Origin of the sequence: Chryseobacterium indoltheticum, assembly GCF_003815915.1 — a bacterium.
GTDB lineage: Bacteria > Bacteroidota > Bacteroidia > Flavobacteriales > Weeksellaceae > Chryseobacterium > Chryseobacterium indoltheticum.
In genome coordinates this window covers 2,882,603-2,938,807 of the sequence record NZ_CP033929.1, presented here as the reverse complement: position 1 = coordinate 2,938,807, position 56,205 = coordinate 2,882,603, and the positions used below count along the sequence as shown (strand labels likewise).

The 56,205-nt window shown below is 33.6% G+C and carries 66 protein-coding genes and 3 tRNA genes (2 of these 69 only partly in view); 31 read left to right on the top strand and 38 right to left on the bottom strand.

Going from position 1 to position 56,205, the window contains the following annotated elements:
* Positions 1–152, top strand: partial view of a putative phage abortive infection protein gene (locus EG358_RS13720; RefSeq protein ID WP_076559792.1) — the final stretch only. 601 nt of this gene lie to the left of the window's left edge; only the last 152 of its 753 coding nucleotides appear in the window; its start codon lies beyond the left edge, outside the window; its stop codon occupies positions 150–152.
* A gap of 99 nt (positions 153–251) precedes the next feature.
* Positions 252–488, top strand: a complete 237-nt coding sequence (locus tag EG358_RS13715; protein ID WP_076559794.1) for a hypothetical protein — start codon at positions 252–254, stop codon at positions 486–488.
* Between the two features lie 33 nt (positions 489–521).
* Here the strand turns inward: EG358_RS13715 and EG358_RS13710 are convergent, their stop codons facing one another.
* The 22 genes from EG358_RS13710 to EG358_RS13615 all read right to left on the bottom strand — a co-directional run bounded on the left by EG358_RS13710 (position 522) and on the right by EG358_RS13615 (position 10,580).
* The gene (locus EG358_RS13710) at positions 522–866 is read right to left on the bottom strand and encodes a hypothetical protein (RefSeq protein WP_076559796.1); all 345 of its coding nucleotides are present in this window, start codon (positions 864–866) and stop codon (positions 522–524) included.
* Positions 867–1,566: 700 nt separating this feature from the next.
* Positions 1,567–1,746 carry a hypothetical protein gene (locus EG358_RS13705; RefSeq protein WP_123890113.1) on the bottom strand — a complete coding sequence of 60 codons (180 nt, stop codon included), beginning with the start codon at positions 1,744–1,746 and terminating at the stop codon, positions 1,567–1,569.
* Positions 1,747–1,748: 2 nt separating this feature from the next.
* Entirely contained in the window at positions 1,749–1,898 is a 150-nt protein-coding gene (locus tag EG358_RS19685) for a hypothetical protein (protein ID WP_159436366.1), read from the bottom strand.
* 104 nt (positions 1,899–2,002) lie between these two features.
* The gene (locus tag EG358_RS13700) at positions 2,003–2,440 is read right to left on the bottom strand and encodes an ASCH domain-containing protein (RefSeq protein WP_076560008.1); all 438 of its coding nucleotides are present in this window, start codon (positions 2,438–2,440) and stop codon (positions 2,003–2,005) included.
* A 4-nt stretch (positions 2,441–2,444) separates the two neighbouring features.
* Entirely contained in the window at positions 2,445–2,993 is a 549-nt protein-coding gene (locus EG358_RS13695) for an exonuclease domain-containing protein (RefSeq protein WP_076559798.1), read from the bottom strand.
* A complete protein-coding gene (locus EG358_RS13690; protein ID WP_076559800.1) occupies positions 2,994–3,377 on the bottom strand; it encodes an SAM domain-containing protein in 384 nt (127 codons plus the stop codon).
* A 9-nt stretch (positions 3,378–3,386) separates the two neighbouring features.
* Positions 3,387–3,734: a hypothetical protein gene (locus EG358_RS13685; protein WP_076559803.1), complete on the bottom strand. Its 348-nt coding sequence runs from the start codon at positions 3,732–3,734 to the stop codon at positions 3,387–3,389.
* A 157-nt stretch (positions 3,735–3,891) separates the two neighbouring features.
* Positions 3,892–4,647 carry a hypothetical protein gene (locus EG358_RS13680; RefSeq protein ID WP_076559805.1) on the bottom strand — a complete coding sequence of 252 codons (756 nt, stop codon included), beginning with the start codon at positions 4,645–4,647 and terminating at the stop codon, positions 3,892–3,894.
* Positions 4,631–5,548, bottom strand: a complete 918-nt coding sequence (locus EG358_RS13675; RefSeq protein ID WP_076559807.1) for a DUF6291 domain-containing protein — start codon at positions 5,546–5,548, stop codon at positions 4,631–4,633. The genes EG358_RS13680 and EG358_RS13675 overlap by 17 nt, the downstream gene beginning before the upstream one ends.
* 23 nt (positions 5,549–5,571) lie before the next feature.
* Entirely contained in the window at positions 5,572–6,342 is a 771-nt protein-coding gene (locus EG358_RS13670) for a DNA methyltransferase (RefSeq protein WP_076559809.1), read from the bottom strand.
* A 12-nt stretch (positions 6,343–6,354) separates the two neighbouring features.
* Complete coding sequence (locus tag EG358_RS13665) at positions 6,355–6,540, bottom strand: hypothetical protein (protein ID WP_076559811.1); 186 nt, start codon at positions 6,538–6,540, stop codon at positions 6,355–6,357.
* A complete protein-coding gene (locus EG358_RS13660; RefSeq protein WP_076559812.1) occupies positions 6,524–6,856 on the bottom strand; it encodes a hypothetical protein in 333 nt (110 codons plus the stop codon). The genes EG358_RS13665 and EG358_RS13660 overlap by 17 nt, the downstream gene beginning before the upstream one ends.
* Positions 6,853–7,275, bottom strand: a complete 423-nt coding sequence (locus EG358_RS13655; RefSeq protein ID WP_076559814.1) for a hypothetical protein — start codon at positions 7,273–7,275, stop codon at positions 6,853–6,855. Before EG358_RS13655 ends, EG358_RS13660 begins: the two co-directional genes overlap by 4 nt.
* 5 nt (positions 7,276–7,280) lie before the next feature.
* A complete protein-coding gene (locus EG358_RS13650) occupies positions 7,281–7,487 on the bottom strand; it encodes a hypothetical protein (RefSeq protein WP_076559816.1) in 207 nt (68 codons plus the stop codon).
* 17 nt (positions 7,488–7,504) lie between these two features.
* A tRNA-OTHER gene (locus tag EG358_RS13645) sits at positions 7,505–7,586 on the bottom strand.
* Between the two features lie 7 nt (positions 7,587–7,593).
* Positions 7,594–8,337, bottom strand: a complete 744-nt coding sequence (locus EG358_RS13640; RefSeq protein WP_076559818.1) for a hypothetical protein — start codon at positions 8,335–8,337, stop codon at positions 7,594–7,596.
* Complete coding sequence (locus EG358_RS13635) at positions 8,337–8,735, bottom strand: hypothetical protein (protein WP_076559820.1); 399 nt, start codon at positions 8,733–8,735, stop codon at positions 8,337–8,339. Before EG358_RS13635 ends, EG358_RS13640 begins: the two co-directional genes overlap by 1 nt.
* The gene (locus tag EG358_RS13630) at positions 8,725–8,964 is read right to left on the bottom strand and encodes a hypothetical protein (RefSeq protein WP_076559822.1); all 240 of its coding nucleotides are present in this window, start codon (positions 8,962–8,964) and stop codon (positions 8,725–8,727) included. Before EG358_RS13630 ends, EG358_RS13635 begins: the two co-directional genes overlap by 11 nt.
* 1 nt (position 8,965) lies before the next feature.
* On the bottom strand, positions 8,966–9,709 hold the full coding sequence (locus EG358_RS13625; protein ID WP_076559824.1) for a YqaJ viral recombinase family protein: 744 nt from the start codon (positions 9,707–9,709) through the stop codon (positions 8,966–8,968).
* Position 9,710: 1 nt separating this feature from the next.
* Positions 9,711–10,133, bottom strand: a complete 423-nt coding sequence (locus tag EG358_RS13620) for a hypothetical protein (RefSeq protein ID WP_076559826.1) — start codon at positions 10,131–10,133, stop codon at positions 9,711–9,713.
* Positions 10,134–10,137: 4 nt separating this feature from the next.
* Positions 10,138–10,314: a hypothetical protein gene (locus EG358_RS19680; RefSeq protein WP_159436367.1), complete on the bottom strand. Its 177-nt coding sequence runs from the start codon at positions 10,312–10,314 to the stop codon at positions 10,138–10,140.
* Entirely contained in the window at positions 10,299–10,580 is a 282-nt protein-coding gene (locus EG358_RS13615) for a hypothetical protein (protein WP_076559828.1), read from the bottom strand. The genes EG358_RS19680 and EG358_RS13615 overlap by 16 nt, the downstream gene beginning before the upstream one ends.
* 196 nt (positions 10,581–10,776) lie before the next feature.
* On the opposite strand from EG358_RS13615, the gene EG358_RS13610 reads away from it, so the two are divergent.
* From EG358_RS13610 to EG358_RS13585, 6 genes are all read left to right on the top strand, one after another.
* Positions 10,777–11,532 carry a helix-turn-helix domain-containing protein gene (locus EG358_RS13610; RefSeq protein ID WP_076559830.1) on the top strand — a complete coding sequence of 252 codons (756 nt, stop codon included), beginning with the start codon at positions 10,777–10,779 and terminating at the stop codon, positions 11,530–11,532.
* Between the two features lie 14 nt (positions 11,533–11,546).
* Entirely contained in the window at positions 11,547–11,993 is a 447-nt protein-coding gene (locus tag EG358_RS13605) for a hypothetical protein (protein ID WP_076559832.1), read from the top strand.
* A complete protein-coding gene (locus EG358_RS13600) occupies positions 11,990–12,382 on the top strand; it encodes a hypothetical protein (RefSeq protein WP_076559834.1) in 393 nt (130 codons plus the stop codon). The genes EG358_RS13605 and EG358_RS13600 overlap by 4 nt, the downstream gene beginning before the upstream one ends.
* A 96-nt stretch (positions 12,383–12,478) precedes the next feature.
* Positions 12,479–12,551: transfer RNA gene (locus EG358_RS13595), tRNA-Met, on the top strand.
* 38 nt (positions 12,552–12,589) lie between these two features.
* Positions 12,590–12,665: transfer RNA gene (locus tag EG358_RS13590), tRNA-Met, on the top strand.
* A gap of 127 nt (positions 12,666–12,792) precedes the next feature.
* Positions 12,793–13,029 carry a S8/S53 family peptidase gene (locus EG358_RS13585; RefSeq protein ID WP_076559836.1) on the top strand — a complete coding sequence of 79 codons (237 nt, stop codon included), beginning with the start codon at positions 12,793–12,795 and terminating at the stop codon, positions 13,027–13,029.
* A gap of 49 nt (positions 13,030–13,078) precedes the next feature.
* Here the strand turns inward: EG358_RS13585 and EG358_RS13580 are convergent, their stop codons facing one another.
* Entirely contained in the window at positions 13,079–13,651 is a 573-nt protein-coding gene (locus tag EG358_RS13580) for a hypothetical protein (protein WP_076559837.1), read from the bottom strand.
* Positions 13,652–13,980: 329 nt separating this feature from the next.
* On the opposite strand from EG358_RS13580, the gene EG358_RS13575 reads away from it, so the two are divergent.
* The 4 genes from EG358_RS13575 to EG358_RS13560 all read left to right on the top strand — a co-directional run bounded on the left by EG358_RS13575 (position 13,981) and on the right by EG358_RS13560 (position 18,234).
* Positions 13,981–14,346, top strand: a complete 366-nt coding sequence (locus tag EG358_RS13575) for a BlaI/MecI/CopY family transcriptional regulator (protein WP_066679295.1) — start codon at positions 13,981–13,983, stop codon at positions 14,344–14,346.
* A 1-nt stretch (position 14,347) separates the two neighbouring features.
* Positions 14,348–16,321 carry a M56 family metallopeptidase gene (locus EG358_RS13570; RefSeq protein WP_076559839.1) on the top strand — a complete coding sequence of 658 codons (1,974 nt, stop codon included), beginning with the start codon at positions 14,348–14,350 and terminating at the stop codon, positions 16,319–16,321.
* A 184-nt stretch (positions 16,322–16,505) separates the two neighbouring features.
* Positions 16,506–17,336 (top strand): GLPGLI family protein, encoded by an 831-nt coding sequence (locus tag EG358_RS13565; RefSeq protein WP_076559840.1) that lies wholly within the window; start codon positions 16,506–16,508, stop codon positions 17,334–17,336.
* A gap of 1 nt (position 17,337) precedes the next feature.
* Positions 17,338–18,234, top strand: a complete 897-nt coding sequence (locus EG358_RS13560; RefSeq protein ID WP_076559842.1) for a GLPGLI family protein — start codon at positions 17,338–17,340, stop codon at positions 18,232–18,234.
* A gap of 697 nt (positions 18,235–18,931) precedes the next feature.
* Here the strand turns inward: EG358_RS13560 and EG358_RS13555 are convergent.
* The 4 genes from EG358_RS13555 to EG358_RS13540 form a co-directional block, all read right to left on the bottom strand.
* Positions 18,932–20,788 carry a M61 family metallopeptidase gene (locus tag EG358_RS13555; protein ID WP_076559844.1) on the bottom strand — a complete coding sequence of 619 codons (1,857 nt, stop codon included), beginning with the start codon at positions 20,786–20,788 and terminating at the stop codon, positions 18,932–18,934.
* A gap of 129 nt (positions 20,789–20,917) precedes the next feature.
* Positions 20,918–22,546 carry a M1 family metallopeptidase gene (locus tag EG358_RS13550; protein ID WP_076559845.1) on the bottom strand — a complete coding sequence of 543 codons (1,629 nt, stop codon included), beginning with the start codon at positions 22,544–22,546 and terminating at the stop codon, positions 20,918–20,920.
* A 131-nt stretch (positions 22,547–22,677) separates the two neighbouring features.
* The gene (gene tatC, locus EG358_RS13545) at positions 22,678–23,508 is read right to left on the bottom strand and encodes a twin-arginine translocase subunit TatC (RefSeq protein WP_076559847.1); all 831 of its coding nucleotides are present in this window, start codon (positions 23,506–23,508) and stop codon (positions 22,678–22,680) included.
* Positions 23,509–23,827: 319 nt separating this feature from the next.
* Entirely contained in the window at positions 23,828–24,787 is a 960-nt protein-coding gene (locus tag EG358_RS13540; protein WP_076559849.1) for a KpsF/GutQ family sugar-phosphate isomerase, read from the bottom strand.
* A 146-nt stretch (positions 24,788–24,933) separates the two neighbouring features.
* On the opposite strand from EG358_RS13540, the gene recQ reads away from it, so the two are divergent.
* From recQ to EG358_RS13495, 9 genes are all read left to right on the top strand, one after another.
* Positions 24,934–27,138: a DNA helicase RecQ gene (gene recQ / locus EG358_RS13535; RefSeq protein WP_076559851.1), complete on the top strand. Its 2,205-nt coding sequence runs from the start codon at positions 24,934–24,936 to the stop codon at positions 27,136–27,138.
* A gap of 16 nt (positions 27,139–27,154) precedes the next feature.
* Entirely contained in the window at positions 27,155–27,403 is a 249-nt protein-coding gene (locus EG358_RS13530) for a hypothetical protein (protein ID WP_076559853.1), read from the top strand.
* Entirely contained in the window at positions 27,391–27,714 is a 324-nt protein-coding gene (locus EG358_RS13525) for a hypothetical protein (RefSeq protein WP_076559855.1), read from the top strand. Before EG358_RS13530 ends, EG358_RS13525 begins: the two co-directional genes overlap by 13 nt.
* A gap of 38 nt (positions 27,715–27,752) precedes the next feature.
* Complete coding sequence (locus EG358_RS13520; RefSeq protein WP_076559857.1) at positions 27,753–28,838, top strand: glycosyltransferase; 1,086 nt, start codon at positions 27,753–27,755, stop codon at positions 28,836–28,838.
* Positions 28,839–28,897: 59 nt separating this feature from the next.
* Entirely contained in the window at positions 28,898–29,242 is a 345-nt protein-coding gene (locus tag EG358_RS13515; RefSeq protein ID WP_076559859.1) for a hypothetical protein, read from the top strand.
* Positions 29,243–29,469: 227 nt separating this feature from the next.
* Positions 29,470–30,873 (top strand): dihydrolipoyl dehydrogenase, encoded by a 1,404-nt coding sequence (gene lpdA, locus EG358_RS13510; protein ID WP_076559861.1) that lies wholly within the window; start codon positions 29,470–29,472, stop codon positions 30,871–30,873.
* 188 nt (positions 30,874–31,061) lie between these two features.
* Positions 31,062–31,937 carry a DUF4476 domain-containing protein gene (locus EG358_RS13505; RefSeq protein WP_076559863.1) on the top strand — a complete coding sequence of 292 codons (876 nt, stop codon included), beginning with the start codon at positions 31,062–31,064 and terminating at the stop codon, positions 31,935–31,937.
* Positions 31,938–31,946: 9 nt separating this feature from the next.
* Positions 31,947–32,435, top strand: coding sequence for a hypothetical protein (locus tag EG358_RS13500; protein ID WP_076559864.1), 489 nt, complete (start codon positions 31,947–31,949; stop codon positions 32,433–32,435).
* Positions 32,436–32,514: 79 nt separating this feature from the next.
* On the top strand, positions 32,515–33,339 hold the full coding sequence (locus EG358_RS13495) for a CvfB family protein (RefSeq protein WP_076559866.1): 825 nt from the start codon (positions 32,515–32,517) through the stop codon (positions 33,337–33,339).
* Between the two features lie 59 nt (positions 33,340–33,398).
* On the opposite strand, the gene EG358_RS13490 is transcribed toward EG358_RS13495, so the two are convergent.
* The gene (locus EG358_RS13490; RefSeq protein WP_164462483.1) at positions 33,399–36,482 is read right to left on the bottom strand and encodes a T9SS type B sorting domain-containing protein; all 3,084 of its coding nucleotides are present in this window, start codon (positions 36,480–36,482) and stop codon (positions 33,399–33,401) included.
* 280 nt (positions 36,483–36,762) lie between these two features.
* Between EG358_RS13490 and EG358_RS13485 the strand changes: the two genes are divergently transcribed.
* From EG358_RS13485 to EG358_RS13470, 4 genes are all read left to right on the top strand, one after another.
* Positions 36,763–37,356 (top strand): TetR/AcrR family transcriptional regulator, encoded by a 594-nt coding sequence (locus tag EG358_RS13485; protein WP_076559870.1) that lies wholly within the window; start codon positions 36,763–36,765, stop codon positions 37,354–37,356.
* A 92-nt stretch (positions 37,357–37,448) separates the two neighbouring features.
* Complete coding sequence (locus tag EG358_RS13480) at positions 37,449–38,801, top strand: TolC family protein (protein WP_076559872.1); 1,353 nt, start codon at positions 37,449–37,451, stop codon at positions 38,799–38,801.
* An 88-nt stretch (positions 38,802–38,889) separates the two neighbouring features.
* A complete protein-coding gene (locus tag EG358_RS13475) occupies positions 38,890–39,951 on the top strand; it encodes an efflux RND transporter periplasmic adaptor subunit (RefSeq protein WP_076559875.1) in 1,062 nt (353 codons plus the stop codon).
* 6 nt (positions 39,952–39,957) lie between these two features.
* Positions 39,958–43,146 carry an efflux RND transporter permease subunit gene (locus EG358_RS13470; protein WP_076559877.1) on the top strand — a complete coding sequence of 1,063 codons (3,189 nt, stop codon included), beginning with the start codon at positions 39,958–39,960 and terminating at the stop codon, positions 43,144–43,146.
* Positions 43,147–43,791: 645 nt separating this feature from the next.
* Here the strand turns inward: EG358_RS13470 and EG358_RS13465 are convergent.
* On the bottom strand, positions 43,792–44,388 hold the full coding sequence (locus tag EG358_RS13465; protein ID WP_076559879.1) for a hypothetical protein: 597 nt from the start codon (positions 44,386–44,388) through the stop codon (positions 43,792–43,794).
* A 154-nt stretch (positions 44,389–44,542) separates the two neighbouring features.
* Here EG358_RS13465 and EG358_RS13460 point away from each other — a divergent pair, with 154 nt between their 5' ends.
* Together EG358_RS13460 and EG358_RS13455 are read left to right on the top strand one after the other, a co-directional pair.
* Positions 44,543–45,415 (top strand): AraC family transcriptional regulator, encoded by an 873-nt coding sequence (locus EG358_RS13460; protein WP_076559881.1) that lies wholly within the window; start codon positions 44,543–44,545, stop codon positions 45,413–45,415.
* Between the two features lie 303 nt (positions 45,416–45,718).
* Positions 45,719–46,519, top strand: coding sequence for a Cof-type HAD-IIB family hydrolase (locus EG358_RS13455; protein ID WP_076559883.1), 801 nt, complete (start codon positions 45,719–45,721; stop codon positions 46,517–46,519).
* An 89-nt stretch (positions 46,520–46,608) separates the two neighbouring features.
* On the opposite strand, the gene EG358_RS13450 is transcribed toward EG358_RS13455, so the two are convergent.
* The gene (locus tag EG358_RS13450) at positions 46,609–47,055 is read right to left on the bottom strand and encodes a KTSC domain-containing protein (protein ID WP_076559884.1); all 447 of its coding nucleotides are present in this window, start codon (positions 47,053–47,055) and stop codon (positions 46,609–46,611) included.
* A gap of 114 nt (positions 47,056–47,169) precedes the next feature.
* A complete protein-coding gene (locus EG358_RS13445) occupies positions 47,170–47,586 on the bottom strand; it encodes a winged helix-turn-helix transcriptional regulator (protein WP_076559886.1) in 417 nt (138 codons plus the stop codon).
* A gap of 107 nt (positions 47,587–47,693) precedes the next feature.
* Here EG358_RS13445 and EG358_RS13440 point away from each other — a divergent pair, with 107 nt between their 5' ends.
* From EG358_RS13440 to EG358_RS13430, 3 genes are all read left to right on the top strand, one after another.
* Complete coding sequence (locus EG358_RS13440) at positions 47,694–48,785, top strand: alkene reductase (RefSeq protein WP_076559888.1); 1,092 nt, start codon at positions 47,694–47,696, stop codon at positions 48,783–48,785.
* Between the two features lie 122 nt (positions 48,786–48,907).
* Positions 48,908–49,612: an SDR family oxidoreductase gene (locus tag EG358_RS13435; protein ID WP_076559891.1), complete on the top strand. Its 705-nt coding sequence runs from the start codon at positions 48,908–48,910 to the stop codon at positions 49,610–49,612.
* A 240-nt stretch (positions 49,613–49,852) separates the two neighbouring features.
* A complete protein-coding gene (locus tag EG358_RS13430; protein ID WP_076559893.1) occupies positions 49,853–50,854 on the top strand; it encodes an NADP-dependent oxidoreductase in 1,002 nt (333 codons plus the stop codon).
* A 27-nt stretch (positions 50,855–50,881) separates the two neighbouring features.
* Here the strand turns inward: EG358_RS13430 and EG358_RS13425 are convergent, their stop codons facing one another.
* The 7 genes from EG358_RS13425 to EG358_RS13395 all read right to left on the bottom strand — a co-directional run bounded on the left by EG358_RS13425 (position 50,882) and on the right by EG358_RS13395 (position 55,577).
* Complete coding sequence (locus EG358_RS13425; RefSeq protein ID WP_076559895.1) at positions 50,882–51,262, bottom strand: VOC family protein; 381 nt, start codon at positions 51,260–51,262, stop codon at positions 50,882–50,884.
* Between the two features lie 230 nt (positions 51,263–51,492).
* Positions 51,493–52,251: a hypothetical protein gene (locus tag EG358_RS13420; RefSeq protein WP_076559897.1), complete on the bottom strand. Its 759-nt coding sequence runs from the start codon at positions 52,249–52,251 to the stop codon at positions 51,493–51,495.
* A 63-nt stretch (positions 52,252–52,314) separates the two neighbouring features.
* Positions 52,315–52,887, bottom strand: a complete 573-nt coding sequence (locus EG358_RS13415) for a hypothetical protein (protein WP_076559899.1) — start codon at positions 52,885–52,887, stop codon at positions 52,315–52,317.
* A gap of 26 nt (positions 52,888–52,913) precedes the next feature.
* Complete coding sequence (nudK, locus tag EG358_RS13410) at positions 52,914–53,495, bottom strand: GDP-mannose pyrophosphatase NudK (RefSeq protein WP_076559901.1); 582 nt, start codon at positions 53,493–53,495, stop codon at positions 52,914–52,916.
* A complete protein-coding gene (locus tag EG358_RS13405; protein WP_228421323.1) occupies positions 53,470–54,426 on the bottom strand; it encodes a TIGR01777 family oxidoreductase in 957 nt (318 codons plus the stop codon). The genes nudK and EG358_RS13405 overlap by 26 nt, the downstream gene beginning before the upstream one ends.
* 204 nt (positions 54,427–54,630) lie before the next feature.
* Positions 54,631–54,975, bottom strand: coding sequence for a DUF2116 family Zn-ribbon domain-containing protein (locus EG358_RS13400; RefSeq protein WP_076559905.1), 345 nt, complete (start codon positions 54,973–54,975; stop codon positions 54,631–54,633).
* A 5-nt stretch (positions 54,976–54,980) separates the two neighbouring features.
* Positions 54,981–55,577, bottom strand: a complete 597-nt coding sequence (locus EG358_RS13395) for an HPP family protein (RefSeq protein WP_076559907.1) — start codon at positions 55,575–55,577, stop codon at positions 54,981–54,983.
* 371 nt (positions 55,578–55,948) lie between these two features.
* Between EG358_RS13395 and pnuC the strand changes: the two genes are divergently transcribed.
* Positions 55,949–56,205 carry the beginning of a nicotinamide riboside transporter PnuC gene (gene pnuC, locus EG358_RS13390; RefSeq protein ID WP_076559909.1) on the top strand. The gene runs 340 nt beyond the window's last position, so the window shows 257 of its 597 coding nt (coding positions 1–257); it begins with the start codon at positions 55,949–55,951; the stop codon falls past the right edge of the window.

The following is a 56,205-nucleotide window of genomic DNA, read 5'->3' as shown; positions in this document are numbered from 1 at the left end:
AGTTGATGATATTTTATAGAATTTTATATTATAAAGATTCCTACTTTAAAGTCTTATTGGAAAGATACGATATCTTAAAAAATTATAACTACGATTCTATAGTACCAGAACCTTTGACTAAAGGATACAATCCACATGATCATATAAGTTAATACTATTCACTAATGTACAAAATATAAAAGTAAAATTATCCGTATAAATACTGAATCTTGAGTTATATTTTTTTCCTAATTATGTGAAAATAAATAAATATGAGCAATCAACAATTAGATGATTTAAATCAGGAAAGAGCTGATAGAGAATTAGCAGATTTGTTAGGAATCAATTATGACGAATTATCAGAACTTGAATATACACATGGTACCGATGAAAGCAATGAAGGTATGGTTTACTCAAATTATGTCGAGTTCAATCCCGAAGTAGGAAAAGAAATTTTAAAAAAAATTAATCTTGATTCGAATAATACTTTTTACTACAATGCAGATTAAATTAAAGCGGTACCACTGGTGCCGCTTTAATTTTTATGAAGTACCTAACGACTTATAAATTTTCTTTACTTCAAATTTAAGTTGACCACCCATACCTCGCCATTTGAGGATGTTTTCTAAAATGAATGGTTCGGTTTTCAAATCTGAAATTTTAATCAACTTATAGCAGCTTTCCCAGTTTTGATTTTTAAAATCTTTGCTAATTTCGAATAGGTAGATTTCTCCTAAAACTTTACGCAGTCTGTATGGAATGTCGTACTCAGAAAGAAATTTTTCAGCATCCGGCAAACCGGCAGAATCATGTATTTTAGATTCTACCTGCTCTCTGTATTTTCTTACAGTTTCTAATGCTTTTAAATATTCTTCTCTTGTGATCATTATCCAAATTTAGAGAATTATATCTTCTGTCGAAAAGGAGGTCTTATTTTTTAGAGGAAAATAAAAAGATGTTGAAGTAAAAAAAAGAAAGAGCCCCCGACTGACTCCCTGTTTAATTCAAATTACCCTATTTCTCAACAGGAACCCACATAGGGAATGGTCTTCTGTAGAAAATCTTCTTGCCGTTGATAACTCGACTTTTTCTGAAGATTAATTCACATAATACACCGTCTCTAATCTCTTGTTTAGCCATATGTATAGAATTAATGGAGGATTTGTTGAACCTATTGGCGAAGCAACCCCCTGCTTACTCTAGGCATTATCCGATGGGATAATTAAAGTCCTCCTTATCGGGATAGGGAGGACTTATTTTGTATATAGATAGTATTCACTAATTCAATTATTTTTAGCAATTTCTTAAAAAGAAATGTCTTAAGTGTTTAATTGTTTTACTTTTTTGTTGTTCATAGTGGTTTTTTCATTAACTAACAACAGTGAATTTTACAAATTTTATCAAGATTTGCTATCTAAATACTTTAAATTCTATACGTCCGTTGAGATTAGAGACAATGCAAATATATGAATTATTTAATAAGTCTGTCAAATTATTGGCAGACTTAATTTTTTAACATGCCAGTGTAAACTTGCGTATAATTACCTATTTTAAATTGTTTTTTAGACAGTAAGATGTCAGCTTAAATTACCAATCATTCATTTCATTAATATCGTCATCTGATTGTCGTTGCAACTCTTCATCATACAAATCCTCTTCGGCATCTTCATCTTCCCAACTATTCTTGCAGTTTTGGCAAAATCCTAATTGCATTTCCTGCGAATTAAGTCCTATCTGGCATTTTGGACAGAAGCTGTATTTTTTCATAATTATCTTTTCTTTTTACGTGATTTGGGTCTTTTAGCATTGTTACACTTTCTCTGTTTTTTGCCTGAGTGGAACGGATTTTCTGTTAGTGAAGCTTTAGCGGTCATCATTCGCTGTAATTCTTCACTTTCTTCTTGATTAAATTCTTTCATAATTATTTTTTGTTTTTTTTAATTTTTTCGATTGTTTCACATATAGTCCATGTGATTATTACACAGGATGCGCATATTGCTAATACTGAAAATTCTGTCATATTTTATTTTTCAAAATTCCAAAAAGAAAGCTTTCCTTTCACATTAAAAATAGGTTTGTCGTAGAGAATTGCATTTTCTAAAACCCAATTATAGATTGGTTTGCCAATTGGCTCTTCTCCAGTTTCATCACATTCATACATAAATGTTTTATCAGCCCAAATACTCTCATGATTAATCACGCAGTCAACAATAATAACTTCGCCAATAATGGCTGATGTGATATTTAATTCCTCTGTAAACCCTCTGTCAGGATGCCAAATTCCATTTTCAAAAAGCAAAGCAGTTTGTTGTGTTGTAAAATCAACTTCTTCGACAATTTTTGCCGATGCATGAATGAAAATCCTACCTCTGAAATTTGTTTTCCAAGTTCTGTTTTCAATGTCTTTAATTCCGTAAGCAATGATACTTGCCCAAGGCTGTTTTATTGATAATGCTTTCATAAAATTAAATTTTAAAAACTCCTCTTTTAAATAGTTCATAAACAATATCCGCTTCGTGAAAAGCATCATCAGCACCTCTGTGAGATTCGATGTAACCAGTTTTACCGAAAAAGAATTCGTAAGCTTCAGGAACTTTCGGCCATTTGAAACCTCTGTTGCCTGTCAGTTGGCAAATGTTGGTTGAGAGCTTCATCGGGCAGTCCAATTTCTTCGGGAATACAAAGCCTCGATGTTCCATAAATCCAAAGTCAAAAGTATTATTGAAGGCTGTACAACCGAATTTGTAAGCGTGCAGGATCTGCTGAATTTCAGGCTTGAGAATATCCAGACATTTCGAGGTTCGGACATCTTCTACAGTGAGACTTGAATTTTTTACGATCCAAGAGTTTTCAACCTCAGCTCTGGTAATTCCTTTTTCGTGCGTAACCTGATCAAAAATGATTTTCTTATTTCCGTTTGACAAATCAAGTTCAACAATTCCAACTTCAACAATCTTTCCGCCCGCTTTTAGAAATCCGGTTGTTTCGATGTCTATGATTGCTATTTTTTCCATTTAATTAGTTTTTAATTTTAACCATCCGAATGCAATTTGCTTTTCAATTGATAAGTTTACCCAATCTACAGCATAGCCTAATAATCTTAATTCATCCTTCCAAGCATCAGGATTAGCATCAAAATTGAAGTGATCACAATCTCTAAATCCTAATTTTTTAGCATCTTCATCTGTCATTGATGAAATAGGTTTAAGTTCTAACGCCGTATGTTCGGTAACTGGAATCCAATTATTACATTCAATTCCTTTTAAACTTACAGATACTAATTGTGTATGAATAATATCGTTTCCGTTTTCAGACTTGAAACAATCTGATTCAATAATCATGTTTTGCCCTAAATGTTGAGCATAAAATTTTAATCTGTTTTCTAATGTATTTTCCATATTTCAATTTTAGTGTCTACCTCTTTTTAGATTATTTCCGTTGCCGTTGATAATTCCAAGCAGTCGACAATTGTGCTCGTTGTTTAGAATTGTTGTGTACTTTCCGTCTTCAGCTTTTTCAAGCCTTAAGTACAGATCGCTGTCTTTTACGAGTGGTAATGTTCTCAAAGTGTTATGATATCCTTCGGCTTGGTAAAGCGTATCATTTTTTACTTTAGGAGAATTGGTATAATTCCCTGCTTCATTTAAATTTCTGGTGTAACCTGCGTTATTTTGTCGCCAGAAATAAAAACTTTTGTCATCTGCTTTTGTATGATACACTGAGATCAGTACAAAATTTAAAATCTTTTTGTCCATTTTTTATATTTCTTTTATTAGTTTCAACCCCTTTTTAGTAATCACGTATTGACTGAAGGTGATTTTAATTATCAGTCCAGCTGTTTTAAGCTCGTAAAGAGAATAGCTGTCTAATTTTTCGTTCCTTACTATCATTTCCAATTTATCTTTCATTGTGTTATGTATTGTTTTTTATATTCTTCCAGTGCTCAATCCATTCACTTTCCGACAAACTTTTCAACTGTGCTTTTTCGATATATGTTTTTACAAACAATTCTTTGAAAGCAAGTAGAACGTCTCTTTTTATTATTTTTTTGCTATTCGCCAAATGAACTTCAGTGCTTCTAATTTCGTCTTCAAAAACCTCGGGTTTGAAGGTTTGTAAGAAAATTTCAATGAAAGCAATATTTACAACTTTGTAGTTTGGTCTAAGCATGTCATAAAAAATTGTAGTTCCTAACACGAAACCTCTAATCTGAAGTCGCTGATATTCTTCTTTTAAAAATTTTCGATTTTGAGCTTCTTTTTGCTCTTGAGTAGACTCTTGCACTGGAGGCATGAGAAATGCTTTTAATTCAGCTTTTCCTTTCTCATATAGCTTATTTTTACTGCGGTATCTGATGTAAGCTGTTTCAATTTCGATGAGATTTTTAGAATCTATCCTAGAAAATAATTTCAACGGTTTTTCGAAGTCTTCACCATTCGGACGTTGTTCTATGGTTGTGAGTTCATCACGAGGAACCAAATCCAGGGCGTCTAAGAATTCTTGAGGTGTAAGTCTGCTTTTCTTTGCAAAATCTTTTATTTTTTGCTTGTTTAAACTTCCGTCGCTATTCGGATCGTCGAAATCAGGATTTTCTAGATTTGGATTTATGAAATTTAGAACCTGAAGTGCAAAAACTTCTTGAGTAAGATCGTCACAGGATTTCAGCATCGGCTGTGAAATCTCCGCTTTGACTATTGCCGGAAGAGAGCTTTGCAAGGTGGCGGGCAATAGCTGTAGTAGCGGATGTTTTCCCGGATGTTGCATTGCTACTTGCAGCTGTTGTTTTTGTAAATCCGTTGTTTGAGTTGTTGTGAGTTGATTTTCCATTGTCTAAGTTTTTTGGAAGGAATAATCCTTTGTATCCGCTATCAATGCTGTTTTGAATAATTTTTATTGCGAACTTTTCATCGCCATTGCTGAGATTAAATAATTCTGTGAGCTTTCTGTTTTCGGAATCATTGTCGAGAAATGTAAACCTGTGTTTCTTTTTTCTGAAGACTTTGTACAAGTTCCATTGAGCTATGAAAATTTTTGAATCAAACCGATAATTAATTTCCACCTCATCACTTTCTTTTTTTGGCGGAACTTTTTTTCTTTCTCCTGAATCTGGTGATTTATCATCTTCAAATAATTCCTTAGGAACTTCTTCAGATTGCAAATCTGATTTTGTTTCTTTTTCTAAAAGAAAGTCAGTATCATTACCACTATCAGTATCATTACCAGTATCACTATCACTATCGGCATGTTTGGCATGCTCTGGTATGCGGTCGGATGCGGTCGCATTTTTTTTAGTGCCACTTGATTCGGTCGGTTTTTCTTTTTGCCATCGCTTGTTAGCGTTTTCCCGATTCTTTTCCTTTGTTTCTTCGTACTTTTTAAGATCTCTTTTTAACTTCTGTTTTACTGGTTCAAAGGCAACTTCAATTAGTAAATCGTCGGTTTCTGGTTCTTCATCATTTACATATTTTAATATGTGCATAAATAATTCTCCAGCTTTATCCTTTGGGAGTTTTTGAACAGTTTTGATAAGATCTTTATAGAGTAGAAAACCGTTTTTATCTTCTGCCATTCTTGTTTGTAGTTTATACGTACTTAATAATCAAATGATGTTTGCTGACTTAAAAGTTCTGCTGGTTGGAATAAACTTGTATGATGTTTTACATAATCTTCAACTCGCAGTAACGAATCATGAAAATGAAGAGCATTGCTATCACAGGATATAATTTTATTACCGAAATCATGACAAGCGATAATAATAGAACCGGAACCATGACCAGTATCAAGTATTACATCTTCAGGCTTTGCAAATTTTTTAAGCAGATGTTTATATACTACAACTGGTTTTTGAGTTGGGTGTATTTTAGTTTCTCTATTTGCGCCACCAGTATTTGAATGCTCGATTTTAAAAGCAGGACAGTCATAAGAAGTCCATATTAGTTCAAATTGAGAGAAATTCTCCCATGGCTGTAACTTATCCCAAAAACCAATTCCTCTTGCGCCTTTTTCCCATAAATCTGGAAAATAATTGCCACCAAAAACAATTTGATTTTTTGAAACCCTGAATATTTCTTTCCAGAATTCAGGCGAAGGAATTGCATTGTCCCAATCTATTTCAGATTTATTCAATAATCTATTTTTAAGTTTACCGCCACCTTGATTTAATCGACCTTTAACTTTCTTTGCTGTGCTTACGCCAGGATATTGATTTGCACCTTTTCTTTTGGGATTTGAACCCATAGACATATCAGGCGCATTAATACCATATTCAGGGTCTAAAATCGCAATATCAATAGACTTATCTCCTAGCCTTGATAAAAGCTTCATTCTATCTTCAAAATACATCTGGATTTTTTCGGTTTTCATAAGTGTGTAATTTTAGATTTTATCTTTAGAAATTCTTTGTATTTCATCTTCTATAATTGTTTGAGCTTTTGAGTGAGCGGTATCGACCTTCTTTACTTCAATCTCTTTGAAGTAGTTTTTTAGTGCGGGAATAGATATTGTAAATTTTGTAGAATAGAGGCCAATGAAATATTCTATACCTCTATGATGAAATGACATGATTGTCTATTTTTTCAAAATTTTCTCTTAGTGTTTCGATATTCAATCTGTAGAATCTTTCAAATTCCTTATCAATAATAGGCTTCATGAAATAGAATATTGCAGCGTGACTTACATTGAATATTTTGGCTATAAAACATTCCTTGAATTGCTTTTCATTTACCATGAAAGTAACTAACATTCGTCTGATTAAAACCGTTTCTCTTTTTCTTGATTTTGAAAATATTGCTAATCCGTAACTTTCTTTTAAAGCTCTGTGATATTTAATTGCCTTAGCTCTATCATTTCTGCATGTTTCACTTGACTGCTTACTCATACCGAATGCATTTTCAAGTTTGAAATTTTGCCTTTCAGGTATTGGATTCTCTTTCTTAAAAGTTCCTTTCCTTCTTTTGTTTGGCAACGATGGTGATCTGCCTCAAGTTGAGATTTCGTTTCAACGAAGAAGACGTATAATTCATTTTGTTTTTCAATAATCTTTTCAACATCAGTTATGATAGAAAATCGATCTCTTGTGAACTTTCCTCTAGTTTCTTCACCTGTTTTTTCAATAAGACCTGCATTTTCGAGTTCGTTGAACCGGTTTGAAACTTTATTTACATTCCAACCCAGAATAAATGCAATACGATAAAATGAGTTATTCGGGTTATTTTTAAGAGCCGTGTAAACGATTCTTCTTTTCTCAGGGATTTGCTCAGAAATCTCCTGAAATGCTTTTACTGAAGTCTGAGACATGGTAATTATTTTTGAAGTTGTTTTTTATTTTTATTCTCCTTAGCTTTTTCAAGTAGTTCCTGCATCATAATTTCATTATCAGCAGTAATTCTTCGATCATTTCTAATGATGGCCATTACAGTATCTTTTTGGTAGTTGTGTTTACCCGCTATTTCTCTTTTTTCATCTGTAGAAGTGAAATCTCTGATTAATAGTAATTCGTCTTGATTCATTTTTTTAATTTTAATTGTGGAGATTGCAGGATTCGAACCTGCGCCTTAGGTCTTGTTAATGTGATCACCCTTGCTCTATCCTGACTAAGCTAAATCCCCGACCAGTTTATTTTTCTTTATCTGCTTCAAAATATTTATTGCAGAAATCAAAGTCAATCATAGCTTCGCAAGGAACTGTGCTTGCTGAAAGCAACGTGAGGTGTAGTTCTTCAACTGGCGTTTCCAATTTGTTGTTTTCAGAAATAACATAAGCATCAATTAAAGCTTTCGCATTTTCTGCATCGGTTGCACGTACGATGTAAATTCTATTGTATGAACCTGCTTCATTTTCGATCTCAACTTCTATTTTGTAGAATTTCAATTCACCGTCGGTTTCTTGACTTAATTTGGTAAGCAGGTGCATCATTGCCATTTCTTTAAGACTGGAAATGCCAAATCCTCCGGGATATTGTTGTTCAATAAAATCCTTAGCGATTGCAAGTGCCATATCGGGAGAATTTGCATAGAGGTAAATATTTTTATTTTTACCATTTATTGAAGCTGTAACAGACCATATCGAACCCATGCTAGAATAGAAAATTCCATCTCTTTTTTGATTGCTTAGCTCAACTGACTCTAGGTCACCTGCAGCTAAATGAAATTGTAGAATTGAAATGTTACTGTTATCGATTAAAATACCACGATCCATAACTATCTCATGTCTTTCAATTGAGACAACCTCGCCAGTATCTTCGTCAATAAAGTCTTCGCTCCAGCCTCTTAATACTCTTTTTCGGGTATACATACCTTTCATGAGTTCAACATCAGAAGTGATTAAAACTTCTTCCTCAAATTTTGTTTGTAGTTTCATTAGTTAGTATTTGTATGAGTATATTTAAGTTCTTCTTTTGCTTTGCTGATGATTGTTCGAGCGAAATCGATTTGGCGGGCAAATGCAGCATTTTGACGCTCAGCCCATTTCAATAAATAGTTTTCTTCTTCCATAAGACTATCGACAAATTTGTTTGCTGTAGATGGTGCAAATGCAACGATGGTCTTAATTTGTTCAGTTAGCTCGCTTCTCATTTTTCGATCTTTGTGATATTGAGCGTCTGCGATCAACTTAGCGGTTCTGCCGAGGTATACAAGGGCTTCTTGAGCCCATAGTACTACCTCTTCTGGATTTTCAGAAAGATGAATTTCTGTGTGAAACTGATATTTCTCTAATTCTGCTTTAATCTCTGATTTTGAAGCTACATTAGTCAGCATTTGGCTTAAAAGGTTTTTGAAGTTCAATTATTAAAGCATCGGCAAGTTTTACACATTGTTCAGCAATAAAAGCTGGTGTGTTGTTGCTTAAATTTGGATTAGACTTTAATCCTTGCAATGCTAAACCTGCGTAGTATTCTCTGATGTTTAAACCTTGATTATCAGGATTGAACCAGACATCATTTGTAAGGCTTTGAATCTGTGGGTTTATTGGTTTATCGTGACTCATTTTAATCAATTATTATCGGTTTTTTGTAGGTCTTAACTTGTCTTCTTTTCTCAACATTTGCCATGTTAACACGGTTTTGAATTAAATCTTGAGTTTTGTCACACTTATTCACGATAATCCAAAATAGGTCTGTGTAACCTGTTTTTTCGTTCACATAGAAGCTTGCGAAAATTGCTTTATCTCGTTTTGTTACGAACATTTCAGATTGAACTTGATACCAGTATTTTTTCTCGAATTTTTTAAGGTCTTCACCTTTTTTCATTCTTTTATACTTATTGTGGTTTGCGAAATTTGGGCACTTAATTTCAAGTGAATACATTTTGCTCAAACCGTCAGGTGTTGCACCGAAACCGCCTCTTTTGAAAAACTTCTGATTTTCGCCAGTAAATGAGAATGAAATGTTAGTTTCTTTTTCAACTGCTCTAACTGCTGGTAATTCATATTTTTTACCTCTTAGAACATCTTCACTTTCGAAAATGTCGCCTTTGTATTTTTCACCGAAAATAGTTTCGTAGACCTTTTCAGAGATATATGAGTATGCACCATCGGGCAATTCATCTTTAGTCTCATAACCGCAAAGGCGATCCATTTCAGAACCTGAGAAATACGTCAATCTAGATTTGTCCCATTTTTCACGCTTTATTTGCGCTTCGGTCTTTACTTCGTCCAGAGTTTCCAAACCCTCAAAATCGAGGGCTTGAATAACGTCTGTTTCTTCTAATGTTGGTGAATAAGTGAATAACATGTTAGCCTAAAGTTTTTACGTCAAAAATCATTGTTGAACCTTCTACTGACTTGTTAGTCTTTTTACCTCTGTAAATAATAGAAATAGGTGATTTTGTTGGTAGTTGGCGAACTGCATCGACTAAGGTTTTGCCACCTGCAATGAAGCATTCTGTTTTAGTCACGAAAACACCACAAGTAACAAGCTCTTCTTTGTCGTTGGGTATTTCTTTAGTACCCATGTAAAAACATCTGATTTCTTGATCTTTCAACATTGCCCAATCTTCAGCGGTTTTATACTTCATTGTAAGACTGAATTTGTCTTCAAGTGTATCTAAAGTCCCTAATTCTTCAGTATTTGGTATAAAGAATGAAACTTCGGTACCTGCCATTTGTTGAACTGGTGATTGTGTTTCTGTTTTCTGAGTTGAATTTTGCTTTGCCATTTTCTTAATTTTTAGTGATTAATTTATTTTTGTATTTAAGTACGTTTTTAAGTAAGTATGCTTTGATTTCGTCATCTTGTGTTTGCTTTTTTGGCGCTAACATCTTTCGCTTTTGCTCTACCAGACTTTCTAATTCTGATAAGGGCATCTGTTCAAGAATATTTCTTAAAAAAGCGTCCATTGTGTTGTTTTTATATTCTGAATGAAAAACTTCTGATTTTTCATTTCAGATTGAGTGTATTCTATAAATGCGTTTAGCATTATTTGTTCGTCATCTGATAAATCGTTTTCTATTTCGGTAAATGAATCTTTATCAATGCTGATTTCAGCTGAATTATCACCGATACAAATGATACCGTTAAAGCCTTCATTTTCAATATTTGAAAAATCTATGTTGTTACCGAATTCGTCAGTTACATTTGCTAAAAAGTGGTCAAGTGCATTCATAACATTTAATTTTTTCAACTTTTACGGTTACCCGTAAATCAGGTTTTTCAATATTTAATTACCTTTGTCGTTGTTGTTGTTGTTAATAGATATGCAAATATATATCTAATATTAGATACAAAGCAATGTTGTTTAGATATTTTAGATATTATTTATCTATTATTAGATATTAAATTATAGATTAAAACTATTAAAAATGGAAAAATCCTTTGGTGAAAGGCTTTTGAATGCTATTGAAAGTAAGGGCTTTACAAAGAATTCAATAGCTGTGAAAGCTAAAATTCATCCAACAACCTTAAATAATTGGATAACAGGTAAAACAAAACCAGATAATATAAAATTAGATATAATATTAGATATTCTTAATCTGGATAAGAATTGGAATTCTTTAGACTCAAAGTCAATGAAAGACTTTGATGTAGATAAGATGATGACAGAAAATGATATTGATATCTATAAACATGTTGATGGTAAATTTTCAGAAACAAAACGATTTCCTAAAGAAGTGATCATTATTACAGCAAAAGCAGGTTTGAATTTGCAATCAAATTATTATGCAGATGAATTATTAGATGATTTGGAAAAAAGAGTAATTTATTTAGATCATGATGCCAAAGGCAGATACTTTGAAATTGATAGTACCGGTGATTCTATGAATGATGGATCTATAGATTCGATTGCAGATGGTGATAAATTATTATTAAGGGAGGTTCCAAGAATATACTGGAAAAATAAGTTTCACATCAATAAATGGGATTTTACATTCTTTCATTACGATAAAGGTTTTATTACAAAAAAAATCAAAGAACATAATGTTGAAACTGGCGATCTGCTGTTAGAATCAAGAAATCCGGATAAAGAACATTATCCAGATTTTTGGATAAATTTGAAAGAATGTGCAATTGTCACAAATGTTGTTGAAGTTAGAAGACAGAAAGGAGTTTACTATTAACCTAATCTTATAATATGAAAAAACTAATAATTTTATTGCCGATTTTAATTTTCTCTGTATTTCAAGCGCAAAACAAAATAGTTAATCCGGCAAAGTTTGAAGTCAGTCAAAAAACTAATGATGTAGTCTCAGGACTTCATGGTGATGTGAAAGTGGCTGTTAAGGATGGTAAGGAACAAAATATTAATATCTATTTTGAATACATGTCTTCTAAATCGGAATTTGATAAGCTGGGCTATGAGAAAATTGATAGAATGATTACTTTATCTCGTGATGCTTTACTTAGAAATTTGAAAAATAAATATTCATTTAATCCAAAGAAAGTTGCGGTGTCGTATGACGAAAGTTTGAATGCTTGGGCTATAATATGGGAGTATGTTGCTAACAATTCTTATGGTGGCGAGGTTGTCGGAAACCAGGTTATACTTTACAACGATGATTTGCAAAGAATTGAAATATGAAAGGTATTTTGATATTTTTAATTTGTGTGCCAAATATCTTTATAGCACAGAATAAAAAAGATCAAAGTAAATCACCTGGAATTTTTACAACCAGCTATAAACTTTGTGATATCTCCTACGATTTTGAAATTTTTATAACCATTAATACAGATAAAAACATAAGATATAAGGATATAAGTTTTCATGCAATGAATAGGATAATTTATGATTTCTACGCTAAATTTTTATACTCAGAAAATGGAGAGTCTGTTATTGAAAGAATTTTAGTTGAAAATCATGATAAGGGCTTTTCAATCAGTGCGGAATACAAAGACGCAGTTAAAAATAGGTACAGTTATTTTACATATATCTATGATTTTGAAGGAAAACATATCTTAAATCAAAATTAAATTAGCTGATTAATAGAATACTAAAACGAATACAAAACGAATATATACCGAATATTTTTAGTTAAGAAAAAAAGCTCTATCTTTGCCACACAATATCGCGGGATGGAGCAGTAGGTAGCTCGTCGGGCTCATAACCCGAAGGTCATCGGTTCGAGTCCGGTTCCCGCTACTAAGTATAACGTCTTCGGTAGACGTTTAAAAATATACCGCGGGGTAGAGCAGTAGGTAGCTCGTCGGGCTCATAACCCGGAGGTCGCACGTTCGAGTCGTGTCCCCGCTACCAACAGGAGAATCAGAAATGGTTCTCCTTTTTTTGTGCTTTAATTGATGAATTATCAGCCTCAAAAAATCCTTAGTTTAAATAAATAATGGTTTATTAATTGCTTATCGTAACAATAAAATAAATAATTATGGGAAGTATAAATTTTAGCAAACAAGATTTTGTAAAAGATGATACAAGATACAAAGTAGCAATTGATCAGGGAGTGGGAAAGGGTGTAGACCTTATTGTTGAAAGACAAGATGAAAATGGTGAATATGAAGTGATTCAGGCAGAAATAAAAAGATCTGCAGACGAGAAAGTTTTCGTTGTGTGGAGTGAGCCTTTTGACGGAAGAGTAGTAAGTGACGAATATAAAAAACTGTAAAAAAAAATCCCGTTTCAACGAAACGGGATTTTGTATGTTTAAGTAAGATTTATTTAATTAAAGTATCGAAAGGAGCCAGCTTAAAATCTTCAGATTTTACCTGCTCAAAGTATGATGCTTTTGCGGTACCTTTTAATTTTCCTGCTGTTTTTGCTGCTGCTGTAAAGTCGGTATCGATTTTCGTCGCAATTTCTGTAGGTTTAAAATCTTTTTTTATAGCCTCGTCTTCCACTCCTAAATATCCGTTTTTCTTTGTAATATAATTGATGAAATTATCATAGATTCCCAAAGTATTTCTGAAATACTGCGTATGATAATTCATACATTTTGTTGATTTTTTAGAAGATTTATTTACAATACAGCTCGCCATATTTCCTCTGTAAAGATCAAATTCTAAAGCAACAGCATCATATTCCTTCTTAAGAGCAGCGGTACCATTGGTAAGAATGGTGTTGTCATTCTGTGATTCACTTATTTTTTTCAGATGTCCCAAAACTAAAGGAACGGTGTTTTCAATTTTTGTTTTTGCTTCAGTAACCGACCCGAAAACAGAAGATGTCTGCGCTGATGTTACATTAAAAATCAACAACATTAAAACAGAAAGTAGAGTATATCTTTTCATTAGAAATTTTTAAAGCACTAAAATAAATATATTTTCTCATTCTGTGCGCATTCATTTTAATTTTATTTAATAAAATTTAACAAGTTTTAAGAATTTTAACTAATAATCACGTTTTCTCTGATGATTAGTAACTCCATATTTTCCATTAATTAAAAATTTAACATATTTTGGTGTTTTTTATTCATCTGATTACCAATTACTTATTTATTTTTTATCTTTATCACTAGAAAAATAGTTGTACAGTTTAAAAATATTTCTACATTTGTATAACTAATTTATTAGTGATACGATTTTTTTAGTAATTTTATCGCTTACTCTAAATTAAAATTATGATCATCCAGACTTTAACAAAAGCAGAAGAACAGGTAATGCAGTTTTTATGGAAACTCGAAAAAGGTTTTCTTAAAGATGTTTTGGATCTTTATCCTGAACCCAAACCTCATACCAATACGGTTTCTACAATTCTGAAAGTTCTTAAAGATAAAGAGTTTGTAGATTATAATGTGTACGGAAGACAGCACGAATATTTTCCTTTGGTAACAAAAGAGCAGTATTCGGGGAAAACGATGAAGAGCCTGGTGAAAAATTATTTCAAAGGTTCTTATAAAAGTGCCGTTTCTTTTTTGGTTGAAAAAAACGAAATGACCGTTGAAGATCTTGAAATGTTATTAAGCGAACTTAAAAACAAAGACTAATATGGAAGCTCTTATTTTTTATTTCGGAAAAGTGACAATCTGTTCGGGTGTAATGTTTTTGTATTATCGGTTGTCTTTAAAAGACAAGACCTTTCATCATTACAACAGATTTTACCTTTTGTCTGCAATGCTGATCTCGATTTTGCTGCCTCTTATTAAAGTGGAAGATTTTACGATTGAGGTAAATGAGAATCTTTTTGTATTACTTAATAAGCTACAAAATTTAAATACAAATAAAACCATAAGCCATGACGACATTTATTTTAGAATTATTTTTTCAGCTTTGGGATTGGTTTCTCTCTATTTTTTAGGGAAATTCATGTACGGGATTTTCAGAATCCAACAACTCAAAAGGCAGTTTAAAAAAGAAAGTTTTGAAGGTGTGAATTTTTACCAAACCAATCTTTCTGAAGCTCCATTCTCTTATTTCAAGAACCTTTTCTGGAAAAACACGATTGTCATCAATTCAGAAGTAGGAAAGCAGATTTTAAAGCATGAAATGGTTCATATTGAACAAAAACACTCTATCGACAAGATCTTTATAGAGGTTCTCACTTCTGTTTTTTGGTTCAATCCGTTTTTTCATATTATCAAAAAAGAAATCAATTTAATACACGAATATCTGGCTGATAAAAAAGCCGTCAAACAATCGGACACAAAAGCATTTGCGCAGATGCTTTTAGCAAGCCACTTTTCCGGAAAACCGTTGCCTGCGACCAGTCCGTTTCTAAGTTCAAACCTTAAAAAACGCCTCAAAATGTTACAAAAACCACAAACGAAATTCGGGTATGCGCGAAGAATACTTGCCTTACCGGTTTTATTCACTGTTGCATTTGCCTATATGGTTAATGCGAAAAATAAAGAAATAAAAGAAGTAAATAACGAAATTGAAAAAGCTGTTTCTGAAATTAAAAGAGATACTATCTCTCCAAAAAATGAAACAGAGCAAATTGTAAAATTGCAACAGGAAAAAATTTCAAAAGCAAATGAAAAACTGAAAACTCAGTCTGACAAGCTTAAAACTTTAAGTGAAAAATCAAAAGAAAAAGCTGCCGAACTTCAGAAAATAGCAAAAGAAAAAGGTGAAAAAAGCTATGAATTTGAACTAAAAGCTAAAGAGCTGAAACAGCTTTCCGGAGAAATGGATAAGCTCGTTGACAAAAGCGAAATTTTTCATGATGGAGAAGGGACAATAGCTATTTATAAAGATCTTGGGTTTAAAACTATTTCTCCAGAAGGTAACAGTTATGTTTTTAAATTAAGTGAAAATGGAGGAAAAACTGTTGATGCAAGTAATGACGAAGGTTATAAATTATTACAAAAGCAAAGTGATTTAAATTTGGAGCAAATTTTTAATTCGGAAGAGTTTAAAGTCAAATCAGGATTAACTGAGGAAAAAATTAAGTCACTGAAAAAAGCTACGGGCGGCCTTATGAATCAATACGGCAAGATTGATAGAGTTTACATGAGTGATAAACAAGTTTACGGTGCTCCATCTTTTCCCAATCAAAGAATTACACCTCCTTTAAGAAAATCTCTAAGTTTAACTAAGAAAGAGCAAAAACAGCTGGAAAAATTGTCAAAACAAAAAGCAGAACTTTCTAAAAAACAAGCAGAACTTTCTAAAAAACAGGCAGAAATTGTGGGGGAAAAAGCTCTAAACAATCCTTGGATAATTGCTGTTGATGCACATGCTCCAAAAGGAAAATATTATGGAACTTCTACCTACACAGAACTTCCAATGCCACCGAAAAGTAAAATTCTTTCTAATGGTGCTACTTTCAAAACAAACGTAAAAGATATGATTAATGCTAATTCTGCTGGTGATGTAAAATATTTTATCGATGGGAGTGCAAGCTCAAATGAAGAAATGCAAAGTCTTGATCCAAAGAACATCGAATCTATTAATATCAATAAAACGAAAGTTTCAGGCAAAGACACCGGAGAAATCCATATCAAAACAAAACAAAAATAATCTTAAGTTTTAAGAGCCTTTTTTTAAATTGCATTAAAATTATTCCCCAGCCCTAAAGGGTGCGATTTTGATGCAATTTCAAGATAATTTCCTCCGTTTAGATGGGGAGAAAAGAAGATTATTTAAAAATTTTATTTTCAAATAATCTTTAAACAAGCCTTAAATATTTTCAAAATAATTTAAAATGAAAAAACTAATAACCGTTTTCTGTGTATTGATGATTGGTGTTTTTGCCGATGCTCAAAACAAACGTTTTACTTACGAATACCGTTATATACCAGACTCTACCAACACAGGCGATGTAAAAACCGAAATGATGAATCTTGATGTTGCCGATTCGGGATCTAAGTTTTACAGCTATACGGCTTACCATTCCGATTCTATTATGAGAGTTGATTTGGAAAAACAGTTGGCTTCAACGGGAATGATGAATGTTAAGACGGATGGACGAAAAGGCTCCATAAGGTATTCGGTTTCCAAAAAATATCCGAAATATGAAGTCTTTTTTCATAACAGAATTTTGAGGGATCAGTATAAAGTTGCTGATGACCGAAAAATAGATTGGAAAATAAGGTCCGAAAAGCAAAAAATCGGAGAATGGAATACACAAAAAGCCGAAACTGAATTTGGTGGAAGAAAATGGGCGGCATGGTTCACTTCAGATATTCCGATTCAGGATGGTCCGTACAAATTTCATGGTCTTCCGGGTTTGATTGTGAAATTGGAAGATCAAAGCAAATCACATGTCTTTAACCTGCAGGCTGTAAAAAATCTTACGGAAATTCCAAAAGATGTGTTTAGCGAAAAGGAAATTTTAGTCAATCAAAAACAATATGACAAATTGGTTAAAGAATATGAAAATGATCCTACAAAAGGTTTAAAACAAATACAGATGAACGGTATGACAATGATTATGAAAGAGGGAACCGGTAATCAGATGAAGGATCAGGAAGAACGCCTGAAAGAAAAAATAAAAAAAGATAACAACAGAATAGAACTTAATCAAACAAAATAGCATGAAAAAAATATCTTTAGCGCTGTTATTAATAATAGGATTCACAAGTTTTGCTCAAAACCGTTTTTTCTATGATTATAAATTTATTCCCGATTCTACAGACAAAGCAAACGTTTTGAAAGAAATAATGCTTTTGGATATTGATAAAAGCGGATCAAAATATTACGGTCAGGAAAAGTTTATTGCAGATTCTACTTCTCAGGCAGATTTGGAGAGACAATTAAAATTGAGTCCCAACAGCATCAGTATAAGTAGAAACGATAAATCGGGAATGATTACTTACAAGGTTACCAAACAATATCCTGATTTTAAAACTCATCTTTTCACAAAGATTTCCAGCGACAGCTATAAAATTGAAGAAGATAAAAAACCGGAATGGAAAATTCTTCCTGATAAGCAGAAAATTGGTGAATATAATGCTCAAAAAGCAACAACAAAATACGGTGGAAGAGAATGGACGGCTTGGTTTTCTACAGATCTACCTTTCCAGGACGGACCGTATAAATTCTACGGACTTCCCGGTTTGATTGTGAAAATTGAAGATAAAACAGGTTCGCATTCCCTGACTTTAGTTGGAAATAAAACGATTCAAACTACTACAGAAAAAGAGATGAATCTTCCGCAAGGAGTTCAACTTTACGGAATGGGAGGGAAGGATATTGAGATTAATGAAGCTCAGTTTAAAAAAGCCTGGAAAGCGTATAAAAACGATCCTACGAAAAATATGCGCGAGATGATGATGAAAAACACGGAAACCAATAAAGTTGTGTTTAAAACTAAATCAGCAGACGGAAAAGAAATTTCAGATCCTAATCTGGTTTTCAGAGAAATGGAGAAAAAAGCAAAAGAAGGTTTCAAAAAGAATAACAATCCTATCGAGCCGGAATTGTATAAATAAAATAGTAAAGTAAAGCGAGGAAGATTTTCCTCGCTTTACTATTTTTAAAATACTATTATCGTTATCATAATTTTCGCTTCCGTGAATATGAAATCTTTGTAAAGGAAATTATTTATAATCAATCTGGAAAACAGCATTTTTTAACAAAGATGCTGTTTTTTCTTTGCCAGACGGCTTTCCTTGGCAGACAGATGAAATTCCGTAAGGGGCAGACGACATTCCTTTGCGGTCAGACGGCTTTCCTTAGCAGACAGATGACATTCCGTGGTAATCAGATGATATTCCTTAAGAGACAGAAGGTATTTATCAACGGAAAGGACTCATTTCTTTAAAATAAGATGGTTTTACGAACAATACACATGACATTGCATCACAGACAGATGATTTTGCGACACTTACACTTCGTTTTGCGATACGATAAGATGACTTTGCGAAGCATACATATAACATGGTGTCATATACAGATGATTTTGCGAGGTGTATAGCAGGTATTGCGTTGTGGTGAGATCATTTTCTGAGGCATACAGATGATTTTGCTGCTCATATACATGATTTTGCAGAACTGTAATTACAAACAAGCGAGGAAAATTTCCCCGCTTGTTTTATTTTAAATTCGTTGAATAATATAATTTTGATTATTACATAGCATGTCAAACCATCAACTATCAACTCAAAACTATCAACAACTTAAATTAACTTACTTTTTTCCGGTCAACCATTGATCCTGAAGTTTCTGTTCTGCAGGAGTAGGATTGGCTTCAAATTGTAATGTTTCCATTGTTATTTTATCTAAAACAGCTTTTCCTTTCAAATCAATTTTATCCATTTTATCGCCATTTTTACGAAGAACGGTAACGGTAACATTTTGACCTTCTTTGATCGATTGTGCATAGCTGATAAATTCCTGAGCATTTTGAATATTGATGGTTTTTCCGTCTAAAGCAAGAACCTGATCGGTAATTTTAAATCCGATGCTTTTTGAGAATGAAGATAAAGCAGAGTGATCATCAAAGGCAAAAGCATTGTTCTTCTCATCGTATCCGGTTTGCGCAGGATCTTTGATAAACCAAAACATAGGCGGAGTTTCCTGCTTCTTGATTTCTACACCCACTTGAGCTAAATATTCTGCATAAGGCGTTGGCTGGCTTCCTGCAATGTATTTATTGTAAAAATCTTTTACCTGCGGATATCCTGTAATGGTTACCAATTCGTCGATCAGTTTATCATCTTTAAAAGGTTTGTTTTCACCAAATCTCTGAGATAATTTTCTGATCATATCGCGATAACCCATTTCTCCGTTTGATAATTTTCTCAGTTCAATATCAAGACACATCGTCAAAAGAGTTCCTTTTTCGTAGACATTTCTGTACTGATCTTTATACTGATCCTGAAGAATGTTTTTACTCATCACCGTAAAAGGCATGGTATCGTCGTAGTTTTTAGAATTTTTAATTTTATCGCCAATTCTCTGTAAAAACTGCTCTTTTGTAATCAAACCTTCCTGAATCTGGAATAAATTAGCAAAATACTCGGTTCCGCCTTCATACATCCAAAGATGCTGAGACATTTTAGGATCTGCATAATCAAAATAATGAATCTCTTCAGAATGCGTCTTCAAAGGATTCACGGTGTGGAAAAATTCATGAGAAACTACATCGACAATAGCTTCGTCAATCGCTTCTTTAGGCATCATTTCGTGAAGCACAACACTTGTAGATTCGTGATGTTCCAATGCTCCGAAACCTTTGATTTGAGGACCTTCGGTTCCTGCAAGATAAAGCATGATTGCATATTTCTTGTTGGTATTCATATCACCCAAAAATTTCTTTTGAGCAACGACCATTTTTTCTAAATTTTCTTTAAAATCTGCTGCTTTATATTTTCCGGTTGGAGAATAAACACCCAAAACAAGATCCATTCCGCCAGCATTGAATGTGATGTAATCAGGTTTTGAATACATCAAAGGAGAATCTGTCAGTTTAGCATAATTGGCTAATGTAAAAGTATCGGTTGCTTCAGATTTATCCTGATCAACCAAAGCTGTAGTTCCGTAAAAATCAGTAGGCTTCTGAATTATTAATTGGTAAGGAACATCCTGCATATTATCGATATACCCTACAAAACCGTGCGTATTAATCAAATAAACTTTCCCCTGTTCGATATCAGTTCCGGAAGGTGAGAATACGGCTTTGTGTTTATCTGTACCATTTTCTTCATCGAAACTGTCATTTACTAAATACGTAATTTTACTTAATGCTTTTGCATTTTTCAGAGAATACGTATTGTCATTCACTTTGGTAAAAGCGATTTCTTTTCCTTTGTTGTCTAAAAATTTTATTCCTTCTATAAACCTTCCGTAATCATCCACAGAATAAGTTCCGGGAACTGTTTTTGGAAAGTGAAATTTCACGTCATTCGATTTCATTTTTGGAAATTCCATCGTTACGGCTATTTTATCGTCTTTTACATTCACCAGGTCGATGCTTGTTTTTATAGATTGCGCTTGAACGAAAGCCACCGCAAGAATTCCTAAGCTTATTGCTATTTTTTTCATTAGGTTTATTTTATTGATAAGTAGTTGATTTTAAATTGAAATTGTTACAGTGAGATTTATAATTTTTTGCTAAACTTTAGTTAAAAAAAGGCAAAATCATAAGTATGATTTTGCCTTTTAAATTTTTCATTAAATCTTTTTATATCTGATATAATAGTTCTTGCTAAACTCTACCGGATTTGAATTCTTAAGCTTCAACGTTTGCCAAGATTCATTCGGTGAAATGGTGTATTCACCAAATCTTATCGGAAGGTTTAAGTTTTTTACACCATTTACAAAACGGAATTTCAATTCTGTACCTTTTTGAGCATATTCTAAAACAGGAACATCGGTTGTACGCAAATATTGGTTGAAAATTGTTGTAAAGTCAAAACCTGCTTTCTCTGAAATATATTTTTCAACTTGTTCTGTTGTGACGGTTTGATGATAAAAATCTTTATTTAAACCTCTTAAAATCTGTCTGAATTTTGCATCGTCATTAATGATCTGTCTCATCGTATGAAGCATACTTGCGCCTTTTGCATACATATCGCCGCTTCCTTCATTTCGTACGCCGTATTTTCCGATAATAGGAACGTCGTTTTCAATATTATTCTGAATTCCCTGCGCATACATATCCGCAGATTTTTTATCCATATAATTTTCAGTAAAAAGAACTTCAGAATAATTGGTAAAAGCTTCATGAATCCACATATCGGCTTGATCTTTTGCTGTTATACTATTCGCAAACCATTCGTGTCCGCTTTCGTGAATAATGATAAAATCCCAGTTTAAACCAACTCCTGTTCCTGAAAGATCTCTTCCTAAATATCCGTTCTGATACCCATTTCCGTAAGCTATATTGCTCTGATGTTCCATCCCCAAATAAGGTGCATCAACCAATTTGTAAGAATCTTCATAAAAAGGATAAGGGCCAAACCAATATTCAAAAGCTTTTAGCATTGGTTTTACCTGTTGAAACTGTTTTTTTGCTTTCTCCAAATTGTAGTCGATTACCCAATAATCAAGATCAAGCTTTCCTTTTTCTCCGGTATAAGAATCTTTAAAATTTACATATTTTCCAATGTTTGGAATGATAGAATAGGCATTGATGGGATTCTTAACTTCCCAGGTGAAAATATTTTTATTGCTTTCGGTTTTTTTGTTAATTAATCTTCCATTTCCGACTCCAACTAAATCTTTTGGAGTAATAATTTTCATAATGATTCCGTTATCAGGTTCATCACTCCAGATATCTTTTGTAGGAAGCCATATTGAAGCACCAATTCCTTCATCGGCAACGCTCATCCATGGATTTCCTTTTTCATCTTTTGTGAAAACCCAGCCTCCGTCCCAAGGTGCTCTTTTTGCAATCGTAGGATTTCCGGAATAGCCAATATCAATGGTGTATTTTTCTCCTTTTTTAAAGTTTTTATGCGATGAAATAAATATAAAATCACCTTCTCTTTTAAATGGTTTAGGAGTAGGGAAACTGCATTGTACCACATCAACTTTCATCGGTTGTTGCAGATCGATTTGAAAAACAGGATTTGAAATATCTTTGGTAATCTCAAAACTTATTTTATTGTTTCCGGTAATACTTTTTTGCTGAAAATCGGGTTCTACAGAAAGTTCATACTTTTTTACATCCCAGAAATTTCTGAATTCGGTATTAGAACCTTTTAAGGTATCTTGTTTTGTAAACGTTTTACCTTTTTCGAAAAACTGCCCGAAAGCTAATCCGGAAACCAATAAAAGTGAGTATGAAAACTTCTTCATGTGATTTTAAAATTTAATTAAATCAAAATTAAAGAATATTATTTAAGAATGTCTGTTTTTTGATGAGTATTCTGAAAACAAGCGGCGCGAAAATCTAAGATTTTCGCGCCGCTATTATGTATATTAATTTTTTAAGATTTTTTAACCGTTTTTATAGCGGCATCTCGTTTTTGTACCTTTTTATAAGTATAACCACACATTACAATACTGAATTCATAAAGCAATAATAGTGGCAATGCAGCCATAATCATACTCAAAACATCGGCAGGAGTAATAATTGCGGCAACAACCATAATCAAAACAATAGCGTGTCTTCTGTATGTTTTCATAAATTTAGGATTCAGAATTCCGATATTGGTAAGGAAGTAAATTAAAACCGGAAATAAAAAGACAACACCCATTCCTAAGACAACCTGCAAAAACAGGGTAGTGTAATCACTAAGATCGTATAACGGAATAATGATGTCTGAAATTTTAAAAATAACTCCGAAATTGACGGCAAAAGGTAAAATCAGGAAATACCCGCATAAAACTCCGGTCATAAATAAAATCCAAACCGAATTAATAATAAAAAGCGAATTTTTTCTCTCGTTAGGATGTAGAGCCGGACTGATAAATCGCCACAATTCCCAAACAATATAAGGGAAAGCCGCCACAATTCCTCCAAAAATAGAAACGGCCATCATCACATTAAACTGTTGATACAATCTCTGAACTCGCACCGGAAATTCATCAGGCAACGTAATACTGTCTTCCCCTAAAATCCATTGTGAAAACTCGTTTACGACTTTAAAAGTAGGGAAATCATTACGTGTGGGACCAAAAAATATATGATCCATAATCCAGTTGATATTAAAACCGACAACCACTGCCGCTATAACGATTGCAAGAATAGAACGGATCAAATGCCCCCTCAATTCCCCAATATGTCCAAAAAAAGACATGTCTTTATCTTCTGCCATAAAATTTATGTTATGAATACCGAGATTCAATTTGCAATTATAACAATTATTTTAGTTACTTACTGTTTTTGATAAGCTAATTCTTTATCTAATACAATTTTTAATTCATCAATTTTATATGAAATGTAAACGGCATTTTATATTTAATTTCTTCTTAAATAGTATATACGCCTAATTCGTTCAAAATAGATTTTAAAACTTCAAATTGTTTTGAGCATTGGCAACTGAAATTTCATAAACCGTATATATATCACCTCCGTATTTTCTGTTTTTTTATTTCAATGAATTAAAAATGAACCTAATAAATAGGATCAAAAATTTAATTAATTCCTTCGTCCAATAATGTATGAAGATCAATAATTCCGAAATATTGCCCGTTTTCAGTTACAATTAATTGTCCGATATTATTGTCTTTCAGAACTTTCATAGCTTCTTTTGCCAAAACATCTTTCTCAATTGTTTTAGGATTTGCAGACATAATATCTTTCGCCAAAACTTTAGAAATATCGTCACCCTTCATCAACATTCTTCGCAAATCTCCGTCGGTAACAACGCCGGTGATTTTATCGTTATCTGTAACAACGGTTATACCGTGACTTGATGCACTAATAGAAATAATAACATCTCTTATCGAAGAATCCTCATAAACCTGAGGTTTTTGTGAAGAAAGAAACTGCTCAACTCTTGCCGTTAAGTTTTTACCTAAACTTCCTCCCGGATGAAATTTAGCAAAATCATTTTCTTTAAATTCATTCAGTTCCATCAGGCAAATTGCCAAAGCATCTCCCAAAGCCATTTGATTGGTCGTAGAACTTGTTGGAGCCAGTTTATTCGGACACGCTTCCAGATCTACATGAGTATCTAAAATGACATCAGAAAATTCTGCAAGTTTGCTTTTTCTGTTTCCCGTCATTCCAATTAATGCAGAAGAATAATCTTTTAAATAAGAAACAAGATTGGTGATCTCAGGGGAATTTCCCGAATTTGAAATGCATAAAACTACATCCTGTTTTTGAATGACACCCAAATCTCCGTGAATAGCTTCTGAAGCATGCAAAAATTGAGATGGAGTTCCTGTAGAATTTAGCGTAGCGACAATTTTATTTCCTACATGAGCCGATTTTCCGATACCAACCACGATGAGTTTCCCTGTAGCAGCATGAATAAGCTGTACTGCTTTTATAAATTCGTCTCCAATTCTTTCTTTTAATTTTTCCAGTTCGGAAATTTCTATGGTCAGTGTGCTTTTTGCTATTGAGATAATTTTGTCTCTTTCCATTTTTATAACGAAATTAGTATGTAGATTGCCAAAGATTTCAATTTATACTTAATATAAATTTGGTTACTAAAAAATTCTATTGCTTTTATTTTCAGTAAAAATTTTATAACTTTGGATTGGATGCAAATTTAGCAATACAAAATTAGATGAGCGCAAAAAAAGCCAATTTATCAGGCGAATTAAAAAAATACTTCGGGTTTTCTACCTTTAAAGGACAGCAGGAAGAGATCATTAATAATCTCTTAAACGGAAAAGATATTTTCGTACTGATGCCTACAGGAGGCGGTAAGTCGCTGTGTTATCAGCTTCCTGCTCTTATTTCTGAGGGTACGGCAATCGTTGTTTCACCGCTTATTGCCCTGATGAAAAATCAGGTAGATGCAGTAAATGGTCTTTCTTCTGAAACCGGTGTAGCCCACGTTCTTAATTCTTCTCTTAACAAAACTCAGACCAAACAGGTCTTTGATGATATAAAAAGCGGTAAAACAAAGCTTCTTTACGTAGCTCCGGAATCTTTGATCAAAGAAGATTATCTGGAATTTCTGAAAGATGTAAAAATATCGTTCGTTGCAATCGATGAAGCGCACTGTATATCAGAATGGGGGCATGATTTCAGACCAGAATACAGAAATTTAAAGCAAATCATTGATAAAATTGCAGATGTTCCGGTAATTGCTTTAACCGCAACTGCAACCCCGAAGGTACAGGATGATATTCAAAAAACTTTAGGAATGACCAATGCTTTGGTGTTTAAAGAAAGTTTTAACAGAGCTAATTTATTTTACGAAGTCACTCCTAAAGTTAATATTGATAAAGAAATTGTAAAGTTTATCAATAAAAATAAAGGGAAATCGGGAATTGTTTACTGTTTAAGCCGAAGAAAAGTGGAAGAATTTGCCCAGCTTCTTCAGGTAAATGGAATCAATGCACTTCCGTATCATGCCGGTCTTGATCAGAAAGTGAGGGTCGCCAATCAGGATAAGTTTTTGATGGAAGAAGCGGATGTTATTGTAGCAACAATTGCATTTGGGATGGGAATCGATAAACCTGATGTACGTTTCGTGATTCATTACGATTTTCCAAAATCTCTGGAAAGTTATTACCAGGAAACGGGTCGAGCAGGCCGTGATGGAGGAGAAGGATATTGCTTGGCCTTCTATGATCCTAAAGATATTGAGAAATTAGAGAAATTCTTGGCTCAAAAACCTGTTTCTGAAAGAGAAATCGGTTTGCAGCTTTTAAATGAAGTAGTCGGCTATGCTGAGACTTCTATGAGCCGAAGACAGTATATATTATATTATTTTGGTGAAACTTTCGATCCGGTAAATGGTGACGGAGCAAAAATGTGTGACAATGCATCAAATCCGCCAAAGCTGAAAGATGCTACAGACGATTTAAGAAAAACACTGGAATTAATCAACGAAACAAAAGAAAAATTTAAATCAAAAGATTTGATTTCTGTAATTGTTGGAAAAGAAAATGCTGTTACAAAGTCCTATAAACTAGAGCAAAGTTCATTTTTCGGGTTTGGAAAATCAGAAAAAGATAATTACTGGAAAACAATTCTAAGACAGGCGACCGTACAAAATTTTTTACAGAAAGACATCGAAACATACGGTGTTTTAAAAATCTCTGAAAAGGGTAAAAAAGTCTTAACCGGTGATTTAAAAGATCCATTTTTAATCGCTGAAGATCGTGAATTTGATCTTTCACAAACAAAAGCTGAAAGTGATCAGGTACAGATGCAGTCGAGTGGAGGTTTAGACCAAAATTTATTTGCCCTTTTAAAAGACCTTAGAAAAAAAGTAGCCAAAAAACATCAGATTCCACCTTATACGGTTTTTATGGATCCTAGTTTGGAAGATATGACTGTGCAATATCCGATTACTGTTGAAGAGATTGCTAAAATCTACGGAGTTGGAGAAGGAAAAGCCAAAAAATACGGAAAAGAGTTTGCCGATTTTATAGCAAAATATGTTGAAGACAACAATATAGAGCGTACTCAGGATATGGTTTTGAAGCAGGTTGCGAATAAATCTAGCCACAAGGTTTTTATCATTCAGAGTACCGATAAAAAAATTGATCTTGAAGATATCGCAAGAGCCAAAAACCTTTCGATGAATGATTTATTAAAGGAGATGGAGCGTATTGTTTATCAGGGGACAAAACTAAACATCGATTATTATATCGAAGATAATTTTGATGAAGATGTTGTAGATGATTTTATGGAATTTATGAACGAATCTGAAAGCGACAGCATGAAAGTTTTGCTTGATGAGTTTGGTGATGAGCTTTCTGACGAAGAAGTAAGGATGCTGAGAATAAAGTTTATCAGCGATGTTGCCAATTAATTTTGATTAAATTAAAATGGAAAATCCAATAACAGAAGCTAAAAAAGAACTTATTCAGTGGATAAAAGAAATGGATGAGCTTGAAGATATTGCAGAGTTGCTTGAGATTAAGAATAGAAAAACTTCGGTGAGTCACGTTGCAGAATCTCAAGCTGAATATGCTGTGAAAGATGATTTTGATGAACGATTTGCGAAAGGATTAACATCAGAAGAATCAAGGAGAAGAACAAGGAAATTTATTGAAAGTTTACCTTGGAAGAAATAGTTATTTATTCTGAAGAATTTCATCAATCTATTGAAGAATTAGTTGAGATTTTATATGCTAAAGAATATTTTGGATTTAGAGTTGATTGTCAGTTTTATGCAGATAAAATTTATGATTTTATAGATTTTAATGTTATGAAACCTATCAGCAAAAGTTCACCATTAGCTTATCAGAAATTTGGTAAAAAGTTTATAAAATACAAAGCAAACAACAATACGTCTTGGTATATATTTTTTGATCAGAAAGAGCATAAATTTTTAATAAATCATATTACAAATAATCATTCTCAGGACTTTCCAGACCTGTTGTGAGACCTGAATTCCTTTGAAATACTTTAAAAAATCTTAGGATGAATAAGAAAATTTCTGTCATGTTTATTCTGCCGGATCTCGAAACCGGAGGTGCAGAAAGAATCGTTACCACCATTGCAAATCATCTTTCCAGAGATCGTTTTGAACCTAAGATTTTGCTTTTACGAAAACAAGGTGGTTATCTGGATTTTCTTAAAAAAGACATCGAAATTATTGATCTGAATATTGAAAGAATCAGAAATTCTTTAAAACCGATTCTTTCACAAATTTACCGCAGAAAACCCGATATTGTTTTTTCAGGATTTGGTGAGGTGAATGCCTATTTATCTTTATTTATAAAGCTTTTTCCAAAAATTAAATTTATTGCAAGAGAAACCAATGTAGTTTCTGAGCATGTCACCAGAAAAGAAATAAAATTCTTCTATAATTTTTACAACAATTACCAACAGATTATTGCGCAAAGCGATGATATGATGAATGATCTTGTACATAATTTCAATATAAAAAAACATAAAATTACCAAAATCAATAATCCTGTAGATTTTGATTTTATCAATGAAAAACTTCTCATTTCTACAAAACCTGAAAGCTTTCAATACAATTATAAAAATGTGGTTGCTATCGGCAATTTGTCGGCTAGAAAAGGTTTCGACAATTTGCTGAAAGTTTTTTCAAGACTTAAAAATGAGAAAATTATCCTTCATATTTTAGGAGATGGAAGAGATCGTGAATTGCTGAATCAGATGAAAGATTTTTTAGGTCTAAAAAAAGTTGTTTTTCATGGCAGACAAGAAAATCCGTATCAATTTCTGAAGTTTGCTGATTTGTTTATTCTTTCTTCGCGTTACGAAGGTTTTCCTAATGTCTTATTGGAAGCGGGAGCTTGTGGAACGTATTCGTTGGCTAATAATTGTCGTGGCGGAATCAACGAAATTATTCAAGACAGAATAAACGGTGAGATTTCTGATATTGAAAATCCCGAAGATTTCTCGCAAAAAATTATGCAGATTTTACATCAGTCGTATGATCAGGATGCGATAAAAAATTCTATAAAATCTAGATTTTCCAAAGAAATTATTTTAGATAGATATGAGAAGATTTTGTTGGATTTGATGAAGAAATAATAATCTTTATATTTTCTTAAATTTGCATCTCAATTTTATTTAAAATCAATATTTCATTCATGAAAAAACTTCCGAAACTGGGTTGTGCTTGCGAAAAACACGACTTAAGTGAATATGAATATAGAACTTCAATAGTTGGTACAGATTTTACCAATGATAAAAATGCAGAAGTGAGTATCATTCAATGCAGACTTTGTCAAAGAATTTGGCTTAAATACACTGTTGAATCCGAAACCGCTCCAGAATTAAGCAGATGGTTCAAGGGAATTATAGCTAAAAAGGAAGTTGCAGAAATGAAACCTGAAAATGCAATAGAATATTTGGAAAACCTTCCATGGTACATTTGCGGCGGTTCTTATTTTGGAAATAAAGAAGTTTTTGGAGAAGGGAAATTGAATTTGTAAACTAGGCTAGATGTCAGATGCTTAAAAAATATTCTCAATCATTTAAACATCCATCATCCATCTTCAAACTTCCTGCTTGAAAAATATTCTCAATCAATTAAATTTCCATCTTCTAACATCCATCATCCCGCAACAAAAAACTTGACAAAACTCACTTGGGTGCGTGATAATTAATCATTAAATTTGTAAGAATTAATTAATCAGATAATAATAAATAAAAATATAAAATGAGTCAATTCGATGTTACCGTAATCGGTTCTGGTCCTGGAGGTTATGTAGCTGCTATTCGCGCTGCACAATTGGGTTTCAAAACAGCAATTATTGAAAAATATTCAACTTTAGGCGGAACTTGTCTTAACGTTGGATGTATTCCTTCAAAAGCGCTTTTAGACAGCTCTGAGCATTTCGAAAACGCAAAGCACAATTTTGAAAACCACGGAATTATCATTAACGAGCCAAAAGCAGATATTGCAAGAATGATTGCGAGAAAAAACGAAGTGGTAGAGCAGACTACAAAAGGTATTAACTTTTTGATGGACAAAAACAAAATCACTGTTTTTGAAGGTCTTGGAAGCTTCGAATCTGCAACTCAGATTAAAGTAACTAAAAACGACGGTTCTACAGAAACAATAGAATCTAAATATACGATCATTGCAACAGGTTCTAAACCATCATCTTTACCTTTCATCACGTTAGACAAAGAAAGAGTGATCACTTCTACAGAAGCTTTAAATTTAAAAGAAATTCCTAAGCATTTAGTAGTAATCGGAGGTGGAGTTATCGGTCTTGAATTAGGTTCTGTTTACTTAAGATTAGGAGCTCAGGTTACTGTGGTTGAGTTTATGGACAAAATCATTCCTACAATGGATGGAGCTTTAAGCAAAGAATTGACTAAAGTTCTTAAAAAACAAGGAATGAAATTCATGCTTTCTACAGCGGTTTCTGCAGTTGAAAGAAATGGAGACTCTGTAAAAGTTACGGCTAAAGATAAAAAAGGAGAAGAAGTAACCGTTGAAGGAGATTACTGTTTGGTTTCTGTAGGTAGAAAACCTTATACAGAAGGTCTTGGCCTTGAAAAAGCAGGCGTAGAGCTTGACGAAAGAGGAAGAGTGAAAACAAACGATCATTTACAGACTAATGTTGCAAACATTTACGCAATCGGTGATGTAATTAAAGGGGCAATGTTGGCTCACAAAGCTGAAGAAGAAGGAGTTTTCGTTGCTGAAACTTTGGCAGGACAAAAACCTCACATTAATTATAACTTAATTCCTGGTGTTGTATACACTTGGCCTGAAGTTGCCGGAGTTGGTAAAACTGAAGAGCAATTGAAGGAAGAAGGTGTTGCTTACAAGATCGGAACTTTCCCAATGAGAGCATTAGGAAGAAGCCGTGCAAGTGGTGATATCGACGGTTTGGTGAAAATTATTGCTGACGAAAAAACAGATGAGGTTCTTGGTTTCCACATGATCGGAGCGAGAGCTGCCGATTTGGTTGCTGAAGGGGTAATTGCAATGGAATTTCGTGCAAGTGCAGAAGACATCGCAAGAAGTTCTCACGCTCACCCGACTTACGCAGAAGCTGTGAAGGAAGCTGCATTGGATGCTACCGGAAAGAGAGCACTTCACATGTAATTGAAAAATCATACATTATATTATAAAGAGAAATCATATTTTTGATTTCTCTTTTTTTTGTCTGAACTTCGCTTGGATTCAATATTTTTAACAAGGTTAAATGGATTAATTTTAAATTTTATTTTAATTAAAATTATTCTTTTTTGGCATGGAAATAGACAGCGAATTCACTATGAAATGAAATCATTATGAAAAAAATATTTATAATTTGTTCAATCTTATCCGGACTATTATTTTTTGCGCAGGAAGCAGGAAAAGCGGGTGAACTTTTAAAAAATGAAGTCTCTAAAAAGGAAATTGAATCTACAACCTCCAAAAGGCAAGATTTACGAAACAATAATTCAGATAATTCTTCAGGGTTCAGAAATTCAAATAATCAGAATAATACAAACAAAAGACCTGCAAACTCAAATTACCAATGGAATAATAATTACGGATATGCGGAAGTTTTTCTGAGAATTCCTGAGCAGGGAAATTTTTCTGTTGAATTGGCAGATCAGTTGATTGCGAACAATTCGGGCAAGTATAGATTTTTTGATTTACCAGCGGGAAGAATTCCTATCTCAATCTACGAGAACGGATTTTTGATGTACAGAACAACCTTAAATGTTAAAAATAATAGCAGACTGGTTCTCGATTTTTTCACGGACGAAGGTTTATATCTTTTAGATTCTTATCCGCTTCAAAATGGCTATTACGGCTTTAATGACTGGAATGACATCTGGAACAATCCTTACGGAAATTCAGGAAACATCGGAAACATAAATTATCCTAACGTGATGGATAATCAAACGTTCCAACAGTTTTTAAGTACGATGAAACAAGATGCCTGGTTTGATGATAAAAAAATAACTTTTATTAATCAACAAGGTCGTCACGCAATGTTTACATCGGAGCAAATTAGCGTTTTGGTAAAAGATCTGAGCTTTGATAAAAATAAAATTGCTTTAGCTAAATCGTTATTTGCAAAATGTGTTGATAAGCAAAAATATTTTGTCGTTGGTGATGCATTAGATTTTGAAAGTAGCAGACGAGATTTGATGGACTTTGTATCTAAAAATTAAAATTCTTTGATGAAAAAATTGATTCCATTTCTACTCATTATGTTATCGGGATTGAGTTTTGGTCAAAATATTGAACCTGTAAGGAAAACTGTTCAAAAAATTAATCAAACCAAAGATTTTACAATTAAAACAGTTCCTTATTCATATTTTATGGATAATAATCAGGTAACAGATAACGGAATTGAATTAAAAGGATTTTATAAAAACGGTGCGCTTAAAAAGATGGAGCATTTTATCGGTTTGTCGGCCTGGAATATTGTGACTAAATATTTTTTTTCAGAAAATAATCAACTGATTTTTGTTCACTCAATAAAATATCAAACCGTTGATGAATACGGATATTTAAAAAAGCCTCAAAAACTTTCTGAATTAAGATGCTATTATGAAAACGATAGACTCATAAAATCTGTTGGAACATTTAATAATGATGAAAAAACAGATTATCTGAAAGAATCTCAAAATCTTAAAAATGATTTGAAAAATTATAATAAACTCTAATTCTAAAACTCTCCAAATCAAAAACCCTTAAAACTCTCCCACTTATTTTCCTTACCTTTGCCAACTAAATTTATCATTAATGCAACTCGGAAAAACCCAAACTTTAAAAATTTCAGAAAAAAACAATTCAGGATGGATGCTTGAATCAGAGACGGGCGAAAGCGCTTTTATGTCTAAAGTTTTTATTCGTGAAGAAAAAGAAATTGGTGATGAGATTGAAGTTTTTGTGTATCAGGATGATAACAAACTGAAAGCAACTACCGAAATTCCTTTGGCTGAAGTGGGTGAGTTTGCGGTGATGAGCTGTGTGCAAAGTCTTCCAACCGGTGCGTTTATGGATTGGGGGATCATCAAAGATGTTTTCATTCCTTACAAACAGCAGAAGACAAAAATTATTGAGGGTAAAAGATACCTTGTTCATCTTTATGTAGATGATGAGCTGAAATTGATTACCGGAACTACAAAATTTAAAAGAAATCCACAATATGAAGATCTTCCTTTCCAAAAAGGAGATAAAGTAGATTTATTGATGATGAATGAAAGCGAATTGGGCTGGAATGTCGTTATCAACAAAAAATATATCGGATTAATTTATACTTCTGATGTTTACAAAAAACTATATCCGCTTTCAGAAGAAGAAGGATATATCAAGGATATTCGTGAAGATGGGAAAATTGACGTTTCACTTCAGCCTGTAGGTTTTGAGAATATTGATGAGTTTAAGCAGAAAATCCTAAATAAATTGGAAGAAAATTTCGGGCTCCTTCATCTTTCAGACAAATCTTCACCGGAAGAGATCAAAGATGAATTGCAGATGAGTAAAAAGAACTTCAAAAAAGCCTTAGGCGGTTTGTATAAAGATAAAATCGTCGATATTTTAGATGATAAAATTAAGTTAGTTTAAAACGAAATTCATTTACTAAAATAAAAAAACGAGCAGAAATTTCTGCTCGTTTTTTTGTGTTATTCTCTGTTCTTTATCAAAAGCCAGCCTGTATAATTTCTGCCGTCTGAAACTTTGATAGAATACCAGTAATTTCCTGTAGGAATTGGTGAGCCTTTGATTTTAGCATCCCATTCTAAAGGCTTTTTATTGATGATTTGTTTGAAAACCAAAACTCCTTTTCTATCGAAAACATGAATTTCCGATCCTGTATAATTTTCTAAGCCTGCAATTTTCCATTTGTCATTTATTCCGTCTCCATTCGGGCTGATCGCATTTGGAATATTAAAGATAGAAAAAGGTTTCTGGCCAATGATACAGCCAGATTTTGTTCTTACATAAACAATATATTCTCCAATTCCTAAATTACTGAATACATTAGAATCTTGCCAAGAAGAGTTGTCTAAAGAATATTCATAGTTTCCGGAAGCTGAAAGAACAACAGTAGCTGTATTGTTATTGATATTTACAGAAACAATTTCCGCTAAAACAGAATAACTCAGCTGAATAGTATCGGTATTGCTACATCCGAACATATTGGTAACGGTCACAGAATAATTTCCGGGACTTGAAACGGAAATTGTTTGTGTGGTCGCTCCGGTATTCCATAAGTACGATGTATAGCCTGTTCCTGCGTCTAAAGTTACCGTTTTCCCTTTACAGAAATCAAAATCTTCTGGAAGTGTAATAATCGGTTTCGGATTTAAAACTAATTCTAAAACAACATTTTTAAAACATCCATCCGCCGTTGCAACTTTCACATTGATCACATTTGAACCTATATTTAATGTATAATTTGCCGGGTTCGGAATTGGAGCTCCTGCTTGAGTGGTAAAGGTGAAAATATAATTATTAGGATTTGCAATAATGTTGCTTTGGTATGAAGTAAGATCTACAACCATTGTATTGCCTGTAGAAACATTACAAAGTGACGTTCTGTAATTGTCTGCCGGAACATTGTTTTGCGAAAGTGTTACGGTAATTGCCAGTTTTTCAGATTCACAACCATTCAAAGTTTGGGTAACGAAATAAGTTTGCCCATGAACGAGTGGGGTGGTAAGCGGTAAAACATTTCCTGTGGCATTGTAATAAATTAAACCTATTCCGTTTACCACTAAATTTGCTAATGTAGGATTTGCAGATTCACAGAAATCCTGATTTACATTTGCAACAGGTTTTGGTGTATTGTTTACCGTAACCTGAATAGAGATTTTAGTACTTTCACAAGCATTAATAGTTTGTGAAGCGAAATAAGTTTGTCCGTTTACAAGTGGAGTAGTTGTAGGCAAAATAGTATTGGCAGCATCATACCATTTGATATTTTGACCTGTGATTTGAAGGTTTGCTATTGTTGGTTGATCGGTTGCACAAAAAACTTGATTTGTAATTGTTGTCGTTGGTAATGCAGGAGAATTTACAATTACATTTTGATTCTGTGTGGAGATATTTCCGTTTCCGTCGCTGTAAGTCCAATGAATGATATAAGTTCCCGGAATTGAATAATTAAGCGTATCTGTAGTTGTAGCAATAATAGTTCCAACGCAATTATCTGTTGCAGTCGGAATATTAGAAATTATGGTGTTGCAATCTCCTGAAATATCGGGAAGTTGTGCTGTATTTGGAACTGGCGCGATGTTGTCACCAACTACAACATTTACAGTGAAACTTCCGTCGCATGCTCCCGATCCTGAAATCTGACATGTATAAGTTCCTGCATTTGCTAAAGTAGAATTAGGAATAGTCGGGTTTTGGAGACTAGATGTAAACCCGTTTGGTCCTGTCCAGTTGTAAATTGCTCCTCCTGTCGCATTTAATTGAATGTTTGAATTGATACAAACAGGAGAATTTGAAGAAACTGAATTTTGCGAATTTGCATTATATTTATAAAATAAAACATCGGTATCTCCATTACCACTATTATTGTTTATTGTAGTGCCATTCATTACAATAGGTTTAGCAGTAAAGTTTGCCGAGACATATACTTCATCATTATGAATGAATATTTCATCGGCAGCATTTAATGATCCATATTGATTGGGCTGCATTGTTGTATTCGATTTAAATAAAACCTCTGGCTGAAAATTACTTAGATTTATTTTAAATAAAACTAAATCTTCATGATTGTAAGTGTAGCCTGAACTTGAAAGAGTACTAGATGATGTTAAATTAGTATTTCCTAAAGTCATATTTTTAGAAAAGCTACCAAATCCGTAAAGATAATCATTAGTCTCAGCAAAGTAAGCGTTATTAAGTGTGTATGTATTATTATTGTACTCTTGAGGTATTTGCAAATTAGAATTATTGTAAAACTGTAAATGTCTTGTAAGATTTAAGGTTGAGATATCAAATTCTGAGATGATACTTTGTATAACTCCGTTATTAGGATTTCCTGTAGAAAAATTTACATTGTCTATTTTAGTAGCAATTGAAAAACTACCATAAACATACATTTTATTGTTCAATTTATTATAATGTAAATTAGTTGGGCAATAAGCCCAATATACTCCAGTGTTATTTGAAATCTCTTTTGAAAGTATTAGTTGTAAGTTGGTGTTAAATTTTTCAATTTTACTATATTGAAAGTTGGCATCTACTTTAGAAATATATATATTTCCATCATTATCCATCGCAGAATCTTTAAAGTTTTCAATATTTTGTCCCAATTGAATAGCATTGTAAAAGTTTCCATCGGTATCAAATTTAGCGAGAAAAGCTCGGGCATACGGTGATGTATTTCCGCTGTTATTAGTAAAGTTTATCAGACCAAAAAAATTTAAATTATAATTATACACACCAGTAACTATTACAGTGTTTTGATGTATAAAAATGTTTTTTGCGAGCCTTCTTACTTCTCCAGTGAATTGCTTTTGCCATATCAATACACCATTTGAATTGTATTTGGTCAATTTATTTACATAATTCATGTAATATCCATCAGTTCCTAATGTATAAATATTTCCATATTCATCTACATTAAATGATTGTATCACTTCTGTTTTTTCCCATTGAAGATTACAATTAAAATCATATTTCTTCATTTTTGCTGTACTGTAAGAATTGTTTGGATGGTATACGAATAAAAATCCATCATTTGTTTTTTTCATTCCAACAGTATCATCAAAAACCCACTCGCCAAAATTTTTTGCACAATTATTACATTGTGCATTTATTGAAAATGAAAATAAAAGAATAATCAGTAATAAAATTTTTCTCATCATTATTAATTTCTGCAAATATAATCAAACAAAGATCTTATACGAATTAATAAATCATGAATATGTGATCCGCAGAAAAAATATGACGAAAATCACATTAATTATTTTGTTTAACAATTTTGTCAAAACGAATGATTGATTTATATTTGCACAAAATTGTTTAACAAAAATGTCAAAACAAGAAAAAAAAGATCAAACCCAAGAGTTAATCAAGCAAACTGCAAAGAATTTATTCTTTGTACAAGGTAAGTTTGATGCTACAACACAGGAAATAGCTGATGAAGCAGGTGTCAACAGAACACTTATTAATTACTATTTCAGATCAAGAGATAATCTGATTCAGATTATTTTTGATGACGCACAAAAAGTAGAAAAAGAAAAATCTGAAATCATTATGAATTCTGATCTTCCTTTTAAAGAAAAAATAGGTCAATTTATTGAGGGAAGCCTTTCTACAAGCCTTCAGTATCCTTATCTGGAAACTTATATCGTTTCACAAATTAATAAAGGAAACTGTCGTAAAAAAGATATTGAAACTGACGATCTCGAAAAGCTTTATAAAGATATTGAAACAGAAATGGAACTGGGAAACATCGAAAAAATGAAACCGGTACATTTTATCCTCAATATGATCGCTTTACTCATTTTCCCAAGTGCCATCAGACCATTATTTATGGAAAACATGAATGTCACAGATAAAGAATTTGATGAGTTGATTGCAGAGAGAAAAGATATCATTCTTAACATGCTTTTTAAAAATTAATTAAAAACTGTTAAAGTAATTTAAGAATTAGATCGTCCTTTAGGAATAAAGATTCAAACAGAGAAAACAAAAAATAAACGAAGTATAAAATTATGAACAGAAAACGTATAACTGCAAAGAAGCTAAAAATTGGGATAGCTGCTGCATTTATGATTTTCGGCTCTTCATCTGCCTATGCACAGCAACAGGTGTCGCTGCAGGAAGCTATTAAGCAGGCTTTACAAAATAAAGCTGAGGCAAAAAAAGCAGCTTTGCAGATTAAAAAAGCAGAGTACAAAATCAATGAAGCAAGAGCCGGAGCTTTACCACAGATTGGGGCTACTGCAGGGGTAACTTACAATCCGGTGATTCAGGAGTCATTGCTTGAATTTGGAGGTGAAAGAATTCGTGCACAGTTGGGACAGGCTTGGCAGTCACAGGCTGTTGTAACTCTTAATCAGACTATTTTTGATCAAAGAGTTTTTACAGGCCTTAAAGCAGCAAAATCTACCAGAGAATTTTATGTTTTAAATGCTCAGCTGACCAACGAACAATTGATCGAAAATGTGGCAACAGCCTATTATCAGGTTTTTGTGCAGGAAGAAAATCTTAAAACTCTGAATGTAAGTTACACAAATACAGAAAAAGTAAGAAACGTAATTAAGAGTTTGGTAGATAATGGTTTGGCAAAAGGAATCGACTTAGACCGTACCAATGTTCAGTTGACGAATATCAGCTCAAGCAGACAGCAATTGGTGAATGCGGTGGAGCTTTCAAAGAACTCTTTGAAGTTTTATATGGGAATTCCTATTGATACAGAAATTGAACTGGAAGAAAAAACAATCGAACCTCAACCACAGCTTTTAGCTGATGCCGTAAATCTTGAAGGACGTTCTGAGCTGAAGGTTTTACAGAAAAACAGAGAGCTTTTAGTATATAACAAAAAAGCTACTGAAGCATATCTTTATCCTACGGTTGGATTGCAGGCAAACTACGGTTGGGCCGGAATGGGTAAAAAATTTCCTTTAACAAACGGATTGAATAACGGAGTTCTTTGGAGTGATTATTCTGCGATTGGTTTAAATATAAACATTCCGATTTTTACGGGTGGTTCTACAAAATCAAAAATTCAGCAGGCTGAAATCGATATTTTAGATCTTGATCAAGACATTCAGAATACACAGCTTCAGCTAAGTTTAGAATATAAAAATGCGGTTACCAATATTGAAAATTCATTAATTAATATTGAGAGCATGAAAAACAACGTTACGCTTGCCGAAAAAGTACAGAAAGACACTCAGTCAAATTATCAGTACGGTTTAGCAACATTAACTGAAGTTTTAGATTCTGAAAATGCATTAACAGATGCAAAGCAGAACTACACAACAGCATTACTAGACTACAAACAGGCTGAGATTAAATTAATAAAAGCTAAAGGCGAGCTTAATACTTTACAAAACCCATAACAACATGAAATCGCTATGAATTGCAGTACAAAAAAATTACTAAAGATTTGGCGATTGCATTTGACTTTTAATTAATAAATAACTTCAAATGAAAAAAACTTTAATATATATCATCGTAGCAGCCGTACTTGTTGGTTTGGCAGCTTGGAAAATTGCAGATAACAAAAAGAAACAGGAAACTGAAGTAAAAGAAGTAGCAAAGCAGGTTGACAAGATCAACGTGAATGTAATTACTGTTTCAAGACAAAATATTGATACCGATTATAGTGCAAACGGAACTTTTATTCCAAAGCAGGAAATGCAGCAGTCTTCTGAGATTTCAGGACGTATTGTGAGTGTTTTGGTAAAAGAAGGTTCAAAAGTAGGTGCCGGTCAAGTGTTGGCAACTATCAAAAGAGACGCGATTGAAGTAGATGTTACTCAGGCGCAAAACAATTTGCAGAACGCAATTATCGACAATCAACGTTACGAAAATGCTTATAAAACTGGTGGTGTTACGAAGCAACAGCTTGATAACTCAAGATTACAGTTAAAAAATATGCAGGCTGCAGTAAGAGCTCAGGGTGTAAGAGTAAATGATACAAGCATCAGAGCGGGGATCAGCGGTACCATCAACAAAAAAATGGTTGAGCCGGGAATGGTGGTTGCACCGGGAACTGCTTTATTTGAGATTGTAAATATCAATTCATTGAAACTTTCGGTTTTGGTTGACGAAAGCCAGATCGGAAGAATTCAGCTGGGTCAGGAAGTGTCAATTAATGTAAATGTTTTACCGGATGATTCTTTCAGCGGAAGAATTACGTTCATCGCTCCTAAAAGTGATGCATCTTTGAATTTCCCTGTTGAAATTGAAGTTCAGAACAGAGGAAACCTGAAAGCGGGTATGTACGCAACAGCGACTTTCAAAACCAACAACGGTGCTGAAACTCAAAATATGTTGACCGTTCCTGCAGAAGCCTTCGTAAACGGAGTAAGCTCAGGACAATTATTTATCGTAAGCAACGGAACTGCTAAAATGATTAAAGTGCAGACCGGTAAAGTGTACGGTGACAAAGTTCAGATCTTAAGTGGATTAAACGGTGGCGAGCAGGTAATTACCAGCGGACAAATCAACCTAGATAACGGTTCAAAAATCAATATCGTAAAGTAACAGCAGATGAAGTTAGCAGAAATATCCATTAAAAGGCCGTCCCTCGTTATCGTATTGTTTACGATTCTTACGTTGGGAGGTTTATTAAGCTACTCCATGATGGGGTACGAGTTGATTCCGAAGTTTGAAACCAATATGGTAACTATTTCTACGGTTTATCCGGGAGCTTCACCTGCTGAGGTGGAAACTTCGGTAACCCGAAAGATCGAAGATGCTGTAGGTTCTTTGGAAAACGTAAAAAAAGTAGAATCATCTTCGTACGAAAGTTTATCGGTAATCATGGTTCAGCTGAACACTGGTGCCGATGTAAACTATGCGTTGAATGATGCACAGAGAAAAGTAAATGCTATTCTGGCAGATCTTCCGGAAGATGCAGATCCGCCTTCTCTTCAAAAATTCTCGTTAGATGATCTACCGATCATGACGCTTAGTATTACCAGTAATAAACTGAATAATAAAGAGCTTTATGATCTTTTAGATAAAAAAGTAGAGCCTATTTTCTCCCGTGTAAACGGTGTTGCTCAGGTTGACCTTGTTGGTGGGCAGGAGAGAGAGATTCAGGTAAATTTAGATGAAAAGAAATTGCAGGGTTACGGTCTATCAATTGGTGATGTGCAGCAGGCAATTCTTTCATCCAACTTAGATTTCCCTACGGGAGCTTTAAAAACAAGAACTTCAAGATCTACCATCAGACTTTCTGGAAAATACAGAGATGTAGCTGAGATGAATAATCTTGTCGTTTCTAATAAAAACGGAGCGCAGGTTCGTCTGTCTGATATTGCAACCGTTTTCGATACCCAGAAAGATGTAGAGAAAGTGGCAAGATTCAACCAGAATCCTACGATTTTGATGCAGGTGAAGAAACAGTCAGATGCCAATGCGGTGGCGGTTTCAGAATTGGTTCAGTCAACAATTGCTCAGGTTCAGAACAATTATAAAGCACAGGATGTTAAAGTAAGTATTGTAGATGACTCTACAGAGTTTACTTTAGAAGCTGCCGATCACGTAATCTTCGATTTATTCTTAGCGATTATTTTGGTGGCAGTGGTAATGCTTTTATTCCTTCACAACATCAGAAATGCATTTATTGTAATGGTTTCTATTCCGGTGTCGTTGATTGCAACGGTAATCGGGATGTATCTGATGGGATATACCTTAAACTTGATGAGTTTATTAGGACTTTCACTGGTTGTTGGTATTCTTGTGGATGATGCGATTGTAGTTTTGGAAAACGTTTACCGTCACATGGAGATGGGGAAAAGCAGAATTCGTGCAGCATACGACGGAGCTTCAGAGATCGGATTTACGGTAACGGCGATCACGATGGTAATTGTGGTGGTATTCTTACCGATTGCAATGAGTTCAGGATTAGTTTCTGATATCTTGGCACAGTTCTGCGTCACGGTAGTTATTGCGACAATGTTCTCTTTATTGGCTTCATTTACCATTATTCCTTGGTTATCATCAAGATTTGGTAAATTGGTACACCTTACCGGTAAAAATCCTTTTGAGAAATTTATCCTTTGGTTTGAAAAGCAATTGGAGAAATTCACACACTGGATTTCTGGAATTCTTGAATGGGCTTTAAAAACAACATTAAGAAGAGTGATGACTGTTATTGTAACATTTATTATTTTGATCTCTTCATTTATGTTGGTGGCATTCGGATTTATCGGGGGTGAATTCTTCCCTAAAATGGATAGAGGCCAGTTCCTTGTTCAGATGGAGTTACCGAAAGATGCTTCTGTAGAAAAAACCAATCAATTGACTTTGGAGGTTGAGAAATACCTTAGAAATGATAAAGATGTGGTAGATATGATTACAACGGTTGGTCAGCAGTCATCAGGTTTTGGTGGTGCGCAGGCGACATTGTATCAATCAGAAATTCAGGTAATCTTAGTTGATAAATCTGAGCGTAACGAAAGTACAGACATTAAATCAGCAAAAATAAAGAGAGCTTTAGAAGAAAAGTTCACCGGAGTTGAGTTTAAAACAGCACCAATCGGATTGATGGGAGCAGATAATGCACCAATTGAAATGGTGGTAACCGCTCAGGATAACGAAACCGCTAATAAAGAAGCCAACAGAATTTTGGCTTTGCTTAAAAAAGTTCCGGGTTCTGTAGATGCAGAATTATCAACTGACTCAGGAAACCCTGAAGTGCAGGTGAATATCGACAGAGATAAAATGGCTTCTTTAGGTTTAAATCTTTCTAGTGTAGGACAAACGATGCAGACTGCATTCAGTGGAAATACAGACGGAAAATTCAGAGCCGGAGAATACGAATATGACATCAACATCCGTTTTGGTGATGCCAACAGACAGTCGATCGATGATGTAAGAAATCTTATGTTTACAAATCCTAACGGTGAACAGATCAGACTAAGCCAGTTTGCAGATGTGAAAATGGGTTCAGGACCAAGTTTATTGGAACGTAGAGACAAAGCACCTTCTGTAAAAGTAAAATCTAAAGTAGTAGGTCGTCCTGTAGGAGATGTTGCCAACGAATGGGCAGCTCAGTTTATGGATAACGAAAAAACCAAGCCTGCCGGGGTAAGCTACATTTGGAGTGGTGATATGGAAAACCAGACCGAAGGTTTCGGTACGTTAGGAATTGCTTTACTGGCAGCTATCGTATTGGTATATCTGGTAATGGTTTCATTGTATGACTCGTTTGTGTATCCGTTTGTGGTATTGTTCTCAATTCCTTTGGCATTGATCGGGGTAATGGTTATTTTGGCCATCACCGGAAATTCATTAAACATCTTTACGATGTTGGGGATGATCATGTTGATTGGTTTGGTGGCGAAAAATGCGATTATGATTGTCGATTTTGCCAATATGAGAAAAGCAGCAGGTGCAACTACACATGACGCTTTGATACAGGCCAACCACGCACGTCTTCGTCCGATCCTGATGACCACGATTGCGATGATCTTCGGTATGATCCCGATTGCGATTGCAAAAGGAGCAGGAGCGGAGATGAATAATGGTCTTGCTTGGGTAATCATAGGTGGTTTGACTTCATCATTATTCCTTACTTTGATTATTGTACCGGTAGTGTATTCACTATTCGATTCAATTCTAAGAAGAATGGGTAAAGATGAAAAAGTAGATTACGATGCTGAAATGAAAGCAGAATATGATCACAGAGAACTAAGTGAAGACGGATTTACTCCGAAACACGTAGATTAATACAACAGCCTTAATTAACCTAAAAGCGCATCAATCAAATTGATGCGCTTTTTTATTTAAATCTCACTGTATAACTTGTGGTTGAGGTTTTTGAAGGGTTCCGACAGGTTCTGAAATACTCCCGATATGTCTCCAGACTATCCTGCAGTCTCCTGAACCCCAAAATATACGTTCCATAACCCAAATGTCGGGGTACTGAACCGTAAATTATAGGTTAATAAAAAGTGCCGATACGTTACCTGACCCTAATTTATAGGTTCGGAAGCATTCCGGATATATCTTTAACCTCAACAGACCTATAAAAGACCCGATTGGATGATTAAATAACCTTATCATTACGGTCAATCAACCTCAACCGATAGATACAAAACCCCAAAAGATATGTAAATAACCTCGTCGTCTCCATAAACAACGTGATAAGACCGGTTAAAGTCACTTAGGAATGTTACATTTTAATAAATGTTTTCAGCTAAATAAATGACCTTTAAGCTTGAAATAAAACACTGAGTAGTAAAAAATCTTTACGGACTTTGCATTTAAAATTTAAAACAAATCCAATAAAAAAAGTCAGATTCCTCTGAAATTCAGAAAAAATCTAACTTTTAAAAAAAACTATATAAAAATATTTTTATCAGAGTAGAGTAATTATCTCACTCTGATTATTTTATTAAAAATTCTACCATTTTCTTCTACAGTGATGATATAGCTGTCGGCGGTCTTTTTACTTAGATCAAAAGTAAGTTTAATCTCACCGTTCGTTGCAGATTTTGTAGCATTGTAGTAAACCGTATCATCAAAATCTGTTACTGAAATTTTGGTCGTATTTTTTACACCCGACAATTGTAATGTAACCATATTACCGTTGATCAAAAATTCAGGTTTAAATATTTCTGAAACAGGTTCTTTTTCAATCAAAACCTTTTTATCAGAATCTACTTTAATTTTATACTTCTCAATTTTCTGTTGAGACTCAAGAACCAAATAATAAATTCCTGAATCTAAATCTTTAAAATTGTAAGATTTGCTTACAGAATTATAGTCTTCAAAAGTCTCAGAAAACAGTTCTCCGTAAAAGTCATTGTAAATGACTACCGATACATTTTTGGCATTCGAAATCTCAAATTTTACCGTCTCTGCTTCAGCTTTTCCAAATGAAAGAGAAAAGTCTTTTTCTTTACCCAATGCACTCATTGAAATGGATAAGAAACCGATCATTAAAACTGATGTAAATACTTTTTTCATACGATTAATTTTTTCATTTGTTAATACTGCAAATTTAGATCAAACCGCAACGCCTTTCTACTGCTTAATTTTCTTATTTATGTGTTATTTTAACCTTTAAATTAATTATTTAAATATAAATTGTTAATTTTGTGTATGAATTAATGGTTTTAATATGAAACATTCCCATCCTGCTTTTGAAGCTGTGAAACCCAATCTGGGAAGCAGTTTTACGAGTTTAAAGTTTTTACGAAATGAAAATATCAAGTCTCATGTATGGCATTATCATCCTGAAATTGAGTTGATTTTCGTATGCGGAGGTTCCGGAAAGAGACAAATTGGAAGTAATATTTCCTATTTTTCTGATGGAGATTTGGTTTTAATGGGAACAAACCTTCCACATTGCGGAATGACCAATGAAAATACCAATAATGATTATGAAATGGTCATTCAGTTCAAGCCTGATTTTTTAGGCGAAGAAATCTGGACGTTACCCGAAATGCAAAAAATAACCAATCTGTTGGAAAAGGCAAAAGCCGGAATTGTATTTTCAGAAAGTATAAAAAAAGAAGTCGGTTTGAAAATTACAGAAATGCATGAATCATCATCTTTGGATAAGTTGATGAAATTTCTTAAAATATTGGAAGAACTCGCTTCAACTCAGGAATATCGGATTTTAAATGCCGGAAAATATTATCTCCAAACTCAGGTGGAAGACAACGAGCGAATTAACCACATTTTTAATTATGTAAAAGATCATTTTAAAGATCAGATTACTTTGGAGCAGATTTCGGATTTGGCAAGCATGAAAGTGCCTTCGTTTTGTCGTTATTTCAAGAAGATTACCAATAAAACGTTTACTCAGTTTGTGAATGAATATAGGATTACCCATTCTTTAAAACTGCTTGCCGAAAAGCCATTAAGCATTACGGAAGTATGTTTTGAATCGGGGTTTAATAACTTCAGTTATTTCAATAAAACATTTAAAGAATATACTGGCAAAAGCCCTTCTCAATACAGAAAAGAGTTTAATTATTTATTTGAATAAAAATGAATTTTAAACCATTAAGAAAGTTTAGATTTTAAGATTAATAAAAATAAATCAATTTGGTTTCTTAAAAATTTGAAGAGTTTTAATGAAAATCTTAATGTTAAAAAAAGGAATAAACAAAGTTTATTTTAAAATTAAGATGAGTTAAGTTCTACCGAAATAGATTTTGTTTAAGAATTAATCTTAAGGAAATTTAAAATTAAACAACCTATTGGTAATAGATACGGAATCTACCTGTAAGATTTTAAAGTCTATATTTGTGTAGGTTTTAGAAATAAGAAGAAGAAAAAAAAGAATTTTATGAAGGATATAAAGCTGATTGTAACCGATATGGACGGAACTTTTCTAAACTCAAAATACGAGGTAAGTCCCGATTTTCCAAAGGTGTATGAAGAACTGAAAAAAAGGGATATTCTTTTTGTTCCTGCAAGCGGAAGACAAATGTCTGGAATCACAAAATATTTTGGCGATATTGAAAACGAAATAGGTTTCATTGCCGAAAACGGAGGGTATGTAGTGTATAAAAATCAAGAAATGTTTGCTGATAAATTGAGCCAGAAATCAATTGCAGATATTATTCGTACCGTAAGAGAAATTCCTGATGCAAGAGCAGTTTTGAGTGCAAGAGATAGTTCGTATTACGAAAGTACTGACCAGAATTTTGTAGATTATTTTACACAATATTATATTGAAAATCAGAAAAAAGAAGACCTTACTCAGGAAGTCGATGATTCTGTTTTTAAAATTGCAGTGTATCATCCGGTGAGCGCAGAAGAGTTTGTATATCCTGCACTGAAAAAGTTTGAAGACGAAGATTTGGTGGTCGTTGTTTCCGGAAAATATTGGCTGGATATTATGAATAAACACACCAATAAAGGAAACGCAATTGAGAAACTTCAAAAATCTTTAAATATTCTTCCCGAGCAAACGATGGCTTTCGGCGATTATCTGAATGATATTGAAATGCTGAAAAATGCTCATTATTCGTACGCTATGAAAAATGCACATCCATCGGTAAAAGAAGCTGCGAAATACGAAGCGTGTTCCAATGACAGTTTTGGCGTTTTGGAAACGATAAAAACGTATCTCAACGGAAATTAATTTTCACTATACAACAAGCAAAAAACCGTATTCTCAGAATACGGTTTTATATTTTTAATTGTCATTGACAACTTTATCTTTTCAGAAAATTAGTCAGCCATTACTTCACCAGACTTTCTAAAGGTAAAATTTCCATAGATATGTCTTCTTGCGAAACGGCTTGGCGAATCTGCATTCACCATTTTGATATACGTATTTCTTGGAACTCCGATGTATTCAAACATTTTACCATTCAAATGCTGAACTTTCAAAATTGATTTCTCAAGATAGAAATCAGTAATGATTGAAGTGGTAATCGTTTCTGTGTATTCTTCTTTGTATTTTTCCTGAGTTTCAGGGTTGATGCTTACCAAAAAATGATAGGCCTCAATCACAGATTTACTTTTTTCTTCTGCAGCCAGTTTTCCTTCTTCATTATTCACAAATTTATCAGGATGCGTATCTTTCATCACATTTCTGTAAATTGTTTTCAAATCTTTCAAAGTAGCGGTATTGTCTACCTCAAGAAGTTTTCTGTAATCACCTATTTTTTTCATAACGTACAATCCTTATTTCGGGGTGCAAAATTAAGGAATTTTATTTAGAAACTCATAAGTTTTTGATTATTAATTTATTTGCTTTTTGAAAATATCTTTAAAAAGTGCAAAATATTATAAAACCTCCCTTTTCAACTCCTCAATTCTCTCCTCAATAAATCCTGCTTTATCCATCTTCACATCATTCAAAATCATCTTCTGGCTTTCCGGAATTTCAGAATATTTTTCTGCCCACAGATTAATTTCTATCAACAATGGAAGCAGATCGATACCTTTTTCGGTGAGTTTATATAGAACTTTCGCTTTGCTGTCAGGGTGATTCTGCTTGATGATGATCCCGTTTTCTTCAAGCATCAAAAGACGGGATGCGAGAATATTAGTCGCTATTTTTTCGTCAGATTTTAGAAATTCTCCGTAGGTACATTGTTTTGCAAACATCAGATCTCTTACAATCAGCAATGACCATTTGTCACCCCATACGTCTAATGAGCTGCTGATAGGGCAATCTGATCTCTTTTTTGAATTGGACATAAAATTATTTTTAAATAATTAAATAAAACACTTGCGTTTTGAAAGTAAAGTTATAGATTTGTACTTGCAAAACGCAAGCAAATTTACCGAATTAAATTTAAAATACAATGGAAAATATTCTTTTTGATGCTTACAAGAGCAAAAACTTAGATCTAAAAAACCGTATTGTGATGGCTCCAATGACCAGAAGCCGATCAGATAATCCAGAAAATAAAGCAACAGAATTAACAGCTAAGTATTACCAGCAGAGAGCTACCGCAGGTTTAATTATCACAGAAGGTACTTTCATCAGTTCCGAAGCGGTTGGCGTGATCAATGTTCCTGCAATTTACAATGCAACACAAATCGAAGGTTGGAAACTTACAACAAAAGCTGTTCACAACGAAGGAGGCAAAATTTTCGCTCAACTTTGGCATACAGGAGCTTATTCTCATCCCGATTTGCATAATGGTGACAAACCGTTGGCGCCATCAAACGTAAATCCTGAGCAGCAGATCTTTACAGCAAAAGGATTTCAGCCATCGCAGGAACCTCAGCCGATGACGACGGAAGATATTAAAAGAACAGTAAACGATTTCAAAAGAGCAACGCTTAATGCATTTGAAGCCGGGTTTGATGGAGTAGAGCTTCACGGTGCAAACGGTTATTTGCTTCAGCAGTTCTTTAGCAAAAACAGCAATTTGAGAACCGATGAATATGGTGGTTCTGTAGAGAACAGAGCAAGAATTTTATTCGAAATTCTAGATGCTATAAAAGAAGTCGCAGATTTGCAAAAAGTTGCAGTTCGTCTCAATCCTTCACTCAACGGCATCATGGGGATTTTGGTCGATGATGAAACCATTGCGTTGTACAACTATATTGTCACTCGTCTCAATGATTACGATTTGGCGTATCTGCATTTGATAGAGCCTTTTACCGACGTTTCAGGTAATTCTTTTGCTATCCAGGAAGTGGCGAAACATTTCCGTAAAATCTACAACGGAACCATTATTATCAACCGCGGATTCAACAAAGAGACCGCTACAAAAGTTTTACAGGATGGCGATGCAGATTTGGTTTCTTTTGGAACTCCTTTTATTGCCAATCCCGATTTGGTAGAGCGTTTCAAGAGCGATGCACCACTCAATCAGCCGGATCAGGCCACATTTTACACTCCGGGCGAAAAAGGGTATACCGATTATCCGACTCTTAACAACTAAAATAATTTGGGCGAACAGCCGGGCTTTCCGCTATATCTTTTGTTTCACAAAAGGATGTCGCTGCAATCCCTGTCGCAAACTCGACCTCAACAACAATACACAACATTTAAACAAAACAAAAAATGAAAACAACAGGAAATACAGTATTCATCAGTGGCGGAAGTGCCGGAATAGGCTTAGCAATTGCAAAAAAACTGCATGCAGAAGGAAATAATATCATTATTAACGGAAGAAATGAAGAACGTCTTCAGAATGCTTTACAAGAACTTGAGGGCGCAGTTGCAATTAAGGGTGACCTTTCGGTTGAGGCAGATAGATTTCGCATCGCAGAAGAATTGAAAACGAATCATCCCGAACTCAATATCATCATCAACAATGCTGGTGCAGCATTCGCATATTTATTAAATGAAACGCAAAACGCACACGAAAAAGCTGCTGCCGAGATGAATACCAATTACTTCAGCGTTATCCACTTTACAGAACTTTTACTTCCGTATTTAAGTAAAAAAAAGGAAGCGGCAGTCATCAATATTTCATCAATTGCAGTTTTTTTAAGTCATCAAATGTTACCAACGTATGGCGCATCAAAAGCAGCGTTACACAGCTATACACAAGCTTTAAGACAAACGTATGAGGAGCAGAATAATATTCAGATTTACGAAGTCTATCCACCATTGGTCAATACAGATTTCTCTGCAGAAATCGGCGGAGCAAACGGAATTCCGCCTTCTGAAGTAGCAGACGAATTGTTGATAGCTTTAGAAAAAAATCAGTTTGATGTTCCGGTAGGAGATACCAAACAGTTTTTCGTAAAAGAATTGGCATAACCATATTTAAAAACAATTCTTCGTCAGAAACGGGTTATTTTCAGTATCTTACTGACGAAGAGTTTCTACAATTTAACCAACTTATCATAGATTAACAGAAAAAATTACCCACTGAAAAAATGGTAAAAAGGAGTAATCAATGAGAAGATAGCATCATTTTATCAGGAGATTTTTTCCCAAACTTGCTTTTAATTATCAACCTAAAGGAAGCAGATCAGCTTATAATAAAATAAATATCATATGAAAGCATTCAGTATCAGCCGTTATAAAAAAGAAAGTCCACTCGAATTGGTAGACCTTCCCGAACCTATTGTAAAAGATCACGAAGTTCTTGTCGAAATACATGCGGCAAGTGTTAATCTTTTAGATTCAAAAATAAAAAGCGGTGAGTTTAAACTGATTTTGCCTTATAAAATGCCTTTAGTTTTGGGACACGATGTTGCAGGCATTATCGTAAAAACAGGAGCGAAGGTAAAAAACTTTAAAGTGGGAGATGAAATTTATTCTAGACCCTCAGATTTTCATATTGGTACTTTTGCAGAGTTTATTTCAATCGATGAAAAAGATGTCGCTTTAAAACCTAAAAATCTTTCGATGGAAGAGGCGGCTTCAATTCCATTGGTTGGTTTGACGGCTTGGCAGGCTTTAATTGAGCAATCGAATGTTCAAAAAGGGCAGAAAGTTTTTATTCAGGCAGGATCTGGCGGCGTGGGAACTTTCGCCATTCAGCTTGCAAAATATATGGGTGCAACGGTAGCAACTACTGCCAGTGAAAAAAGTTTTGATGTTTTGAAAAATCTTGGTGCAGATGTTTTGATCGATTATAAAACGCAGGATTTTGAAGATGCTTTAATTGATTATGATGTCGTATTAAACAGCCAGGATAACAAAACGCTTGAAAAATCTTTTGAGGTAATAAAGCCTGGAGGTAAAATCGTTTCAATATCAGGTCCGCCAACGCCAGTATTTGCTGAAGAACACAGGTTACCTTGGTACGTAAAATTGGCAACAAGATTTTTAAGCAGTAAAATAAGAAAAAGAGCAAAAAAACAGAATGTAAACTATTCGTTTCTGTTTATGACGGCCAACGGGAAACAGCTTTCAGAAATTACTCATCTCATAGAAAGTGGCAAAATAAAACCTGTCATCGATAAAGTTTTCGCTTTTGAAAAAACCAATGATGCATTACAATATATCGAAAGTGGTCGTGCGAAAGGAAAAGTAGTTATCAAAATGAAATAAGCATCGATTTTTTTGAATAAATTATCCTTAAAAATAATTGCTTATCTCAATCAAATTCAAATCCGGGTCTCTGAAATAAACCGATTTAATCTTTCCAATTGCTCCGGTTCTTTCTACAACTCCTTCGATGATCTCTATATTTTTATGTTTTAGTTCTTCCAAAACATCATCAATATCTGTTTCTGAGATAAAGCATAAATCTGCCGAACCTGTTGTTGGATGTTCTGCTTTAGGCTCAAATTCTTTTTCTTTTTGATGAAGATTGATTTTTTGATTTCCGAAAGTCAGAGCTTTTCTGTTGTTTCCAAAAGTTACGACTTCAAAACCCAGAATGTTAGTATAGAAATCTATAGTTTTATCAGTGTCAGCAACAGTTAAGACGAGATGGTCAATATTTTTAATTTGCACAATTTTAGACTTGTTTAACCTCAGTTCGGGATAAGAGATTTTTATAATAGTTTGTGAATCATTAAACGCAAAGATTTTATAATTAAACTTTCTACTTTAGAAAGCAAAGGCAAATAAATTTGCTTCGCAAAGCTTGAGCCAAAGCTTTATTAAAACAACTTGTTGATTCTTCTTTGCTTACTATATTATAAAAGAGTAAAATTCACGGTTGTATTAAACATAGTTATATATTAATTAAAAGGAATTATTTTATCGTGTTTTAATTTCTGCTTTAAATGTTCTGCATAGTGATGTGCAAATTTTTCTTTTTCAACTTTTGAAAGACTCATGTAATAATCATCTCTGTTTTCCTTTGCATTGTAATTTTCATCATCTTTTCCAGGTCTTTCCACAACTTCTAAATAATGAACATAATGTCCGAATTCATGCGGCAATGTTCTGTAAAGTTGTGTGTTTCTTGAAGGTTCTAAATGTAATTCAGAGACAAAATTTCTTTTATTTTCAATGAAAAAATGCCCATCCTCTTTTAATCTTGCAAATTCTTTTTGATCTTCAATAGTTTGTTTTTTAGACCTGACTAGTTTTTTATTTAAGTCAATAGAGTCTAAAATTATTGCAGGAAAATATTCGTTTTCAAATTCAAAACTATATACTAATCTTCCCCAAACTGGAGAAATAATTTCTTCTTTTCTTTTGGGTTGACGAAGAACGATAAATTTCAACTCTCCATAATCTTCAGTGGGAATATATTGAATCATTTTTGCTAAATCATTCACAGAGCAGGAGTGAAAACAGTTTTCCCGAGTTTCTTCAATAATAAATAAAAACTCATGTTCATTGATAATTCTAATTTCTGTTTGGTATTTCTCAATTCTTTCATAAAAAGATTTCAGCGTGCCATAAGGTGTAGAAATCTTAAATTTATTATCCTGACCAAAACCTTGATTTTCAGTTCCTATATTTCGGTTTCTTCTTGTTGGATTAAACATTTGAAATAGTCAATTTTTGTGTTTTTCAATTTTATAAGCTGAAATTAAAATCAAAACTGTGTTTTATTCAGTATCAATATACGTCAGTTTCGCCCCTTTAATAAACTCTTCCAAAGAAATATTTTTTATTGCTTTATCATTCATCAATTCAAAAAGATACGTTGAGGTTGTATTTAATCTGATGTCTTTTACAGAGGTTTTAAATCGCTTAGTTTTAATATTTGAAGTCAGAAATGTAAGCTCAGAAGTATTACTAAACTTGATATTATTTACATCAAAAGAAGCTTTTGGATCTTTCTGCAATTTCAAAAATCTTTTCTGTGTTTTATCTGTCGTCTCATTCAGGAATTTCTGCATTTGGAAGTCGGTTAACAGCTGTGGATAAATGAGACCTTCTCTTAGAATCGTCGTCGTGATTTTATCGGCTTTTTCAAAATAAACGGTCTTGTTATCAAACTGTGCCAGATTTTCTTTTACAAGAATTTTACCGTCAAATTTTTTATAATTTTTCTTTTTATAATCAGTTTTAAAATGCTCAATTATAGCGGCATCTTTCGTGCTCAACTTTTCATTTTTCTGGGCAAAAAAATTAGCAGATAGCAATAATGAAAGACCGATTGTGAATATAAATTTCATAATACGTTAGATTTTTGGTTTAAATATTACAGAATATTTTTCAGGCGAAGATGCTGTAAAAGCATGATAGTCTTGGCATCTTTTATTTCGCCATTGTCAATCATAGAAAGTGTTTCGTCAAACGGAAGCTGCAGTACTTCGATGTTCTCGCCTTCATCTTCCAGTCCGCCGCCATCGTTTATTTTCATATCATCAGAATATTCTGCGATAAAAAAATGCAGAATCTCTGTAACAGATCCGGGAGACATATAAGCTTCAAATATTTTTTCTACTTTCGAAATCTTGTAACCCGTTTCTTCTTCAGCTTCCCTTTTAACGCAATCTTCAGGATTATCGTTGTCTAAAAGTCCGGCACAAGCTTCAATCAGCATTCCCGTAGGATTTCCGTTGATGTATGTAGGAAGACGGAATTGCTTCGTTATAATTACATTTTTAGAATGAGTGTTATACAATAAAACAACGGCTCCGTTTCCCCTGTCATAGGCTTCCCGGCTTTGGGTTTCGGTGTCTCCGTTTTCTTTTTTAATAGTAAAAGTAACTTTTTTTAAAGTGTACCAGTTATCAGATAAAATCTCTGTCTTTTCAATACTTACATGAGGCTTTTGCATTATATTTCAATCTTTTAATAATTATTTTTTTTAGTAAATCTTCCAAAGCTCCTTCTAAAACCGGAAACTTAAAGTCAAAACCAGCTTTTATTATTTTTTCTGAAGAAGCTCTCGAGCCTTGAAGCAAAATATCGGCAAGCTCACCAAACATAAGTTTTAAAACAAACGCCGGTACGTTAGGCATGAATAAAGGTTTTTTTAAAATCTTTGCAGCTATCCGTGTTAAATTTTCGTTAGTCGTATGCTGCGGTGCCGAAGCATTATAAGAACCCCGAATTTCAGGATTTTTTAAGGCAAATTCATAAATCGCACAAATGTCATCAACATGAATCCAGGGCATATATTGTTTTCCGCTTCCGATGGGTGAACCAATTCCAAATTTGATAGGTGTTATCATTTTCGCTAAAGCACCGTCATTTTTAGATAGAACAACGGCAGTTCTTACTTTCACCACTCTTTCCGCTACATTTTGTTCTGTAAATTCATCAGCTGCTTTTTCCCAAACCTGAACAACTTTACTTAGAAAATCGTTTCCTGCAGGATCATTTTCTGCGAATATTTTATCTGTTGTTTTAATTCCGTAAAAATTAATTCCTGAAGCAGAAATGAAAGATTTTAGCTTTATATTTTTGTTTTTAAGCGTATTTAAAATCAATTTTGCAGAGTTTACCCGGCTGTCGATCAGTTCTTTTTTTCGCTCTTCTGTCCAGCGTTTTTCAGAAATATTGGCTCCTGCTAGATGAATAATGTGACTTACATTTTCGAATGCCTGTTCATCTATCGTGTTATTGTTTAGATCCCATTCAAATTCGTTTTCGGCTTTCTTTTTGCGGGTTAAAAAACGTATCGTATAATCTTTTTCGATTTTTTTGGAAAGCACCTTTGCAATGGCTCCGCTTGCGCCGGTGATTAATACAATTTCTTTCATCATGCTTTTTTACATTATTTTTTTTAATACTTGATATTTTTTAACCGCAAAAGCAACAAAAAATTTTATGACGGAATTCGCTATTTAAAAGCTAACAAAACAACAATAAATGAAAATTTTACATTTTGCAAACTTCTGAATGTCTCTTTTTCAATCATTTCTTTTGATTCTTTTGCGGTTAAAATTATATTTGAATTTTATCATGTATCAAAACTGATTTTTTACAATTAAAACGTAATCTTCTTCAAGAATTTTATAGCCGTGATCATAAATAAATTTATATTCTGAGCCGTTTTTATACACTTTAATATTTGTAAAATAATTAAAATCAAAACCTAAGCCATCGAGTTTAGATTTTGGGATTTTAGTTTTTCCGTCGATATTTATTTCATTCAGAATACGGTAGTTTTTACGGAGTTTATTGTTAACATTCCGCATCAGGTTGCTCGAATCTTTGTTCTGCTTATTGTTGTAAGCATTTCTACAGGCATCATTGCAGAATTTTTTATCGGATCTGCCAATGATTTTTTCACCGCATTCTATACATTCCATATTCTTTAATTTTTCAAACTGTGTTTGTGTTTTTTATGTAAAAGTCTCTTCCATCTCGAACTTGTAGGGTAACTTCTGTTTTTGGTGATATTATTAAAAAATAAAGCTACTAAAAGTAAAATAATACAGCCCGACAAAACAGGAGATAGTACATACCAATATCCAAGATCAGCAATTTTTCCGGGAGATGTTACGGCAATTAATGCAGTTGCGCCACCCGGCGGATGCAAAGTTTTGGTGTACTGCATCAAAATGATGGAAAAAGCAACAGCCAAAGGCGCCGAAAGCCATAAAATATCCGGAACAATCTGGTAAACGGTAACTCCAACGATAGCTGAAATGACATGACCGCCGACAAGATTTCTTGGTTGAGCCAACGGACTTTGAATGGCTCCGTAGATTAAAACACTTGAGGCGCCAAATGAACCTATCAAAAATACATTTTCCTGCTGCAACAAATAGTGAGATTGCAGAAAAGCAATCAGTCCGATTCCGAAAAAGGCACCTAGAAAAGACCAAAAAAATTCTTTATAATCAACAAGTGTTTCTTTATAAATTACATATTTTGATACTCTGAGTGTTCTTTTGAAAGTTTTTTTCACAATAAATTTATTTGAGATTTAAAGGTACGAAATATCCGTTTGTAAACGACTGCTGATGTACGAAATGATTTTATCAATGCTGAGATGCTTTCAGCATGACAAACTTTCTGCAAAAGGTTAAATTAATCTACCTAATTAGCTCAATCTGCGAGAACCTTTTTTAAAACAGATTTCTGGTCTCAATTTTTTGTAATAAAAATTAGTAAATATTTTTTAATGTCATTTTAAAACATCAATTTTGCGCCATCAATGGGGTGCTGCAAATTGCGGCTGAGATGATACCCGGGAAAATTTTCCACACCTGATCTGGGTAATTCCAGCGTAGGGAATTTTGATTTATCATCTCATCATTTAATTTTATTTAAGTTAATTTGATGCAGGACATTTTACAACAGACAACATGGCAAGAATGGCTTGGTGTCTTCTTTTCAGTATTTCAGGTTTTATTGGCAAGAAAAAACAATTCGAATAATTATCTTTTTGGTATTGCCGGAATTTCATTAACACTTTATGTGATGATTCAATCTAAACTCTACGCCGAGTTTACACTTAATCTTTACTATCTGGTAATGAGTATTTACGGATGGCTGTACTGGAAGTTTGGAAAACGAAAGTCTGAAACCACCAT

Bases quoted from the DNA above. Each gene is read 5' to 3' on its own strand.
- EG358_RS13475 (WP_076559875.1), top strand. From the start codon at position 38,890: ATGAAAAAAACTTTAATATATATCATCGTAGCAGCCGTACTTGTTGGT.
- EG358_RS13570 (WP_076559839.1), top strand. From the start codon at position 14,348: ATGGAAGCTCTTATTTTTTATTTCGGAAAAGTGACAATCTGTTCGGGT.
- EG358_RS13640 (WP_076559818.1), bottom strand. From the start codon at position 8,337: ATGAAACTACAAACAAAATTTGAGGAAGAAGTTTTAATCACTTCTGAT.
- EG358_RS13565 (WP_076559840.1), top strand. From the start codon at position 16,506: ATGAAAAAACTAATAACCGTTTTCTGTGTATTGATGATTGGTGTTTTT.
- EG358_RS13415 (WP_076559899.1), bottom strand. From the start codon at position 52,887: ATGAAATTTATATTCACAATCGGTCTTTCATTATTGCTATCTGCTAAT.
- EG358_RS13610 (WP_076559830.1), top strand. From the start codon at position 10,777: ATGGAAAAATCCTTTGGTGAAAGGCTTTTGAATGCTATTGAAAGTAAG.
- EG358_RS13520 (WP_076559857.1), top strand. From the start codon at position 27,753: ATGAATAAGAAAATTTCTGTCATGTTTATTCTGCCGGATCTCGAAACC.
- EG358_RS13505 (WP_076559863.1), top strand. From the start codon at position 31,062: ATGAAAAAAATATTTATAATTTGTTCAATCTTATCCGGACTATTATTT.
- EG358_RS13490 (WP_164462483.1), bottom strand. From the start codon at position 36,482: ATGAAAAAAACAAATGATGGATTTTTATTCGTATACCATCCAAACAAT.
- EG358_RS13405 (WP_228421323.1), bottom strand. From the start codon at position 54,426: ATGATGAAAGAAATTGTATTAATCACCGGCGCAAGCGGAGCCATTGCA.
- EG358_RS13630 (WP_076559822.1), bottom strand. From the start codon at position 8,964: ATGAGTCACGATAAACCAATAAACCCACAGATTCAAAGCCTTACAAAT.
- EG358_RS13440 (WP_076559888.1), top strand. From the start codon at position 47,694: ATGGAAAATATTCTTTTTGATGCTTACAAGAGCAAAAACTTAGATCTA.
- nudK (WP_076559901.1), bottom strand. From the start codon at position 53,495: ATGCAAAAGCCTCATGTAAGTATTGAAAAGACAGAGATTTTATCTGAT.
- EG358_RS13695 (WP_076559798.1), bottom strand. From the start codon at position 2,993: ATGGAAAAAATAGCAATCATAGACATCGAAACAACCGGATTTCTAAAA.
- EG358_RS13495 (WP_076559866.1), top strand. From the start codon at position 32,515: ATGCAACTCGGAAAAACCCAAACTTTAAAAATTTCAGAAAAAAACAAT.
- EG358_RS13435 (WP_076559891.1), top strand. From the start codon at position 48,908: ATGAAAACAACAGGAAATACAGTATTCATCAGTGGCGGAAGTGCCGGA.
- EG358_RS13420 (WP_076559897.1), bottom strand. From the start codon at position 52,251: ATGTTTAATCCAACAAGAAGAAACCGAAATATAGGAACTGAAAATCAA.
- EG358_RS13500 (WP_076559864.1), top strand. From the start codon at position 31,947: ATGAAAAAATTGATTCCATTTCTACTCATTATGTTATCGGGATTGAGT.
- EG358_RS13685 (WP_076559803.1), bottom strand. From the start codon at position 3,734: ATGGACAAAAAGATTTTAAATTTTGTACTGATCTCAGTGTATCATACA.
- EG358_RS13620 (WP_076559826.1), bottom strand. From the start codon at position 10,133: ATGGCAAAGCAAAATTCAACTCAGAAAACAGAAACACAATCACCAGTT.
- EG358_RS13430 (WP_076559893.1), top strand. From the start codon at position 49,853: ATGAAAGCATTCAGTATCAGCCGTTATAAAAAAGAAAGTCCACTCGAA.
- EG358_RS13715 (WP_076559794.1), top strand. From the start codon at position 252: ATGAGCAATCAACAATTAGATGATTTAAATCAGGAAAGAGCTGATAGA.
- EG358_RS13705 (WP_123890113.1), bottom strand. From the start codon at position 1,746: ATGAAAAAATACAGCTTCTGTCCAAAATGCCAGATAGGACTTAATTCG.
- EG358_RS13515 (WP_076559859.1), top strand. From the start codon at position 28,898: ATGAAAAAACTTCCGAAACTGGGTTGTGCTTGCGAAAAACACGACTTA.
- EG358_RS13585 (WP_076559836.1), top strand. From the start codon at position 12,793: ATGGGAAGTATAAATTTTAGCAAACAAGATTTTGTAAAAGATGATACA.
- EG358_RS13675 (WP_076559807.1), bottom strand. From the start codon at position 5,548: ATGGCAGAAGATAAAAACGGTTTTCTACTCTATAAAGATCTTATCAAA.
- EG358_RS13665 (WP_076559811.1), bottom strand. From the start codon at position 6,540: ATGTCATTTCATCATAGAGGTATAGAATATTTCATTGGCCTCTATTCT.
- EG358_RS13460 (WP_076559881.1), top strand. From the start codon at position 44,543: ATGAAACATTCCCATCCTGCTTTTGAAGCTGTGAAACCCAATCTGGGA.
- EG358_RS13625 (WP_076559824.1), bottom strand. From the start codon at position 9,709: ATGTTATTCACTTATTCACCAACATTAGAAGAAACAGACGTTATTCAA.
- EG358_RS13680 (WP_076559805.1), bottom strand. From the start codon at position 4,647: ATGCTGAAATCCTGTGACGATCTTACTCAAGAAGTTTTTGCACTTCAG.
- EG358_RS13605 (WP_076559832.1), top strand. From the start codon at position 11,547: ATGAAAAAACTAATAATTTTATTGCCGATTTTAATTTTCTCTGTATTT.
- EG358_RS13580 (WP_076559837.1), bottom strand. From the start codon at position 13,651: ATGAAAAGATATACTCTACTTTCTGTTTTAATGTTGTTGATTTTTAAT.
- EG358_RS13455 (WP_076559883.1), top strand. From the start codon at position 45,719: ATGAAGGATATAAAGCTGATTGTAACCGATATGGACGGAACTTTTCTA.
- EG358_RS13450 (WP_076559884.1), bottom strand. From the start codon at position 47,055: ATGAAAAAAATAGGTGATTACAGAAAACTTCTTGAGGTAGACAATACC.
- EG358_RS13400 (WP_076559905.1), bottom strand. From the start codon at position 54,975: ATGGAATGTATAGAATGCGGTGAAAAAATCATTGGCAGATCCGATAAA.
- EG358_RS13550 (WP_076559845.1), bottom strand. From the start codon at position 22,546: ATGAAGAAGTTTTCATACTCACTTTTATTGGTTTCCGGATTAGCTTTC.
- EG358_RS13650 (WP_076559816.1), bottom strand. From the start codon at position 7,487: ATGAATCAAGACGAATTACTATTAATCAGAGATTTCACTTCTACAGAT.
- EG358_RS13615 (WP_076559828.1), bottom strand. From the start codon at position 10,580: ATGAATGCACTTGACCACTTTTTAGCAAATGTAACTGACGAATTCGGT.
- tatC (WP_076559847.1), bottom strand. From the start codon at position 23,508: ATGGCAGAAGATAAAGACATGTCTTTTTTTGGACATATTGGGGAATTG.
- EG358_RS13470 (WP_076559877.1), top strand. From the start codon at position 39,958: ATGAAGTTAGCAGAAATATCCATTAAAAGGCCGTCCCTCGTTATCGTA.
- EG358_RS13480 (WP_076559872.1), top strand. From the start codon at position 37,449: ATGAACAGAAAACGTATAACTGCAAAGAAGCTAAAAATTGGGATAGCT.
- EG358_RS13540 (WP_076559849.1), bottom strand. From the start codon at position 24,787: ATGGAAAGAGACAAAATTATCTCAATAGCAAAAAGCACACTGACCATA.
- EG358_RS13560 (WP_076559842.1), top strand. From the start codon at position 17,338: ATGAAAAAAATATCTTTAGCGCTGTTATTAATAATAGGATTCACAAGT.
- EG358_RS13690 (WP_076559800.1), bottom strand. From the start codon at position 3,377: ATGGAAAATACATTAGAAAACAGATTAAAATTTTATGCTCAACATTTA.
- EG358_RS13575 (WP_066679295.1), top strand. From the start codon at position 13,981: ATGATCATCCAGACTTTAACAAAAGCAGAAGAACAGGTAATGCAGTTT.
- EG358_RS13555 (WP_076559844.1), bottom strand. From the start codon at position 20,788: ATGAAAAAAATAGCAATAAGCTTAGGAATTCTTGCGGTGGCTTTCGTT.
- EG358_RS13530 (WP_076559853.1), top strand. From the start codon at position 27,155: ATGGAAAATCCAATAACAGAAGCTAAAAAAGAACTTATTCAGTGGATA.
- EG358_RS13600 (WP_076559834.1), top strand. From the start codon at position 11,990: ATGAAAGGTATTTTGATATTTTTAATTTGTGTGCCAAATATCTTTATA.
- EG358_RS19685 (WP_159436366.1), bottom strand. From the start codon at position 1,898: ATGAAAGAATTTAATCAAGAAGAAAGTGAAGAATTACAGCGAATGATG.
- lpdA (WP_076559861.1), top strand. From the start codon at position 29,470: ATGAGTCAATTCGATGTTACCGTAATCGGTTCTGGTCCTGGAGGTTAT.
- EG358_RS13635 (WP_076559820.1), bottom strand. From the start codon at position 8,735: ATGCTGACTAATGTAGCTTCAAAATCAGAGATTAAAGCAGAATTAGAG.
- EG358_RS13445 (WP_076559886.1), bottom strand. From the start codon at position 47,586: ATGTCCAATTCAAAAAAGAGATCAGATTGCCCTATCAGCAGCTCATTA.
- EG358_RS13660 (WP_076559812.1), bottom strand. From the start codon at position 6,856: ATGAGTAAGCAGTCAAGTGAAACATGCAGAAATGATAGAGCTAAGGCA.
- EG358_RS19680 (WP_159436367.1), bottom strand. From the start codon at position 10,314: ATGGACGCTTTTTTAAGAAATATTCTTGAACAGATGCCCTTATCAGAA.
- EG358_RS13670 (WP_076559809.1), bottom strand. From the start codon at position 6,342: ATGAAAACCGAAAAAATCCAGATGTATTTTGAAGATAGAATGAAGCTT.
- EG358_RS13485 (WP_076559870.1), top strand. From the start codon at position 36,763: ATGTCAAAACAAGAAAAAAAAGATCAAACCCAAGAGTTAATCAAGCAA.
- EG358_RS13655 (WP_076559814.1), bottom strand. From the start codon at position 7,275: ATGTCTCAGACTTCAGTAAAAGCATTTCAGGAGATTTCTGAGCAAATC.
- EG358_RS13700 (WP_076560008.1), bottom strand. From the start codon at position 2,440: ATGAAAGCATTATCAATAAAACAGCCTTGGGCAAGTATCATTGCTTAC.
- EG358_RS13710 (WP_076559796.1), bottom strand. From the start codon at position 866: ATGATCACAAGAGAAGAATATTTAAAAGCATTAGAAACTGTAAGAAAA.
- recQ (WP_076559851.1), top strand. From the start codon at position 24,934: ATGAGCGCAAAAAAAGCCAATTTATCAGGCGAATTAAAAAAATACTTC.
- EG358_RS13465 (WP_076559879.1), bottom strand. From the start codon at position 44,388: ATGAAAAAAGTATTTACATCAGTTTTAATGATCGGTTTCTTATCCATT.